The sequence below is a fragment of the Acuticoccus kalidii genome (assembly GCF_021556395.1).
In the GTDB taxonomy this organism is placed as follows: domain Bacteria; phylum Pseudomonadota; class Alphaproteobacteria; order Rhizobiales; family Amorphaceae; genus Acuticoccus; species Acuticoccus kalidii.
Window position 1 is genome coordinate 431,128 of the sequence record NZ_JAKGCS010000033.1, and the last position, 57,671, is coordinate 488,798.

Sequence of the window (57,671 nt, forward strand, 5' to 3'; positions counted from 1 at the left end):
TAGGCGTTGCGCTCACGCCCTAAACGAAAAGCCCCGGCGGGTTGCGCCGGGGCTTTTGCGTTCGATCCCGTGCCGTGCGGCGCGGGGGCGTCAGACGAGGTCTCAGGGGCCGAGATTGATGATCTGAACCCGGCGGTTGATCGCGTCATAGGGGTTCGCGAAGTCCTGAAGCTGTTCCTCGCCGAGGCCGATGGAGATCACTTCGCTTGCCGGGACGTTGAACGTCGTCGTAAGGGCCGCGGCCACCGAGGCGGCGCGCTTCTTGCTGAGCTCCAGATTGAACTCGCGCGGACCCGACGCGTCGGTGTGGCCGACGACGAGAAGCCGCTGACCCATCAGTGCGGGGGTGTGGAGCGCGTCAGCAATAAGGCCGACCGAGTAATAGCTCTCCGGGCGAATACGGGCCGAATTGAGGTCGAAATTGATCTCGACGCTCAATTGGGGAAGGCGCGTGAGGCGATCGGAGACGGGGCCGGGCGCGTTGTCGCCGCCCATCGCGGCGGCACGCTCGGCCTCGCGCTGCAGCGCCATCGGGTCGAACGCACCGACGGTGCCCTCGGTGCGCTGGAGGCTGTTGACGATCTCATTGCGCGTGAGGCGGCTCTGTGCGTCGGCCGCGGTCGCCATGACACCGACGAGGGCGACACCGGCGAGCGCGCCGGCAAGGTGTTTCATCATGATCATTCCTCGTCTTCCTCAGCGCCAGCCGGCGTTGGTGATCGCCTGGTTACAGGACTTGCTGACGCTCCGCTCGGCGGTGATGAGGCAGCTCAGCACGAAACCGCGGCCACGCTGGGTCATCGGACAGAAGCGCTGCGCATCGCGATTGCAAATCTGCCAAATGTCGTTCTGTGCTTTCATCCGTGCGGCGATGGAATTGCGGACCTGGACCATCGAGGTCTGGCACTGCGCCGCAAGGTTCTGCCGATTTTCGGCGAGGCAATTGGTGATGCCGCTGTTGGCGAGATTGGCGCTCTTGCAGTATTTTTCGATGTCGCTACCGCAATCACGCGCGAGGATCTGGATCGCATCCGCATAACCGATCGTTTGCGCATTGGCGTGACTGCCGATGCCGATGGCGATGAGGAGCGATAGAGCGAAGGCTTTTATCATGACCACCTCGATGGAGTTCTCGTTTCGCAAAGCCTCGTTATCTGCCACGCGCACATGGCGCCACTTATGATCGATCCTGATCGCAGGTTTTGCACCTTTGTGGAGCAACATGAGACGCATTGCGGCAACACCCGCATTTAGTGGGTTTATTTCCTTAATTTGAGAAAGAAAGATGTCCGCTATGATGCGGAGAACTTTCATGACGCCGTATTTCCGCACGTTCTAACTGACGATCGGCGTATTCGGCTCACGCCGATTTTGACGCAGACTGCCTTTCCGGCGGGGCCGTCGGTGTCTTAGGTAGGGCGGGCAGATGAGGATGGTTGATCCGATGAACGACCCCACGAAGGCGAAGCTCAAGACCGTCCGGCCGCGACAGTCGCTGCCGTTCGAACGCATTGCGCTGCTTCTACAGGGCGGCGGCGCGCTCGGATCCTATCAGGCCGGGGTCTATCAGGCGCTCGCCGAGAACGATCTTCACCCCGATTGGGTCGCCGGTATTTCGATCGGCGCGGTCAATTGCGCTCTGATCGCGGGCAATCCGAAGGGAAAGCGCGTCGAGGCCCTGCGCACATTTTGGGAGCTGGTCACGAGCCCGCCGACCACGCCCACCGCCGCGATGCTCTCCTTTTTCGGAAACGCCGCGCCGCGCGGCGACCTCGCCCACCAACTCCTCAATCAGGCCCGCGCCTTCTCCACGATGATGGGGGGCGCGCCGAACTTCTTCGCGCCGCGCACCTTGCCGCCTTATCTCCATCCGGCCGGCAGCATGGAGGCGCAGAGCTTTTATGATGTCACCCCGCTTCGCGACACCCTCGAAAGGCTTGTCGATTTCGACCGGATCAACGCCGGAGAGACGCGCTTTTCCGTCGGTGCGGTGAACGTCCGATCGGGAAATTTCGCCTATTTCGATTCCACCACCCACGATATCGGCCCCGAGCACGTCATGGCGTCCGGTGCGCTGCCGCCGGGCTTTCCGGCGGCCAAGGTGGAGGGGGAATATTATTGGGACGGCGGTCTCGTCTCCAACACGCCGCTTCAATGGGTGCTCGAAAGCAAGCCGCGGCGCGACACGCTCGCCTTTCAGGTGGACCTGTGGAGCTCGCGCGGTGACTTCCCCCGCGATCTCATCAGCCAGGATGTGCGCCAGAAGGACATCCGCTTTTCGAGCCGCACCCGCGCGGCGACCGACCAGTTCAAGAAGATGCAGCGGATGCGGCGGGCTCTGTGCGATCTTCTCGAGCACGTGCCCGATCGCGAGGCGTTGCAGGACGATCCGGACCTCGCCCTCCTGATGAACGAGGCCGACCGCAAGGTCTACAACATCGTCCATCTCATCTACCGGGCGAAGAATTACGAAGGGTCGTCGAAGGATTACGAGTTCTCGCGGCTCACGATGGAAGAGCATTGGGAGGCCGGCTACAACGACGCGAGCCGGACCTTGCGCTTCCCGGATGTGCTCGCCCGCCCGCAAACGCCCGACGGCGTCGCGACCTTCGACGTCGCCGACCTCACCTGACCGCATCCCGAAGGAGCGCCTCGGCTCCGCAACATCACGGAAGACGCCATGAAGATCGCCGACGTCCGCGCCAATGCCTTCGCGATGCCGCTCACCAACCCGGCCTATCCGAAGCCGCCTTATAAATTCTACAACCGCGAATTCGTGGTCATCACCTACCGCACCGACCCCGAAAAGCTGCGCGCCGTGGTCCCGGAGCCGCTGGAGCCGGTGGGCGACACGGTGGCGTATGAATTTATCCGCATGCCCGATTCCACCGGCTTCGGCGACTATACCGAGACCGGCCAGGTGATCCCGGTGCGCTATACGACGCCCTCCGGCGAGGTGCAGACCGGCGGCTATGTCCACGCGATGTATCTCGACGACAATTCACCGATCGCCGGCGGGCGCGAGATCTGGGGCTTTCCGAAAAAGCTTGCGTGCCCGAAAATCATCCACGAGGCCGAAACGCTCGTCGGAACGCTGCATTATGGCTCCGTCCTCTGTGTCAACGCCACCATGGGCTACAAGCACCGCGAGGCGGACATGGCGGCGGTGCGCAAGGGGATGGATAACCCCGCCTTCATGATCAAGATCATCCCGCACGTCGACGGCACCGCGCGGGTCTGCGAACTCGTCCGCTATTATATGGAAGACATCACGCTGAAGGGGGCCTGGGAAGGGCCGGCGGCGCTTCAGCTCTTCGACCATGTGAGCTGCGACGTGAACAAGCTGCCGGTCCACGAGGTGGTGTCCGGCAGCCACTATATCGCCGACATCACCCTCGGGCTCGGCGAGGTGATCCACGACTATCTGAAGGACTGAGGCCCCCCGGCCGGCGTTCAGTCGTCCCAGCGCACGCCATAGGCGCGGGCGGCGCCGTCGGGGCTGAGGAAGCCCGCTTCGAGGTCGGCGCGCACGGCGGCCGTCGGCCGTTTGGCGGGCGGACCGTAGCCGCCGCCGCCCGCCTGGTTGAGGGTGAGGCGGCCGTCCGGCATCAATGTGTGCCGGCCCTGGCCGCTCACCGGCTCGCCGTCGATGAGATGCTCGCGGAGCGCACCCGCCTTGCCGCCGAAGAGGCCTTCGGCCGGAAATTGCGTGCGGTTCGCCATCGAGAACACGGTCATCGGATGGCCGGTGGCGTTCCTGAGGACGATGGTCTGCCCCGCCCCGCCGCGGAATTGGCCGGCGCCGCCCGAATCGGGCCGGAGCGCCTTCTTTTCGACGAGAAGGCCGGAGAGCGGCTCGAACACCTCGATCGGCGTCGTGCCGATATTGGAGGAGCCCGGCGTCGTCTGGCGGCCGTCGAGCCCGTCGAGACCGCCGAAACCGCCGGCCGCGAAATAGGTGGCCGACAGCTCCGAGCCGTCGGCGTGCCGCCCCTGGATCGTCATGATGTCGGTGAGGCCGGAGGCCGCCGTCACGCGGTCGGGCACGATCTCGGCCATCGCCGCATAGATCAGCGGAACGACGAAATGGCCGATCGTGTGCCGGCCGGCGGAGGCGGCGGGGGGCACCGCGTTGAGGATCGAGCCGACCGGCGCGGTGACGGTGATCGGCACGGTCGAGCCGTCATTGTTCGGAATGTCGGGCGTCGTCAGGCATTTGATCGCGTAGAGCGCCATTGAGCGGGTATAGGGAAACGGCACGTTGATGCCCGCGCCGACACAGGGACCCGTGCCCTCGAAATCGATGGTGAGGCTCTCGCCCGCCTTGTTGATGCGGCACTTGAGGGTGCGCACCTCCTCGTGCGCCTCGACGTCGGTCTCGCTCGTATATTCGGCGTCTGGCAGCGCGGCGAGGGCGGTGCGCACGGCGGCTTCCGTCTGGGCGAGGATCTCGTCGGCGAGCGGGGTCAGCGAAGCGAGGTCATATTCCTCCATGAAGTCGAGCACCTGGCGGGCGACGACGGCGCTCGCGGCGATGCTCGCATGGATGTCCCCCATCACCTGATCGGAGACGCGCACATTAAGGCGGATCAGCTCGACGATATCCTCGTCGAGGACGCCTTCCTTGACGAGCTTCAGGATCGGCAGCCGCAGCCCCTCATGGTAGATCTCGCGCGCCGAGACCGAAAACCCCATGCCGCCGATATCGGGCAGATGGGTGATGCTCATGGCGTAGCCGGCGATCTCGCCGTTGCGGAAGATCGGGCGCATCACGGCGAGGTCGTACATGTGGCCGGTGCCGATCGTCGGATCGTTGGAGACGACGACATCGCCCGGCTTCAGCTTGCCGCCGAATTTCATCAGCATATGCGATAGCGTCACCGGCGCCGTGCCGATGAAGACGGGAATGCACTTCGTGCTCTGCGCGATCATGCGCCCGGCGGCGTCGAAGATCAGGATCGAGAGGTCGAAGCCCTCGCGCACCAGCGTCGAGAAGGAGGTGCGGATCAGCGCCGTCGCGCCCTCGTCGGTGATCGAGACGAGGCGTTCCCACAGGATCGAGAGGTCGACGGCGTCGAAGCGTTCTGCGGTCATGCGAAGCCCTCCTCAGAGTGCGATGGCGGCGACGATGTCGCCCGACGGGGTGACGGTGCCGACATCGCCGGCATCGAGGAGGACGGTCGATTCGCGCTCTTCGATGAGGGCGGGGCCCGTCACCTCGGCATCCGTGGTGAGGCGATAGCGGTCATAGACCGGCGTATCGATGAGGCCGCCCGCCGTCGGGAAATAGGCCATGCGGGAGCCTTTGAGCGCGTCTTCGGCCGAGCCGGTGGCCTTCGCGAGGATCGGGACCGGCACCGGGCGCGGACCCGAGGCCTCCACCTTGAGGCTGACGATCTCGACCGGCTCGTCGAGCGTCACCTCGAAGACCGCGCCATAGGCTGCGTCGAAGAGGGCCGGCAGCGCGGCGAGGAGCGCGGCGGGATCGCCGGGCGGCAGCGCGACCTCGATGTCGTAGCCCTGGCCGCGATAGCGCATGTCGAGCCGCCGCTCGATGCTGATCGCCTCCGGCGCGAGGCCGGCCGAGAGGAGATAGGCGGACGCCTCTTCCTCGAGCGGGGCGAACGCCCGTTTGAAATCGTCGCCGGTGAGGGCATCGATCGCGGTGCGGTGGGAGCGGATCACTTCGAACTGCGCCGCGCCCGACAGCATCCCGAACGCCGACATCACGCCCGCGCCGGCCGGGAACACCACCTGCGGCACCTTGAGCTTGCGCGCGATCCGCGCGGCGTGGATCGGCCCGCCGCCGCCGAAGGCCGCCATGCCGGAGCGGCGATAGTCGAACCCGCGCTCGGTCGCGTGCATCCGGAAGGCGCGGCTGATGTCCTCGTTGGCGATGTCGTGAATGCCCCAAGCGGTGCGCAAGGTCTCGAGGCCGAGCGGCTTGCCTCGCGCGTCGAGGGCGTTGCGCGCGCCCGCCGCGTCGAGGCGCATCGCGCCGCCGAGAAAATAGTCCGCATCGAGATAGCCGAGTACGAGGTTGGCGTCGGTGAGGGTCGCCTCCTTGCCGCCCCGTCCATAGGCGACGGGGCCGGGCATTGCGCCCGCACTCTCCGGGCCGACCCGCATCAGGCCGAGCTGGTCGATCCGCACGATGCTGCCCCCGCCGGAGCCGATCTCGGCCATGTCGATGACGGGGATCTGCAGCTTCAGCCCGCTGCCGCTCTTATGCTTGTAGGCGTGGGCCGCCTCGAACGAATAGGTCTTGAACGGCTTGCCGCCCCGCACGAGCGCGCCCTTCGCCGTCGTGCCGCCGAGATCGAAGGAGAGGAGATTGTCGATCCGGTGTGCCTCGCCGAGCCGCGCCGCCATGAGGACCCCCGCGGCGGGGCCGGACTCCAGAAGCCGCACCGGGTGCTGTCGCGCCGTCTCGGGCGACATCAATCCGCCGCCCGAGCCGATGATCGCGAGACGGCCGGCAAAGCCGATTTCCGCGAGCCCGTCGGTGAGCCGCGCGAGATAGGTGTCGACCATCGGCTGCGCGTAGGCGTTCGCGCAGGTCGTCGTCCAGCGCTCGAACTCGCGCGCATAGGGAAAGACGCCGGAGGAGGTGGAGACCGGGATCTCGGGATAGAGCGACCTCGCGATCGCCTCGGTCGCCTCCTCGTGCGTCGCGCTCCGATAGGCGTGGAGATAGCAAACCGCGATCGCCTCGCACCCTTCGGTCTCGACGAGATAGGCAAGGGCGCTGCGCACCGCCGCCTCGTCGAGCGGCGTCAGCACGGCGCCGGTGTGGGTGATCCGCTCCGCGATCTCGACCCGGTGCCGGCGGGGGACCAGCGGTTCGGCGAACCGAAGGCGCATGTCGTAAAGGTCGTAGCGCTGTTCCTGGCCGATATCGAAGGTGTCGCGAAAGCCCTCGGTGACGAGCATGCCGACCTTCGCCCCGCGCCGTTCGATCAGCGCATTGGTGACGAGCGTCGTGCCGTGGATGATCTCCTCGATCGCGCCGACCGCGATGCCGGCCTCGTCCGCGATAGAGGCGACGCCTTCGAGCACGGCCCGCGCCGGATCATCGGGCGTCGTCAGCCGCTTGTGGATGACGGTGCGGCGGGCGCTCCCGTCGATGAGCGCGAAGTCGGTGAATGTCCCGCCGATGTCGATCCCAAGGCGTAGCATCAGCACTCCCAAAGTCGATTGCGCCGGCCTTATCGGGCGCTGCGTGGCCGGGGTCAATCCGCATCTGGTCAGAGATTGGGCGCTGGTCGAACCTTGGGCACTCGCACGCGCCGACGAGGATGCGCGAGGTTTGGCCGCCGCGAGGACATTCCATATCGCGGAATATTGCGCATCGTTTGCGCAGCGCCGGGCGCAAACGGTCTTGTGCTGGCGCCATTTGTCCTCAAACTGCGGGCGAGGTCGTGGCGGATTGCATTCGGCCCGGACGAGGCAGGCGTTTGTGGTTCTCGGCCGGCCCGCAGACGGATGCGCCGAGCGCGTTCGTCTGCGGCCCCACGCACGACCGCAACGAGGAGATCATCGTCATGCCGGGCCATTCGGCCGCCGAGCGGCTCTCGCGCCCGGAGACCATCGCGGAACTTGCGCGTCGCCCGGTCTTCGGCTGGGCCGACGACGCCTTCGACAAGAAGTGACCATGATTTACGAAGAGAGAGATTACCGGATCAAGGCCGGAAAGCTGCCCGAGTTCGTGGCGCTTTACGGGCAATACGGCCTGCCGATCCAGAAGAAGCACCTCGGCACGTTCGTCGCCTACTTCACGACGGAGATCGGCGAGTTGAACCGCGTGGTCGCGCTCTGGGGCTATCAGAGCCTCGACGAGCGGATGGAAAAGCGGAAGGCGATGCTCGCCGATCCCGCGTGGAAGGAATATCTGTCGCGCGTGACCGACCTCATCGACACGCAGGAGACGCGTATCCTCACCCCCGTCGAATTCTCCCCGCTTCAATGACCACCTTCGATGTGACGACCGCCGACGGCGCGGTGTTGAAGGCGAGCCGCGAAGGGGAGGGGCCGGCGCTCCTCCTCGTCTCCGGTCTCGGCGGCACGGCGAGCTTCTGGGGGCCGACGGTCCCCGCGCTCTCCAAAGATTTCGAGGTCATCCGCTTCGATCAACGCGGCATCGGCGCCTCCTCGCGGGGCACGGCGACCTGTGACATCGCTTGCCTTGCGAGCGATGCTCTCGCGGTGCTCGACGAGGCCGGGATCGAGACCGCGACGCTCCTCGGTCACTCGACCGGCGGGTGCATCGGTCAGGCGGTCGCCCATCAGGCGGGCCACCGGCTCGACGGGTTGATCCTGAGCGCGACCTGGCTGCGGCCGAGCGTCTATATGGGCGCCCTCTTCGAAACGCGGCTGTCGCTGCTCGACCTGTCGCCAGAGGCCTATGCCGGCATGGCCGCGCTCCTGTCCTATCCGCCGGAATGGCTCGAAGAGAATATCGCCCAGTACGAGAACGCCGTCGCCCGCGCGCCGTCGAGCGAGGTGGCGCGCAAGGTCGTCCGCGAGCGGATCCATGCGTTGCTCGCCTTCGACGGGTCGGCCTCGACGCACCTCGTGTCGATGAAGACCCTCGTTCTCGGCGCACTCGACGACGTCGTCGTCCCCGCCTTCTTGCAGCGGGCGCTTGCCGAGGCCCTGCCGGGGCCGGAGCTCGTGCTCTATCCCGATGGGGGACACTTCTTTCCGGTCTCGCGGACGGAGCGCTTCGTCGAGACGGTTCGCGCCTTCGGCGCATCACGATAATCGGGCCACGATCGGCCAAACACTTCGAAAGAGAAACGACGATGAAGCTTGTCGGCAAGGTTGCGATCATCACAGGCGGCGGATCGGGGATCGGCCACGAGGCGGCGAAACTCTTCGCCACGGAAGGGGCCACCGTGGTCGTCGCCGACCGCAACAGCGCGGCCGCGACCAAGGTCGCCGACGAGATCGTGTCGGCCGGCGGCAAGGCGACGCCCTACACGGTCGACGTCACCCAGGAAGGCGAGGTGAAGGGCATGATCGAGGACGCCGTCGCGCGCCACGGCAAGCTCGACATCCTCGTCAACAATGCCGGCTACGGCTTCGCCGGTACGGTGGTCGACACCGCGGTCGAGGATTGGGAAGCGCTCTTCGCGGTGAATGTCCGGGGCGTCTATCTCGGCTGCAAGCACGCGATCCCGGTAATGGAGGCGCAAGGCGGCGGCGTGATCGTCAACACCGCGTCGGCAGGGGCGGTGGTCGGCATTTATAACCGCGCCGCCTATGTCGCCTCCAAGGGGGCGGTGGACGCTCTGACGCGGGCGATGGCGATGGACCACGCGAAGGCGAAGATCCGCATCAACGCCGTCGCGCCGGGAACGATCGAGACGCCTTATTTCTCGAAGATCTTCGCCGAATCGCCCGATGCCGCGAAGCTTCGCCACGAGCTCGAGCAGCGCCAAATCATGGAGCGCCTCGGCACGCCGCTCGAGATCGCGCGCGGGATGCTCTATCTCGCATCGGACGATTCGTCCTTCTCGACCGGCTCCACGCTGGTGGTGGACGGCGGCTGGACCGCGCGCTGACGCGGTCCCGGCGGTTCGGGGCGATCGCCCCGGCCGCGCAAATCGGCGCGCGGCGTCAGACGACGCCGGCGCGCAACAGGTCGTGCATGTGAAGAATGCCGACGGGCCGGTTCCGGTCGACGACGAAGAGGGCGGAGATCTTCGCCCCGTTCATCACGTCGAGCGCGGCCGAGGCGACGACGCCCGGCTCGATCGTCTTCGGCGCGTCGCTCATGACGCTTTCGACCTTGTGGGCGAGGAGGCCGTCATGCAGATGGCGGCGCAGGTCGCCGTCGGTGATGACGCCGCAGAGCGCCCCGGCCTCGTCGATGACGCCGAGAATGCCGAATCCCTTGTTCGTCATCGCGAGGATCGCGTCGCTCATCAGCGTGCCGTGCGCGACGAGGGGAATTTCGTCCCCCTGATGCATGAGATCGCGCACGAACTGGAGGCGCGCGCCGAGGCGGCCGCCGGGGTGGAAGACGTGGAAATCGTCGGAGGTGAAGCCGCGCTTTTCGAGGAGCGCGACGGCGAGCGCATCGCCCATCACGAGCTGCTGTGTCGACGACGAGGTCGGCGCGAGGCCGAGCGGGCAGGCCTCACGGCTCGCCGGCAGGACGAGCGGGATGTCGGCGGCCTTCGCGAGCGCGGATTTCGCGCGCGAGGTGATCGCGATCACCGTCACGCCGAAGCGCTTGGCGTAGGCGAGGATCGAGGCGAGCTCTTTCGATTCGCCCGACCATGAGAGGGCGAGCACCACGTCCTTCGCGGTGATCATCCCGAGATCGCCGTGGCTCGCCTCGGCGGGGTGGACGAACTGGGCGGGCGTCCCGGTGGAGGCCAGCGTCGCGGAGATTTTCGCGCTGATATGGCCGGATTTTCCCATGCCGGTCACGATGACGCGGCCTTCGCAGGCCGCCATCCGCTCGACGGCACGCGCGACATTGCGACCCAAGGGGCCTTCGAGGGCCTTTTCGAGGGCATCGAGGGCGGCCGCTTCGGCCTTGATGGTCCGGCTCGCGGACGCCACGACGTCCCGGTCTCCGGGGCCAGGGCGCAACTCAACGACGGTCATTTCGACTCTCTCTACCAGCGACATAAGGGTGTCTTAATCCGCGATCGATTTCATGCAAAATGAGGACGTCCTTAACAGTTTCTGTGTGATGCAGCGCGGGAGTGGCGTTGCAGTTGGAGTCCGCGATATGCGCGAATCCCTTTCAATCTTGACCGACCGCGTCGGAGGCCGGGCGCTGACCATGACAGCGGTCGCCACCGTTGCTCTCGCTCTGTCGACACCGACGGCGAGTGCCGACGCGTTTTCACAGTGCGTGGCGGGTAAGTGGTCTGCAGCGCAACGTATCGGTGTCACCCGTGCCAATTTCGATGCGGCGACTCGCAATCTGAGACCCGATCCGACGACGCTGAAGCTCGTCAACAATCAATCCGAATTCGTCAAGCCGATTTGGGAATACCTGGACAGCGCCGTGTCCGACAAGCGTGTTTCGGACGGGCGCCGGAAATATCGCGAATACCAGTCGACGCTGCAGAGCGTGTCGCAGCGCTTCAAGGTCGACCCGCAGGTCATCCTCGCGATCTGGGGCATGGAGACGAGTTACGGCTCCTATATGGGCGACCATAATGCCGTGCGCGCCGCGGCGACGCTCGCCTGTTCCAGCGGCCGGCGCGAGGATTTCTGGACGCAGCAATTCGTCACCGCGATCAAGATCGCCCAGGACGGCCACATCTCGATCAACGACATGGAATCCTCCTGGGGCGCCGCGATGGGGCACACCCAGTTCATCCCGACGAGCTGGCAGGCCTACGCCGCCGACCATGACGGCGACGGCAAGCGCGATATCTGGAATTCGATCCCCGACGCCTTCGCGTCGACCGCGAACTATCTCGCCAAGCACGGCTGGAATTACGGCGAGACGTGGGGTTACGAGGTCGTCGTGCCGCGCAACTTCAATCACAGCCTCGCGGACGGGCGGAAGAAGCGGTCGCTCGCGGATTGGGAGCGCTACGGGATCAAGCGCGTGAACGGCCGGTCGTGGCCGCGTCCGAGCGATCAGGCCTATCTCTATTATCCCGCCGGCGCGAATGGTCCGGCGTTCCTGATGCTGCACAATTTCGATGTCATCAAGCGCTACAATAACGCCGACGCCTATGCGCTCGGCGTCGGGCATCTCTCCGATCGGATCATCGGCGGCGGCGACTTCTCCCAGAAGTGGCCGCGTGACGAGCGCCCGCTATCGCGCACCCAGGTCCGGGAAATGCAGTCGCTCCTGACCCGCCGCGGCTTCTCCACCGGCGGCGTCGACGGCCAGGTCGGCCCGATGACGCGCGACGCGATCCGCAAATATCAGCAGTCTGCCGGCAGCGTGCCCGACGGATTCGCCTCGACGCGGCTTCTGAACGAGCTTCAGCGCCGCTGATCCGCGACGGCTCAGGAGAGGGCGGCCGCCGCCCTCTCGGCCCGCACCGCCTCGGCGAAGGCGCGGGCTGCGGCGAGCGTCCACCCGTCCGCCGGCGCCTCGACTCGCTCGGGAAGATGCCGGCGGTGGAACGCTCTGACGAGGGCCGCGAAGGCCGCCTCGTCGTCCTCCACGCCATATCCCGCCTCGCGCAACGTCGCCTTTAGCGCGGCCTCGTCATAGGTGGCGGGCGTCTCGGGCGGCGGGACATAGAGCGCGTGCCCCGCCAGCGCGAGCGTTCGCCACGGAAAACGCTCGCCCGGATCGATCTTGCGCATCGGCGCGATGTCGGAGTGGGCGACGACATTGCGCTTCGGCACGGGCCAGCGCCCGCGAATTTGCGCCACCAGGTCGATCAGCGCCTCGATCTGCGCGTCGGGGAAGGTCGGCGCGTCGGGACGGTGGCCCGGATTGTCGAGCTCGATGCCGATCGAGCGGGAGTTGATGTCGTCCGTTCCGTCCCAGAAGCTCAGCCCGGCGTGCCAGGCGCGCCGTTCCTCCTCCACCATCTGGACGAGGCGTCCGCCGGCCTCGATGAGATAATGACACGACACCTTCGAGGCCGGATTGCAGAGCCAGCGCGCGGCGGCGTCCGCGCTCGCCATGTCGGTATAATGGATGACGATGATGTCGGGCCGCGTGCCCTCGGGCCGCGCATTGTGGTTCGGTGAGGTGAACGCGCTCATGCCGATGGGCGCATCTGACGCTGGATCGCCTCATAGGCCGCGTTGATCGAGGCGAGGCGGTCGGTGGCGACGCGCAAGAACTCTTCCGGCACGCCGCGCGCGATGAGGCGGTCGGGGTGATGCTCGGCGACGAGGGTGCGATAGCGGCGCCGCACCGTCTCCCACGTCGCATCGCGCGGCAGGCAGAGGACGGCATAGGGGTCGTGCTCGGGCTCCAGATGGCTCGCTTTGACGCGGTTGAATTCGACCGGGTCGAGCCCGAAAATCGCGGCGACGCGCTCCAGAAAGTCGAGCTCCGCCTCGTGGATCACACCATCTGCCGCGGCGATCGTGAAGAGGATGTCGAGAATGTCCTCCTTCAACGCATCGTCGTCGGGAAAGAGGCGGGTGATGCGCTGGGCGTAGGCCTCGAAGCCGGCGACGTCGCGCTGGGCGAGGTCGAACAGCCGGCGGATCGATTTGCGCGCGTCGTCCGGCACGTCGAAGCGGCGCCAGAAGGTCGCCGCCTCCGACATCGTGACGACGCCGTCCGCCTTCGCCATCTTCGCCGCGAGCGCGACGACCGCCATCGAGAAGGCGGCTTGCCGCGATTGCGGGCCGGTGCCGGTCACCGTGCGCAGGCGATCGAACGTATCCGCCCCGAAGGCGCCCACCGATTGGACGACTTGTGCGAGTTGGTCCCAGAGCGCCACGTCACCGTCGCCTTGGCAGAAGTTTCGATCCGAGGCGGCCGCGTCGGCTGGGCGGCGCGATGCGGTCATGCCCGGTGATGTCGATCGGCCGGCCGGCGCCCGGCGTCGTGTCCGCCTCGTTGGCGCCGGTGGCGCCCGGTTTTTCGGACGCGCTTTGCGATGCGGGGGCGGCGTGGGGGGCCGCGTTCTCGTCCGAGCCGGTCTTTGCCAAGTCGGTCTTCGCGAAATCGGGCTCGGCGATCGCGGGATCGGCCGCGCCAGGCTTCGGCGCCCGGTCGCGGCGGTGCAAGCGGCTGCGTTTCAGACCGGCGCGAAGACGGTCCGATGCGGCAAGCTTCGGTCGCTCCGCCGCCGGCTGCGGGGGATCGGCCGCGAGCAGCGTCACCACCTCGGCGAGCTTTGCCTCGCCGCTCTGCCCGCTCTCGGCCTCGGCGGCGGCGATCTCCGCGGCGGCTTCGACGGCGGCGATATCGGCCGGGCGCGGCTCGGAGGCGGGGGAGAGGGGGGAGGAGGGAGCGGCCGCAGCGCCCGGCAGGTTCGGCGCGCCCTCACCGCCGAGGGTGAAGCGCTGCACCCGCCGCGAACGGGCCGGACGCGCGCGTGCCAGACGCGGCGGGGCGTTCGTCACGAAGGCGTCGAATGCGGCGAAGAAGAGTTTGCGCAATTCGTCGCGCTCCAGGTGGACCTGGTGGCGCGCGCCCGGAATGATCACGAGACCGCCGCCGGCGGTCCCCCGCGCGAAACGATCGATCGCGACCGTCGACACCACGCGGTCGTGCCCGCTCGCGATGAAGAGGGTCGGAACGGCGAGCGGCCGCCCCTTCGTCGCCATGACGCGCCGCATCGCGCCGAGTGCGGCGCGCAGCCAGCCGAGCGTCGGCGGGCCGACCATCAGCTCCGGATTGGCATCGGCGAGGGCGATGAGGGCGTCATAACGCGCTTTGTCGCTGGTGAGGCGGTTGTTCGCGAACGGCGTGTTGCCCGTCTCGCGCTGGACCGGAATGCGGCCGAGGCCGACGAGGGATCCGGCGGTCGATGCGGCGCTCAGGAGGCCCGGCGAAGCGGGTAGGCCGATCACTTCGAGCATCGGCGCGGTGAGGACGATCCGGTCCACCTCTTCGGCGAGAAAGGGCGCCGCCATCAACGCGGCGAGGCCGCCCATCGAATGGCCGAGAACATAGAAAGGGCGCGGCAGACCGATCTGCCCGGCATAGCGCACGACGGCGACGAGATCGTCCCGATAGTCGGCGAAGCGGCCGATATGGCCACCGCGGCGGGCCTGCTTGTCGGACCCGCCCTGTCCGCGAAAATCGAACGCGATGACGGCGAGGCCTCGGGCGCGAAGATCGCCGATCGTCTCGCCATAGAGCTCGATGAATTCGCCGCGGCCCTGGGCGAGGATGATCGTGCCCTGCCCCTCGGACAGGGCGGGCCAATGGGCGACACGCAACGTCGCTCCGGCGTGCAACGTGCCGATGGTGCCGCCGAGATCGGTGGACCCCCAGTTCGCTATCGCCACGTTTTCTCCACGGCCAAAAAACCCTTGAAAGGCACCGATGGGGTGCCCAGATTTCGGGTGCGGTCGCCAAGACGGGGCCGCAACCAGACCAGGATCGCTGGCCAATCGGCAGCTATCCACCAACCGTTGCTTCTCATGGAGGACGACTATGCGTCAATTCGATCTCACCCCCCTTTACCGCTCCACCGTCGGTTTCGACCGCCTCTTTTCGCTGCTCGACAACGCGTCGGCCGTGAACCAGGCGCAGAGCTATCCGCCCTATAATATCGAGCGGACCGCCGAGGACGAATATCGTATCACGATGGCCGTCGCCGGCTTTACCGAGGATGAACTGACCGTCGAGGTCAAAGAGGGCTCGCTCACCGTCACCGGCCAGAAGGCCGAGGCCGATCAGAACGACGAGAATATCCTGTATCGCGGCATCGCGGCGCGGGCGTTCGAGCGTCGTTTCCAGCTTGCCGACCATGTGCACGTGACCGGAGCTTCCTTGGAGCACGGCCTGTTGCACGTCTCGTTGAAGCGTGAGGTGCCGGAGGCCAAGAAGCCCCGCACGATCGCGATCGAGTCGGCCAATCAGCCGAAGACCATCGAGCAGGCGGCCTGACGACCGCCGGCGCGCCACCTCGCGGCGCGAATGGTGATGTGGCGCTCCGGGTCGACCGGAGCGCCTTTTTCGTGTTCGCCGACGCCTCGTCTATGCCGCGAGCGCGTCTTTCAGCAGCGCGACATCGGTGTCGGTCGTCCGGAAGCTCGCGACGAAGCGTTGCATCGTCCAATCCGGCGAGCGTGGACCGGGCAGCGTCTTCGAATCGCTCATCCAGCCGCCCGTCTTGATGCCGACCTCGACGAGCGCGTCGAGCGCGGCGGGGGAGAGGTAGGCAAAGACCTCGTTCGACTGGGGCGAGTAGACGAGCTGCGCCTTGCCGCTCGCCGACAGGACCTCGGCGACAGCGCTCGCCATCCGGTTGGCGTGGCGCGCGAGGTTGATCGCGAGCTTGTCCTTCAGCATCGCCGACACCTGGGCGGCGACGAAACGGTTCTTCGACAAAAGCTGCGCGTACTGCTTGTGCCGGTAGCTGACGTCCCGCCGCATCGCCGGATCGAAGAAGACGACCACTTCGGCGCACCAGGCACCGGCCTTGGTCAATCCCAAGGACAAAACGTCGACGCCGGCCCGCCAGGTGAGTTCGGCCGGTGTCACGCCGAGATGGGCAATCGCGTTGGAAAAGCGCGCGCCGTCCATGTGGACGGCCATGCCCCGCTCCTTGGCGATCATCGCGATCTCGGAGACCTCGCGCGGGCCGTAGCACTGCCCGATCTCGTTGACATTGGTCAGGCTCACGAGGGCCGGTTGGCCGTGATGGACGACGCCTTCCGGGTAGGCACTGAGCCGCCGGCGGAAGGCGTCCGGGTCGATCATGCCGCGCGGTCCGTCGAGAAGGTCGAGCGCGAGGCCGGGCGCGGCGAGTGCCGGCGCGCCGGCCTCGTCACGCGAAAGATGCGCGTCCACATGGCAGAAGACGACGCCGCCGGGCCGTGAATAGCTCGCGACCGCGAGGGCGTTCGCCGCGCTGCCGGTGGAGACGAAGAAGGCGGCGACCTCCTTCTCGAAATAGGCCGAGAGAGCCTCGCGCGCCTGCGCCGTGGCCGGATCCGCCCCATAAGAGGGGGCAAGACCCGTGTTCACCGCGGCGAGCGCCTCCATCACCTTGTCGCAGGCGCCGGCCCAATTGTCGGACGCGAAGGTCATCGCGGCAGACGGAGCCGCCGGATGCGCCGACCCCAGAAATAGTCGAGCGAGAACGGGCCGGGTCCCGTAAAGACCAGCGTCAGAAGCAGGAAGCCCCAAAGGGTGCGGATGTCGGTGATCGGCGAAGCGGTCTCACCGTTGAACCAGGCGCCGATCGTCGACGAGGCGACGTCGTGGCCGTTGATGTCGACATAGGTCATCACGGCGAGAAAGACGATCATGCCGACCGAGGCGATCCGCGTCAGGAAGCCGATGACGATGAGGATCGGCAGAATGATCTCGGCATAGGTGCCGACATAGACGAGGATCTGATCGTTGAGGGGAAGCTGCGTCGGATCGTAGCCGACGGCCTCCATCTGTTTCGGCAGAATTTGAGCATAGGCCGCCGGGCTGAGTTCGAACAGCCCCCGCAGCCCGGAGCCGAGCTTCGTGAGCGCACTCTCCAGGAAGTAGACGAGAAGAACACCCGCGAAGATGAGCCGGCCCAGCGTGCCGAGTACCCACCGTCCGAAGATGCGATCGAAGAGGCGGAACACGAAGTCGTGCGTCCGCAGGATGATCAGCATGGGGCAGCCTCTTTTTTATTGTGTGAATGCGTCATACGTGACCGCGAGTTGCCGTCTCTCCTGAGCCGTCCGACGATCGAGGGATCAGGGCGCGGCGGTGACGCGAGAGCCGTGAAATGAACGCGCTCTCTCCTCTCTAGCGGTGATTCCACCTGCGGCGAACGAACGCTAGGGCCTTTGTGCAACACTGACGTCGGCGAACGCGCCCATCGACAGAAGAGACGCGAGCGCGCCGGACAGTTCAAGCCCGTCGAGGGTGGCCGCTTCGGCGAGGGGCGCGCCCGCGATCAGCCGCCGCGCGAAGGTCGCCGCCGGCGCGTCGAGGCCCATCACGCGGACGGTTTGGTGGGGGCGTGTGAGGAGCGCGACCGCACCGTCGAGGCCCTCACGCGGGGGATCCTGGTTCGCGGCCCAAGCGGTGAGCCCGCCTCGCGGCGCATCGACGAGGCGCGTGGCCGGATGCGCGCGCAAGACGAGATCGGCGAGTGCGCCGGGCGCGAACTGGGAGAGCGCGTCGGCGGGGAGAGGGGCGGCGTCGGCGGCGTGATAGGCCTCGGTGTGGGCCGCCTCGATGCGCGCCGCTTCGATCACGAACGGGTACGCAGCGAGCCCCTCGAGCGCGGCGAGCGCGTCGGGGAACGTCTCGCCATAGGCCGACAGGACCGGCGATGACGGGCGGCTGGCGCGGGCATAGTCCGCCGCGGCAGCGTCGAAGAACGGGCCGCCGAGGAGGCGGCGCGTCGCGGGGAAGCGGGCGGCAAGCGCCTCGCAAGAGGCGGCGAGGACGGTGTTTCGATAGACGGCGAAGCGGTCCGAAGCATCGCGCCCGCGCCCGTCATGAAGGCCGGAGACGCGGTCTTGTTCCGACAGGGCAGCGGCGAAGGCGGACTGGGCGTGAACGTCGCGCGGTTCAGGCCGCATCGGCTCGCCCATTGGCATCGGCGTGCCCGTTGGCGTTGGCGTCGACCTCGCGCATGAGGCGCTCGGCGGTTTCGGCCTCCCGCGCCAGTGTCTCGAAGGCGGGCACGTCCGTGTCCCATTCGATGAGGGTCGGGGTGGGGCGCCCGAGACGGCGCAGGAGCGCGAGGTAGAGTGACCACACCGGGTTTGCGATCGGCCGGTCGTGCGTGTCGATCAGAAGGGGCTCGCCGCGTGCGTCGACCTCCTCGAGATGGCCGGCGAGGTGGACCTCCCCGACGGCCTCGACAGGGAAGGCGGCGAGATAATCCTCAGCGGAGAGGCCGAGATTGGTCGCGGAGACAAAGACGTTGTTGATGTCGAGCAGGAGGCCGCAGCCCGTGCGCGCGGCGACGGCGCGGATGAAGTCGGTCTCGCTCATCGTCGAGGCGGCGAAAGCGACATAACTCGACGGATTTTCCAGAAGAATCGTGCGGCCGAGCGCCGCCTGCACCGCGTCGACATGGTCGGCGACACGGGCAAGGGTCGCCTCGGTATAGGGCAGGGGCAGGAGGTCGTTGAAATAGGCGCCCGCGTGTGTCGACCAGGCGAGATGCTCGGAGACGAGGCCCGGCTCATAGCGGGCCGCGACGGCGGCGAGACGGGCGAGATGGTCCCCGTCGAGGGGAGCTTCGCCGCCGATCGACAGACCGACCCCGTGGAGGGAGACCGGCAGCACCTCGCGCACCTTCGACAGCGCATGATGGGGCGGCCCACCCGCGCCCATATAATTCTCGGCATGGATCTCGACGAAGCCGACCCGGTCCGGCGCCGCGAGAAGCGCCTCGGTGTGGGCGAGCTTGAAGCCGACGCCCGCCCGCGCCGGGATCGTCCCGTCGGTGCGGGTGGGCGCGGCCATCGCCTGTCAGCCGGCCGGCTTGGCGACGGGCTTGAGGTCGGCGGTGCTCGTCCCGGCGGGAAGATCGCGGTCGAGACCGTCGAAGCCTTCCGTTTTCAGCGTCGCCTCGGTCGCGCCGACGCGGCCGCCGGGCAGCTTGATCTCGGTGCAGGTGCCGGCGGGGACGAGCTTCCAGGCGTTGCCCTGATAGTTCACGGTGGACGTCGCCGCGCAGGTCGTGCCGGGGCCGGCCGCGCAATCATTTTCGCCGGCGAGGGCGACGCCGAAACACTTCTCGTTTTCCGCGGCGCGCGCATCGTTCACCGCAAGGGTGGTCGCGGCGGCGACGGCGCCGGCAAGTGCGGCGAGGGTGAACACGTTGGTCATCGGTCGGCTCCGGGCATCGGCAAATCGATCGCCCGCACGCTAATAGACGTTCTCGCCCCAACACAATGAACAATCTGCGATTGATCTGTGAATTCGCGCGAATCCCCGCCGCGTGGCAACTTTTTACCACCACGCCTTCAACAGAATTGGCAACAGAACTGCCGTGCAGCCGTCTGCTACTGTGACGCGCCGCGTCGCGCCGCGGGGGGCGCGGTGCCGGGCGCCTTCAACGTCGCGGGCCGTGTTGCTAAAAGGCCCCCGTGTCTATTCGTGAGCGGGCGTCGAATGCGCTCGCCGGGAGATCGGTTATGCCGTTTGTCGAACTGTCCGGGGTGGTGTTCCATTGCGAGGCGCGTCTCGCCGCGCCGGGTGCGCCGACGATCCTCTTCTCCAATTCGCTCGGCACCGATTTTCGCACATGGGACGCCGTCGTCGCCGCCCTGCCGGAGCGCTATGGCATCATCCGCTACGACAATCGCGGGCACGGCCTCACCGATATCGCACCGGCCTCGACGCTCGACATTCATGTCGGCGACGTGATCGCGCTTCTCGATCATTTCGGGGTGGAGAAGGCGGTGGTCTGCGGCCTGTCCGTCGGCGGCACGATCGCGATCGGCACCGGCGTTGCCCATCCCGATCGGGTCGCGGCGCTGATCCTGTGCTGCACCGGCGCCAAGATCTCGACCGCCGACGATTGGGATCGCCGCATCGCCGCCGTGCGCGAAGGCGGCATCGAGGCCCTCCGCGAGGCGACGCTCGGCCGCTGGTTCCCGCCATCCTTCCACGCCGGGGAGGCGACGACACTGGCGGGGATCCGCAACATGCTCGTCCGCCAGACCGCGCCCGGTTATATCGAGATCTGCACCATGCTGCGCGACGCCGATCTTCGCGAGCCGTCCCGCGCGATCACGGCGCCGACGCTCGCGATCGCCGGCTCGGAGGACAAATCCTGCCCGCCCGCGCTCCTCAAGGAGACGGCCGAGCGGATCCCCGGTGCACGCTATGTCGAGATGGCCGGGTCCGGCCACATCCCGTGCATCGACGCGCCCGACGCTCTCGCCGGGCACATCGTGGACTTTCTCGACGCGAGCGGCCTCTGATCCGCATTTTGTTGAAACTTAAAACGTTTCAATCGAACCGAAATTTTCGGCGCCGATCCTTAAAATTCTCGGATTCGGGCCGAAAAATCGTCTCGGAGGGGCGAACTTCGGCCGGCCTTTCGCTATAGCGGCACGTGTTCGGCAGGTCGCGCGTCGCGGCCGGGCGGTGTCCCGCTCGGCGCGCCGACATGCGCGCGTTCCTGCCGGCGGCAATGAAAGCCCTTTCGGGCACGGACGGACGGAGCAAACGACCATGCGAGGCAAACCCTTCCTGACCCTGACGACGGCGATCGGCCTGACGATGCTGTCCGGTACCGCCATGGCGCAGGAGGTGACGCTCACGCTGCACCATTTTCTGAGCCCAAAATCCAGCACGCACGTCAACATGCTGGCGCCGTGGGCGGAGCGGATCGAGGAGGCCTCGGACGGTCGGATCAAGATCGAGATCTATCCGTCGATGAGCCTCGGCGGCGCGCCGCCCCAACTCGTGCGGCAGGCGGTCGATGGTGTCTCCGATATCGTGTGGACGGTGAACGGCTACACGCCCGGCCTCTTTCCGCGCACCGAGGTGTTCGAGCTGCCGACCGTCTTCAACGGCGATATCGAAGCGACCAATCTGGCGATGCGCGAGATGTTCGAGGAGGACCTCGCCGAGGAGTATCGCGGTCTTCACGTCCTCTGGCTTCATGTCCATGCCGGCAACGCGCTGCAGACCGCCGACACCCCGGTCCGTTCCCCGGACGATACGAAGGGGATGAAGCTGCGCGTGCCGAACCCGACCGCGAATGCGGTGGTCGAGGCGCTCGGTGCGACGCCGGTCACGATGCCGGTCCCCGAATTGCCGCAGGCGCTGACGACGGGCGTCGTCGACGGGGCGCTCATTCCTTACGAGATCATGCCCTCGCTCCAGCTCGAGGATGTGACGAACTATCATATCGAGGGGCCCGACAATGAGCGCTTCGGCGGCACCGTCTTCCAGCTCTCGATGAACGAGGCGCGTTGGAACGAATTGCCGGACGATCTCAAGGCGATTCTTACCGAGAACACCGGCGAAGCCTGGCTGCGCGAGCTCGCCGAGGTCTGGGCGCGCGCGGACGAGGAGGCGATCGCCGCGGCGGTCGAGGCCGGCAACGAGCGCATCATCCTCTCCCGCGAGGAGATGGACGCCTTCAACGCCGTCCTCGCGCCGACGGTCGACGCGTGGATCGACTCCCATCCGGACATCGACGGCGCAGCCCTCGTCGAGACGGCGCGGGAGGCGATCGCGAGAAACACGTCCGCCAAGCCTTGAGGCGGGAGGGGGCGCGCGACAACGGGGCTCGCAGCGCTCCGGTCATCGCGACCGGGCGCATGGCGCGGCTCGTGCGCGTTGCGGCGCGGCTCGTCACGGCATGGGCGGTGCTCGGCGGGTTCGCCGCTGCCGCCATCGCGGTGATGACGGCGGCGAGCGCCCTCTCGAACCTCCTCTGGAGCAAGCCGTTTGCCGCCGATCACGAGCTCATCAAGCACGTGATCGCGGTGGTGGTCTTCATGTTTCTGCCCTACTGCCAGCTCGTCGGCGCGAATGTCAGCGTCGATATCTTCACCGAGCGGATGGGGGCGCGCACGAAGAGCGCGATGGGGCTCGCCGCCTCGTTGATCGCGCTCCTCGTCGCGCTGGTGCTCCTGCGCCAGATGGCGCTCGGCTATGAGAGCTACCGCTCTTATGTCGAGGTGACGCCGGTCCTGAAGCTGCCGCTCTGGACGGCTTTTCCGCCGATTCTCGTGTCCCTCGCTCTCCTCGCGCTCGCCGCGATCCTGACGGCGCTCGACGGGGTGCGGGCGCTTGCCGGGCGGGCGCCTTATCTGCCGCCGCGCCAAACGCGGGCCGAGGAGGCCGGTTGATGGACGGTATCGTTCTCGGCCTGTCCGGTCTCGGCGCGCTCGTCGGCCTCATCGTCGTCCGGGTGCCGATCGCCTATGCGATGATCCTCGTCGGTGCGGTCGGCATCATGGTTCAGACGCGGCCGATGATCCTCTTCAGTCAGTTGAAGGATCTCGGCTACGCGACCTTCTCGAACTACGATCTGTCCGTCCTGCCGATGTTCATCCTGATGGGGGCGTTGACGGAGCGGACGGGGCTGTCGCGGGCGCTCTTTCGCGCCGCGAACGCGTGGCTCGGGCGGTTTCGCGGCGGCCTCGCGATGGCCTCGCTCGTCGCCTGCGCGGGATTTGGCGCGCTCTGCGGCTCGTCCACTGCGACGGCGTCGACCATGGGCCAGGTCGCGCTGCCCCAATTGAAGCGCTACCGCTTTTCCGACCAGCTCGCGACCGGGACCATCGCCGCGGGCGGCACGCTCGGCATCCTGATCCCGCCGTCGGTGGTGTTGATCGTCTACGCGATCACCGTGGAGGCGAACATCGTGACGATGTTCGCGGCGGCGCTCCTGCCGGGCCTCCTGGCGCTCGTCTTCTTCGTGCTCACCGTCGCCCTCTATGTGCGCCTCGTGCCGGGATCCGGGCCGGAAGGGGAGGCGGTGGACCGGGAGGAACTCGTCGCGGCGAGCCTCGGCGTCGTCCCCGTGGCGGTGATCTTCCTCATCGTGATCGGCGGGATCTATGCGGGGATCTACAATCCGACGCCGGCGGCTGCGATCGGCGTCGTCCTCGTCGCGCTTTACGGGATCGTTCGCACCGGCCTCACGTTGCGCGCCTTCGTCGACGCGCTCCTCGAGACGGCGCGCTTTGCCGGAATGATCTATCTCATCCTCTTCGGCGCGCAGCTCCTGACGATCTTCATGGCGCGGGCGGGCGTTCCGCAGGCCGCCGCCGGCTTTCTCACCGAAAGTGGGCTTGGGCCCTATGCGATCCTCGTCGTGGTGATCGTCGCCTTCCTCGTCCTCGGGTGCCTGATGGATTCGCTGTCGATGGTGATCCTCGCCGTGCCGTTCGTCTGGCCGGTCATCGCCGGGCAGGATTTCGGGCTCGGGCCGGAGGAGGTGAAGGTCTGGTTCGGGATCATCATCCTCGTCGTGGTCGAGCTCGGGCTGATCACGCCGCCGGTCGGGCTCAACGTCTTCATCATCAGCCAGCTCGCCGACGGTGTGCCGATGCGGCAGACCTTCAAGGGCGTGATGCCGTTCTTCGCCTCCGAGATCGTGCGCGTCGTGCTGCTCGTCGCGGTGCCGCCGATCGCGCTCGTCCTGCCGCGTCTCCTCGCCGGCTGACGGCGCCGCCGCGACGGGCCGTTACGAAACGACCGCTGAAGCCTCGCTCCAGCGGTCGTGTAAGCGCGCTCGCCGCGCCTCTTCAGAATATTATGGGGCGCGCTGGCCGCGCGCCTTGAGACGGATGGGGGGCGCTGGCCGCGCCCCCGGCCGATACCTCAGATAATGTCTTCGATCAGAACCGAGCCGCCCCCGTCGAAGACGAAGAGGAGGTCGGAGCCGATGACCGTCGCGGAGGTCGTCGGATCGAAGTCGGTGTTGAGGAGGATCGTGAAGAGGGTGAAATCGAGCGCCGAGTCGAGCGTGTAGTGCGTGCCCTTAAAGTCGAATTCCAGGGTGTCGAAATACTGCTCGCCGATGGTGCGGACGTCGAAATCGGTGATCGTGTCCGCGCCGGTATCGGTGCCGCTGACGTCGCCGAGCTGGAAGACGTTGCGCGCCTCGATCGTTTCCGCATCGACGCCGACCTCGTCACCCGTCATCACGTCGTCGCCGAGCCCGCCGTCCAGCGTGTCGTTGCCCGTACCGCCGACGAGGACGTCGTCACCGTCGCCGCCGAAGAGGGAATCGTCGTCCGAGCCGCCGCCGATCCAGTCGTTGTCCGCGCCGCCATAAAGCTGGTCGTCGCCGCTGCCGCCGCTGATCGAATCGGCGCCGGCGCCGCCCTCGATGCTGTCATTGTCGCTTTCGCCGCTTAGCGTATCGTCGCCGGCCTGACCGAGGATGATGTCTTCGCCCGACCCGCCAAAGATGACGTCGTTGTCGTCGCCGCCGTCGATGAAGTCGTTGCCGGCCGAGCCGTTGAGGCTGTCCTCGCCCGCGCCGCCCATGATCGAATCGTCGTCGGCGCCGCCATTGACCGTGTCGTTGCCGTCGCCGCCGAGGATGGTGTCGTTTCCGTCATTGCCCTCGAGATAGTCGTTCTCGGAGCCACCATCCATGTGGTCGTTGCCGGCGCCGCCGAGAATATAATCGGCGCCCTGACCGCCCGACATTTCGTCGTCGCCATCGCAGCCGTCGAGATGGTCGTCGCCGTCACCGCCGGTCATGGTGTCGTTGCCGGCGCCGCCATTCATGGAATCCTCGCCGAGGCCGCCGTCCATGACGTCGTCCCCGCCATCGCCATCCAGGGTGTCGTTGCCGTCACCGCCCTGCAGGTCGTCGGCGCCATCGCCGCCGGAGAGGTAGTCGGCACCGAAACCGCCGACGAGGCTGTCATCACCCGCTTCGCCGAACAGCTGGTCGTCGCCGTCGCCGCCATGCAGCGTGTCGGTGTTGTTGCCGCCGAGGAGGTAATCGTTGCCGTCGCCGCCATAGAGGATATCCGCGCCGTTGCCGCCGCTCAGATAGTCCTCGCCGTCGCCGCCCATGAGGGAATCGTCGCCCGCGCCGCCGAAGATCTCGTCGTCGCCCTTCTGGCCGTAGATCGTGTCCGAGCCGCTTCCGCCCATGATGGAATCGTCGCCCGGCCCGCCATAGATGCGGTCGTCGCCGTCGCCGCCATAGATCGAGTCGTCGCCGAAGCCGCCGAGCACGGTGTCGTCGTTGCCGCCGGCGAAGATCCTGTCATGGCCCGTGAAGCCGACGATGAGATTCCGAAGCGGCCCTCCGATGAGAAAATCGCTGAAGATCGTTCCGAAGATGGGAAACATAGTGCTCACCCCGATGATGTAAGTCATCGCAACCCGCGCGGCTGCGCAGGGTGCGCTGTGTTGTCGACAAATTTGACGCGATTACCCGGAGGTCGGTCGGCCACAGAGGCGGATATACATCAATCCAGTCCGGCGCCCCCCAGCGCACAGATCAATCTCGAAGAGAGACGGTCTGACCAGCCGATTTTCTTTAATTATGGCGATAGATATACGGAAGACACAATTGGAGACAAGGCGCGTTTTGCCGATGCGTCATATTTTTTCGACAATGCGTCACATGATGGGAAGGTTGGGGCGCAATTTGTGAAATAAGGCGCAAATGTCTGCGGTCTTTCCTTGAAAGATCCGCGCCCCGTATGTGTCTCGAATGTGGCTTAAAGTGGTGCCGAGGCCTGGAGGCCGATGGTTCGGCGCCCGATGCGCCGTCGTGACGAGGGCCGCCGCCGGGTTCCGTGGCGCCGGCCTCGATGCGCCGATCACGATCTCGTTATAGACGTGCGGCCGGGTCGACGTCGGCGCGGATCGTCCGCGCGACCGGCGCCGAGGTGAAGTGGGCGCCGGCCAATCCGCATCCACTTCCATGACGCGCCGTATGCGCCACATGATGAGAGCAAGGCCCGCCGCTCCCCGACCCGTCGGCGCGTGCGATCGACCGGCCCTTGCGAGCGATGCGCCGTACGGGCGATCGCCTTCCTTTGCTGTGCAGTTGCGCCGTCTTTCGAGGCGGCGGAAAGGACGCGTGTGACAGACGGTGCGAAGATCAGAACCCCTGATCCGGACACGCTCCCGGAGACCGAGCCGTTTCACCGGGCATTTGCGCCCTTCGAGCGGATCATCAGGCCATTTCACGATTATGATGCGGCGCGTCCGCCTTCGGAGCTTCTTCCCTTTCTGCGCTGGGCGCTGAGGGACACGGGCTGGGCGATCGTGCTTCTTGCGCTGTTCTCGTTGTCCTTCGGGGCGGCGGAGGCGGTGGTGTTCTATCTGATCGGCAGTCTCGTCGACCGGGCGGCGGCGGTCGGCCCGGCGGAGATCTTCGCGCAGGAATGGCCGTTCCTCGCCCTTCTTCTCTTCTTTGTGGTGATCGCGAAGCCGGTGACGCAGCTCGGCCAGAGCGCGATGACCTCACTCGCCCTCGGCCCCGGCCTCAACCCGATGACGATCTGGCGCCTCCACCGCCACACGCTCGGCCAGGCGATGACCTTCTTCGAGGAGGACTTCACCGGCCGCATCGCGCAAAAGCAGTCCCAGACCGCGAACGCGTTGACGACGGTGGTGGTCGATACCCTGACGGCGCTCGGGATGCTCGTCGCCTATATCGTGACGATGGTCGCGATCCTCGGCTCGGCCGAGCCTTGGCTCGGCGTGATCGTGCTCCTCTGGGCGGCGGGGTTCGTGTTCGCGCTGCGCTGGGGCGTGCCGCGCATCCGGGCGCGGGCGAAGGCGCGGGCGGCGGCGCGCGCCACGGTGACGGGCCAGCTCGTCGACAGTCTCAGCCACATCAAGACGGTGAAACTCTTTGCCCACGCCAAGCGCGAGGAGGACGCCGCCCACCGCGCCCTCGAAGGGTTCCGGCAGACGGGGCTGAAATTCGGCCGCTCCATGATGACGATGCGCGTCATCATGGCGGTGATGAACATCATCATCACGATCGCGATGATCGGCGGCGCGTTGTGGTTCTTCCACACCGGGCAGGCAAGCCTCGGCGTCATCGCCATGGCGGCGATGATGACGTTGCGCCTCACCGCGATGTCGAACTGGATGGCGCAGTCGGCGCTGTCGATCTTCGGCGAGCTCGGCACCATCGAGGATGGCGCGGCGACACTCTCCCCGCCGCATCAGGTGGTCGATCGGCCGGCCGCGAAGGAGCCCGTCGTGACCCGCGGTCACATCCGCTTCGAGGATGTCACCTTCCGCTATGGCCGCACGATCGGCGGCGTCCACCATCTCGATCTCGACGTGAAGCCGGGTGAGAAGGTCGGCCTCGTCGGCCGGTCCGGGGCGGGCAAGTCGACGGCGGTCTCGCTGCTCTTGCGGCTCTATGAAGTGGAGGAGGGGCGGATCACGCTCGACGGCGTCGATATTCGCGACCTGACGCAGGACGGGCTTCGCCGGGCGATCTCGACGGTGACGCAGGAGACGGCGATCTTCAACCGCTCCGCCCTCGACAACGTCCTCTACGGCCGCCCCGACGCCGGGCACGAGGCGGCGGTCGAGGCGGCGCGGCGGGCGCGGGCGGACGAGTTCATCGCTCACCTTCGCGATGGGCGCGGGCGGACCGGCTATGAGGCCCATCTCGGCGAGCGCGGGGTGAAGCTCTCCGGCGGCCAGCGCCAGCGGATCGCACTGGCGCGCGCGATCTTGAAGGACGCCCCGATCCTCGTGCTCGACGAGGCGACGAGCGCGCTCGATTCGGAGGTCGAGGCCGACATCCAGGAGGCGCTCGACGCGGTGATGGAGAACAAGACCGTCGTCGCCATCGCGCACCGCCTGTCGACGATCGCCGCGATGGACCGCATCGTCGTGATGGACGAGGGCCGGGTGGTGGAAAGCGGCCCCCACCAGACGCTACTCGCCCGCGGCGGCCTTTATGCCGATCTGTGGTCACGCCAATCCGGCGGCTTCCTCCAGGCCGCCGAATAGTCAGAGCGTGTCGCACCCCTCGCCACAGACGGCGGCGGGGTCGGCCGCGAGCGCGATCAGGATCGCGGCGAGCGGATCGAGCGAGGGGCCGAATTGCGGAAGGTGGGAGCCGGAGGGGAGCGCGTGGAGCCGGCAATTTGCCATCGAGGCGCACATCGCCTCGGTCGCGGGAAACGAGACGTCCCCGTCATCGCGCGCCATCACGATATCGACCCGTCCGGGGTAGGCGGCGACGCGGGCGGTGAGCGAGGCGCCATAATCGAAGAGGCGCAGCACCGCGTCGGGCACCAGATAGAAGAAGATATTCTGCGCGAAGATCGCCGCGCGGACCGGCCCGTCGCTCGCCCGTGGGTTCGGCACGCCGCACCCGAGGGCGACGATGTCGCAATAAGGCGACCAGAGGCGGAAGGCACCGAGCGCGATGCGGTTCGTCGGCGTGTCGGCCGGAATGTGGATGGCCGGCGCCATCAGGATCGTGCGGACCTTCGGATCGAGCCCGCCCGACGTCAAAAGGTCGGAAACGAGCGCACCGCCGAACGAATGGCCGACGAGGACGACGCGTTCATAGTCCGCCGCCCGTTCGGCGAGGCGTGCGGCGAAATCGTCGCGAATCGCAGAGGGGGCGAAGGTGCGGAATTCGGCGAGCGTTCGGCCATGATCGAGGAGGAGGGGGCGCCAAAGGTCATAGTCCGTCTCGGCCGCGAAGCGCTCGGCGATCGGCGCCATCGTCATCGGCGAGGCGCCGAATCCGTGGAGAAGAACCACGAGCGTCGCGGAGCCGCGGCGCAAGGATTGCGGTTCGGCCTTCAAAATAACGCCGTCAGCGTCGAACGGATTGTGGTGGCGGTGGGTGCGCTCTGCATTAAAGGCGTAGAGCCAGCCGGACCCTAGGAAGAGCGCGATCAGAACGGCCAGCATCGCGGCAATCGTGATCAGTCTATGTCGTCGTCGTGCCGGCAAGATACCACCTTTCCGTTGCGTCACCTCTTGCATAATCGTTCGCAAGTTCGCACAGAAGAGCCGTGCCGGTTCAGTCGGCCCCGACTTTGCAAACAGGGTTCGGGGCGGCGTGGCCGACGGGCATGTCGCAGGCCGGTTTCGACGGCGCGGCACGCCGTGTCGGCGAGCCGAGCGCGAACCCGGGTGGGACGGAAGCAGTGATCGCGGCCATGGTATGCCATGGCGGCATTTGCGGACCGCGCCAAAACCGCTATATGCGACGGCCACGTTGCGGCAAATTGAGATTGCGGCCGCACGTCAGACGAGCCTCCGAACAATGTGACGGGTGCTCGAGCCGTTCGTCCTGCGGGAGGCGAGCGACCCGATGAGGAGGCGTGCCCGGATGGTCGGGCCAAAGGAGGATGACGATGACAAGAGCGGTGACAATCGCAGGATCATCCCACGTGGCGATCGATGCCCAACGTGACGCCGCGGCGACCGCCGCGACGAACAATGCGTCGATCGCCGAGACCATCAAAGCGACCACCAAAGCGCCGCGCCGTGCACCGACCGATGGCCTCTATCGCGCCGATCGTGAGCACGATGCCTGCGGCGTCGGTTTCGTTGCCGATATCCACAACCGCGCCGACCATTCGATCATCGAAAAAGGCCTCCAGATCCTCGTGAACCTCACCCATCGCGGTGCGGTGGGCGCGGACCCGGAGATGGGCGACGGGGCGGGCATGCTCGTCCAGCTCCCGCACGAATTCTTCGCCGCAGAGGCCGAGCGCCTCGGCTTCACGCTGCCCGCGCCCGGCGAATATGCCGTCGGCATGGTGTTCCTGCCGAAGGGGAGCGCGCAGCGCGGCGTGATCGAGGATGTCGTGAAGGCCGAAGGGCAGCGTCTGCTCGGCTGGCGCGACGTGCCGGTGAATTCCGCGTGTCTGCCCGATTCCGTGCTCGCCTCCGAGCCGGAGATCGTCCAATTCTTCATCGGCCAGGGCGAAGAGATCACGGACGCCGACGCGTTCGAGCGTCGGCTCTTCATCCTGCGCAAGGTGATCTCGAACACCGTCTATGACGGGACGCCGCCGGCCGATCGCGGCTTCGTCATCTGCTCGCTGTCGTGCCGGACGATCGTCTATAAGGGCATGTTCCTCGCCCATCAGCTCGGCGAATATTACGAGGATCTGCGCGATCCGCGCTTCGCTTCGGCGCTGGCGCTCGTCCATCAGCGCTTTTCCACCAACACGTTCCCCTCTTGGGGCCTCGCGCATCCCTACCGGATGGTCGCCCATAACGGCGAGATCAACACGCTGCGGGGCAACGTGAACTGGATGGCCGCGCGTCAGGCGTCGGCGTCCTCGAAGCTGTTCGGCGAGGAGATCTCCAAGCTCTGGCCGATCTCCTATGAGGGCCAGTCCGACACGGCGTGCTTCGACAATGCGCTCGAATTCCTCGTCCAGGGCGGCTACTCGCTCGCCCATGCGATGGCGATGCTGGTGCCCGAGGCCTGGGCCGGCAACCCGCTGATGGATGACGAGCGCCGCGCCTTCTACGAGTACCACGCCGCTCTGATGGAGCCATGGGACGGGCCGGCCGCGATCGTCTTCACCGACGGCCGCCAGATCGGCGCGACGCTCGACCGGAACGGCCTGCGCCCCGCGCGGTACTGCATTACCCATGACGGTCTCGTCGTGATGGGCTCGGAGGCGGGCGTCCTGCCGATCGAGGAAGAGCGGATCGCCAAGAAATGGCGGCTCCAGCCGGGGCGCATGCTCCTCATCGACCTCGAAGAGCACCGCCTCATCTCCGACGAGGAGGTGAAGCACCACCTCGCGGCGAGCCAGCCTTACGGCGAATGGCTCGACAAGACGCAGATCGTGCTCGAAGACCAGCGCACCGTGCGGCCGCGCGCGCCGCGCACCAACGAGTCGCTGCTCGATCGTCAGCAATCGTTCGGCTACACGCAGGAGGATCTGAAGCTTCTCCTGTCGCCGATGGCGATCACCGGCCAGGAAGCGCTCGGCTCGATGGGCACCGACACGCCGCTTTCGGTGCTGTCGGACCGCTCGAAGCTGCTCTACACCTATTTCAAGCAGAACTTCGCCCAGGTCACGAACCCGCCGATCGACCCGATCCGCGAAGAGCTCGTGATGAGCCTCGTCTCGTTCATCGGCCCGCGTCCGAACCTGTTCGACATTGACGGGTTGCAGGAAAAGAAGCGGCTCGAGGTGCGTCAGCCGATCCTGACGAACGACGATCTCGAGAAGATCCGCGAGATCGGCGACATCGCCGACAACCATTTCCACACGAAGACGCTGGACATCACCTATTCGGCGGATCGTGGGGCGCCGGGTATGGCGGCGATGATCGAGCGGCTGTGCGAGCGCGCCGAGAAGTCGGTGCATGACGGCTACAACATCATCATCCTGTCGGACCGTCTGGTCTCCCGCAATCGCATCGCGATTCCGGCGCTGCTCGCGACGGCTGGCGTCCACCATCACCTGATCCGCAAGGGCCTGCGCACCTCGGTCGGGCTCGTGGTGGAATCGGGCGAGCCGCGTGAGGTGCACCATTTCTGTGTCCTCGCCGGTTATGGCGCGGAGGCGATCAACCCCTATCTCGCGTTCGAGACGCTGGTGGAGCTGCACAAGACCTTCCCCGAGGAGGTCGACGACCACGAGGTCGTGCAGCGCTATATCAAGTCGATCGACAAGGGGATGCTGAAGGTGATGTCCAAGATGGGCATCTCGACCTATCAGTCCTATTGCGGCGCGCAGATCTTCGATGCGGTCGGCCTGTCGCAGGCCTTCGTCGACAAGTTCTTCTTCGGCACCGCGACGATGATCGAGGGCGTCGGCCTCGAGGAGGTCGCCGAGGAGACGGTGCGCCGTCACACGGTTGCCTTCTCCGACGACGTGCTCCTTGCCGGCTCGCTCGAGGTCGGCGGCGAATACGCCTTCCGCACCCGCGGCGAGCACCATATGTGGCTCGCCGACACGGTCGCGAGCCTTCAGCACGCCGTGCGCCTCAACGCGCAGGAAAAATACGACGAATATTCCCGCCTCGTGAACGAGGAGTCGGGCCGCTACAACGTGCGCGGTCTCTTCCGCATCAAGGATGCCGAGGAGTTCGGCGCGGCGCCGGTTCCGATCGAGGAGGTGGAGCCCGCCGCCGAGATCGTGAAGCGGTTCGTGACGGGGGCGATGAGCCTCGGCGCCATCTCCAAGGAGGCGCACGAGACACTGGCGCTCGCCATGAACCAGATCGGCGGCCGCTCCAACACGGGCGAAGGCGGCGAGGACCCGATGCGGTTCACGCCATTGCCGTCCGGCGCGTCGAAGCGTTCGGCGATCAAGCAGGTGGCGTCCGGCCGTTTCGGCGTGACGACCGAATATCTCGTCAACGCCGACCAGATCCAGATCAAGGTCGCGCAGGGCGCAAAGCCCGGCGAAGGCGGTCAGCTTCCGGGTCACAAGGTCGACGCGGTCATCGCCAAGCTGCGCTATTCGACGCCGGGCGTCGGTCTCATCTCGCCGCCGCCGCACCATGACATCTACTCGATCGAGGATCTCGCGCAGCTCATCTTCGATCTGAAGAACGTGAACCCGGCGGCCGACATCTCGGTCAAGCTCGTCTCCGAGGTCGGTTGCGGCACCGTCGCGGCGGGCGTTGCGAAGGCGCGGGCCGATCACATCACCATCGCGGGCTATGATGGCGGGACGGGCGCGTCGCCGCTCACCTCGATCAAGCACGCCGGCTCGCCCTGGGAGATGGGCCTTGCCGAGACGCACCAGACGCTGGTCGCGAACGGCCTGCGTTCGCGCATCGCGTTGCAGGTCGATGGCGGCCTGCGCACCGGGCGCGACGTCTTCGTCGGTGCGCTCCTCGGCGCGGACGAGTTCGGCTTCTCGACGGCGCCGCTCGTCGCGACCGGCTGCATCATGATGCGCAAGTGCCACCTCAACACCTGCCCGGTGGGTGTCGCGACGCAGGACCCGGTGCTGCGCCGCCGCTTCAAGGGGCAGCCGGAGCACGTGATCAACTTCATGTTCTTCGTCGCCGAAGAGGTGCGCCGCTACCTCGCCGCGTCCGGCTTCCGCACGCTCGCGGAAGCGACCGGCCGCGTCGAAGTCCTCGACCAGACGAGGCTCGTCGATCACTACAAGGCGAAGGGGCTCGATTTCCGCAAGGTGTTCGTCAAGATGAACGCGCCGATGGACGAGCAGCGCCACACGACGCTTCAGGCGCACCCGATCGAGACCGTGGTCGACCGCGAGTTGATCGCCCGCGCGCGTCCGGCGCTCGAGGACGGCGAGCCCGTCACGATCGACACCCCGATCAACAGCGTCGACCGGACGGTGGGCGCGATGCTCTCGGGCGTGGTCGCGCAACAATACGGGATGGAAGGCCTGCCGGACGGCACGATCACGGTGAACCTCACCGGGACGGCCGGCCAGTCCTTCGGCGCCTGGCTCGCCCAGGGCGTGACGCTGAACCTCACCGGCGATGCGAACGACTATGTCGGCAAGGGCCTTTGCGGGGGGCGGATCGTGGTCCGTCCGCGGCCCGATTCCCACATCGTCGCGGCCGAATCGATCATCGTCGGCAACACGGTTCTCTATGGCGCCGTGGCGGGTGAGTGCTACTTCGCCGGCGTCGCGGGCGAGCGCTTCGCGGTGCGCAACTCGGGCGCCGTCGCGGTGGTCGAAGGCGTCGGCGACCATGGGTGCGAGTACATGACGGGCGGCGTCGTCGCCGTCATCGGGCACACGGGTCGCAACTTCGCGGCCGGTATGTCGGGCGGTGTCGCCTATGTCCTCGACGAGGCGGGCGACTTCGCGCGGCGCTGCAATCTCGCGATGGTCGAGCTCGAGCCGGTGGTGGAGGAAGACGACCTGATGGAGCGCCTGCACCATCATGGCGGCGATCTCGAGACCAAGGGCCGGGTCGATGTGACGGCGAACATGACGCGCCATGACGACGAGCGGCTGCGTCAGCTCATCGTCAACCACGTCGAATATACCGGCTCGGTTCGCGGCAAGATGATCCTCGACCATTGGGAGGAGTACCGGCCCAAGTTCGTGAAGATCATGCCGGTCGACTATCGCCGCGCGATGGAAGAGATGGAGTCTCAGCGCCTCGGCATTGCTGCCGAATAGGGCGCTTCGCCTCCCGCATCACCAAAGTGACGGACAGGCGCGACCCGGTCGCGCCTGTTTCCGTTTCGGCGGGCGTCAGGCCCGGTCGCGCTCGATCTCGACGCTGACGCGGCCGGCCGCGATCGGCAGCGGCGCGCCGGGCTTGTGGACGCGCACCCGCACCCGTTCGATCCGCCCGTCGACGGCAAAGGTCGCCTCCGCGATCGCGCCGGCGAGGCGCTCGATCAGCCTGAAGCGCGACGTCGTCACCACGCGTTCGATCGCGGATGTGATCGCGCCATAATCGACGGTGTGCCCGTAATCGTCCGAGCGGCTCGCCGGACCGAGATCGAGCCAGCAGGTGAGATCGACGTGAAAGCGTTGGCCGAGCCGGGCCTCCTCGTCATAAAGGCCGTGAAAGGCGTAAAAGGCGAGGTCTTCCAGATGGATCGCGTCCACGTCACCCTCCGCTGTGGCGGGCGGCGACGCGATCGCGCCGCCATGCCGCCGAGAAAGGGCGAGGCCACCCTTGAACTATCGCCACATCTATCATGCCGGAAATTTCGCCGACATTTTGAAGCACGCGATCCTCGTGCGCCTCATCACGTATCTGAAGCGCAAGGACAAGGCCTTCCGGGTGATCGACACCCACGCCGGCATCGGCCTTTACGACCTGTCCTCCGACGAGGCGCAGAAGACCGGCGAGTGGCGCGAGGGGATCGGCCGTCTGATGGAGGCCCCGATGGGGGACGAGGAGAGGGCGCTTCTCGCGCCCTATCTCGATGTCGTCGCGGGCTTCAACGAAGGCGGGCGGCTCGAGCGCTATCCGGGCTCGCCGCTCCTCGTGCGCGCGCTCCTGCGCAAACAGGACCGCTTGTCGGCGATCGAACTTCACCCGGACGATTATCGCGAGCTCGCCGGCCGCTTTGCCGGCGATCATCAGGTCCGCGTCACGATGCTCGACGGGTGGCTCGCCCTCGGGGGGCATTTGCCGCCGAAGGAGAGGCGGGGGATCATCCTCGTCGATCCGCCGTTCGAGGCGCCGGGCGAATATGAGCGCATGGTCGAGGGGCTCGGCGCCGCCTATCGCCGCTTCGCCGGCGGGATCTATGCCCTATGGTATCCGCTGAAAATGGGGGCACCGATTGGACGCTTCCATGCGAACCTTGCCGCGCTCGGCATTCCGCGGATGCTCGTCGCCGAGCTTTCGGTGACGGGCGGAGGGGCCGAGGCGGGGCTGTCGGGCTCGGGTCTCGTCATCGTCAATCCGCCTTATACGCTCGTGGACGAGTTGGAGATCCTGCTGCCGCGCCTCTGCGCGATCCTGCGCCAAAGCGAGGGCGCGTCGTGGCGGGTGAACTGGCTGCGCGGGGAGGAATAGGCCCCGATTCGGATTCTTGCTCCGTTTGCATGATTGAATCGCAACGAACGCCTCACTTGTGGTAGATTTTCCGAAACGACCACGGGAGGTAACAACTCATGCTACGTGCGCGTTTCATTCGTTTCGCATTGGCCCTCGTCGCCTTTGCAACTCTCGCAGCTCCCCCGACAACCCGCGCGGCCGATCTCGCCGTCACCGCTTCCGGCGGGCTCCTTTACGAGTTCGCCGCCTTCGAGCGGCGCGGCGCCGCGATCCTCGAAAACGGCCTCTTCGAGGTTCGGGCGGACGGCTGTTGGAACGCCAACATGCGTGTCGTGAACGCCAATCCGGTGCCGGTTACGGTGTCGATCTGGCTGAATTTCTACACGCCGCGCGGAAACGACTATACGAGCGTGCCGATCGCACGCCCGTTCGTCGTGGAGCCGAACGAGATGGCCATCATCAACGAGGCGGGGTGCGACGGCGCGCTTGCGCGTGCGTTCCCTTATCTGCGCGAATATGGCGTGCGGCGCGTCTTCTCCGTCCGCTGACACGATGTGACGAGAGCGCCGTGACCGGGCGTTCTCGCCACACCCGCCGATATTGAGGGCGACGTTCCGCGCCGCCACACGTTTCCGACTTTTGTCGACGGCCTCGCTTCGGCACATTCAGCCGGTTTGATCTCAGCGAGGACGTCCATGCCGACATTGACGCTGCGCGCCGTGTGCGCCACCGCCGCCATGCTGTTCGCCGCCGGCCCCACCGTCGCGGCGGCGCTCGACGATACGCCGCGCATCGCGATCCTCTCCGCCTTCGAGCCGGAGTGGGTCGCGCTGCAGGACGGGGTCGAGGCGCGCGAGGAGATCGTCGAGCACGGTATCCGTTACGTGACGGGACGGCTCGAGGGCGAGGAGGTCGTGCTCCTTTTGTCGGGCGTCGGCATGGTGAATGCGGCGATGACGACGCAGATGGCGCTCGACCGCTTCGAGATCACCGCGATCGTCTTTTCCGGCATCGCCGGCGGCATCGACCCGTCGCTCTCGATCGGCGATGTCGTCGTCCCGGAGGCGTGGGGGCCTTATTTCAACGTTCTGATCGCACGCGAGGGGGAGGGCGGCGCCTACGCGCTTCCGTCCTTCTACGACGCGCCGTTCGCCAATTATGGCATGATCTTCCCCCAACCGGAGGAGGTTCGCCGTGAGGGGGCGGAGGAGCCGGAGGACGTCTTCTGGTTCGCGGCGGATCCGGCGCTTCTGGAGGCGGCGAAGGAGGCGGCCGAGAGCTTTGCCCTTGCGCGCTGCTCCTCCGACACGACATGCCTCGGCAAGACGCCCGAGGTGATCGTCGGCGGCAACGGCGTCTCCGGTTCGGCATTCGTCGACAATGCCGATTTTCGCCGTTATGTGTTCGACACGTTCGAGGCGCGCGTCGTCGACATGGAAAGCGCCGCTGTGGCGCAGGTCGCCTACACCAACTCGGTTCCGTTCATCGCCTTCCGCTCGCTGTCGGATCTCGCCGGCGGCGGTGAGGGCGAGAACGAGCTGCCGGTGTTTTTCGCGTTGGCGGCCCAGAACTCCGCCGACCTCGTGCGGGCGTTTTTGCGGGTTGAACCGAAAGGTGACGCAAATGGCGCGGGCTCTGCTAAGGACGACGAGACGCCACGGCCGGCCGAGTGAAAACATCGGCGGATGGGCAAAGAAACCTCCGAGACAGACGGGGGCACTTTACGATCCGGCGCGGGGTCATTACTCCGCTCCGGAACCGATAGAAAGCGAGCGTATGGGCAAGGTTACCGGATTTCTGGAGATCGACCGGCAAGAGCTGAAATACCAGCCGGCATCGGACCGCATTCGCCACTTCAAAGAATTCACGCTGCCGCTGACCGATCCGGAAGTGGAGCGGCAGGCGGCGCGGTGCATGGATTGCGGCATTCCGTTCTGCCAGAGCGATGCCGGTTGCCCGGTCGACAATCAGATTCCCGATTGGAACGATCTCGTCTATCGCCAGGATTGGCAGGACGCGGCGCGCAACCTCCACTCCACCAACAACTTTCCCGAGTTCACCGGCCGCATCTGCCCCGCCCCGTGCGAAGAGGCGTGCACGCTGAACATCGAGAACACGCCGGTGGCGATCAAGGCGGTCGAGCAGGCGATCGCCGACAAGGCCTGGGACGCGGGTTGGATCACGCCGCAACCGGCCGGCCGCTCGACCGGGAAGAGCGTTGCGATCGTCGGCGCCGGGTCGGCCGGTCTCGCCGCCGCCCAGCAGCTCGCCCGTGTCGGTCACGAGGTCCACGTCTATGAGCGCTATGCGCGGCCGGGCGGACTTCTGCGCTACGGCATTCCCGACTTCAAGATGGAGAAGGGGATCATCGACCGGCGCGCCCAGCAGATGGAGGCCGAAGGCGTCCTCTTCCACTATGGCGCCAATATCGACGCCGACGGCCTGCGCGCCCTCGTCGACAAGCACGACGCGGTGTTGCTGACGACGGGCGCCGAGCGGCCGCGCGATCCGGGGCTTCCGGGCGTCGAGCTCGAAGGCGTTCATTATGCGATGCCGTTCCTCGTCCAGCAGAACCGCCGCGTCGGACGCGAGCCGTTCGACGACATGCCGATCGTCGCCTCCGGCAAGCATGTCGTGGTGATCGGCGGCGGCGACACGGCATCGGACTGCATCGGCACGTCGATCCGTCAGGGCGCCCTTCAGGTGACCCAGCTCGACATTCGCCCGATGCCGCCGGTGCGCGAGAACAAAGACATCGTGTGGCCCTATTGGCCGACCAAGTTCCGCACCTCGTCGAGCCAGGCGGAGGGCGCGGACCGTGAGTTCGCCGCCGCGACGCTGGAGATCATCGGCAAGAACGGGCGTGCGACGCACGTGCGCTGCGCCCGCGTCGACCCCTCGCGCCGTCCGATCGAGGGCACCGAGTTCGACATTCGCGCCGATCTCGTCCTCGTGGCGATCGGCTTTTCCGGGCCGCTCCTCGACACGTATCTGAAGGCCTACGATTTCTCGCTCGACGGGCGCACCAACATCGCCGCGAACACGGACGATTATCGCACCAACGTCGACAAGGTGTATGCCGCCGGCGACGTTCGGCGTGGACAATCCCTGGTTGTGTGGGCGATCCGCGAAGGGCGCCAGGCGGCCCGCGCCATCGATCTCGACCTCATGGGTGAGACCACGCTGCCGCGCTGAGCGAGATCATCGTTCACCGAATGGCCGAAATGCAAAATCGCATGCTTCGGTCCAGCGGTGATTTGTCCTAGAAGGGGGAAATGGCCTTGCCATTTCCCCCTTTCGGTTCGCCCGGTCGCGACTCACCCAAGGTCCGCACCCTCGTCCTGACGCTTGTCACGCTGTGCGTGGGCGCGGCGGGTGGCTTTGCGTTCTATGCGCTCTCCGCGCCGGCCGCGTTCCTCACCGGCAGCACCGCGCTCGTCACGCTGTGGGTGGTCTTCAAGCTGCCGACCCACATTCCAGACGTCATGCGCAACGGCACGTTCTCGGTGCTAGGCATGATGATCGGGGCGGGGATCACGCCCGAGGGGCTCACCCATCTCAGCGCTCTGCCGGTCGCGATCGTGGGCCTTTTCGCGGTGATCGCGGGGGCGACGCTCGCGAGTTATTGGGTTCTGCGCCATGTCGGCGGATGGGACCGGTTGTCGAGCCTGTGCGGTTCGATCCCCGGCAACTTCTCGCTGGTGGTGGCGGTGTCGCTCGATCAGGGAGCGCGGATGGAGCGGGTGGTGATGTCGCAAGTGACGCGGCTCATCATCCTCGTCACCGCGGTGCCCTTCGCGCTCGGCGGAGCGGACGCCGCCGGGCTCCGCTCCACGGCGCCGCCCGACTACACGCTCATCGATGTCACGGTCACGCTCGGCCTCGCCTTCGCCTCGGCCTATGCCGCCAAGGCGATCCGCCTGCCGGCGCCGACGATGCTCGGCCCGCTCCTCACGAGCACGGTCCTCTCCGGGTCCGGGCTCCTCACCATCGCGGTGCCGGCCTGGCTCGCGGCGATCGCCTTCACGGTTCTCGGCTCATCGGTGGCGGTGCGCTTCTCGACGGTGACGCGCCAAGGGCTGAAGCGGATGGTGGCGGCCTCGCTCCTTGCTTTCCTCGCCGCGTTCGCGGTGGCGATGACGATATCCTTCGTCATCTCACTAATAATTGAAGCTCCACTGGGCGCGGTGTTTCTCGGCTATGCGCCTGGAGGGCTCGACGCGATGATCGCTCTGACCTTCCTTCTCGGGTTCGACGTGGCGTTCGTCGCTCTGCTACACGCGACGCGGATGATCGCGCTGGCGGTCGCGGTTCCCTTCGTCATCGCGTTGTTCGCCGACAAGGTCCGTGACGCCGACGAGCGCGACACTCTCGACGCCGCCACTCCTCGCTAGATCGCGCCGGACGCCCGTCCGGTGACGGGCCTGGCATTCGCAATCGGGCCGTATTTCTTCGCGAGAACGGCTCCGGGGCGCGGCATGTTTTGCCCGGCGCTCCATCGGACTATGCCTGGTGCGCCCGGTCGCGGCGCATGGCTGCATGATAAGGATTAGACAATGACCCGTGGGGCACAAGGTCTTGGCCTCTCGATGGCTGAATTCGTGACGATGATGGCCATGATGATGGCGCTGACTGCGCTGTCCGTGGACATCATGTTGGTGGCATTGCCCAGCATGGCGTCGGATTTCGGCCTCACAGACCCCAACCAACAACAGTTTATTGTTACTGTTTACTTGATGTCTTTCGCGGCCGGGCATCTCTTCGCCGGGCCGATCTCGGACCGTTTCGGCCGCCGGCCGGTGATCCTCGGCGGTCTCGTCATTTATTCGATCGGCGCGATCCTCGCGGTGGTCGCGGAATCGTTCACCGTTCTCCTCGTGGCCCGCGTCATCCAGGGCCTCGGAGCGGCCGGGCCGCGCGTCGTCGCGGTGGCCGTCATTCGCGATAACTTTTCCGGCCGCGCGATGAGCCAGGTGATGAGCTTCGTGATGACCGTCTTCATCATGGTGCCGATCATCGCCCCGGCGCTCGGCAGTTTCATCACGCTCGTCGGCTCGTGGCACCTCATTTTCGTGTTTCTGCTGGCGTTCGCGATCGTCGGGTTCGGTTGGATCTACATGCGGCTGCGCGAGACGAACCCGGAGCTTGCCGAAGGGGAGACCCGCGCGGGCGTCCGCGTCGCCATCCGCACGATGGTCGGCAGCCGCCAGACGGTCGGTTACGTCCTCTCGCTCGGCTTCGTGTTTGGCTGCCTCATGAACTATGTCGCGACCTCGCAGCAGCTCTTTGCCGACATTTACGGCATCGTCGACTGGTTCCCGCTGGTGTTCGCGAGCGGGGCGGGGGCGATGGTGGTGTCCTCGCTGGTCAACGCCCGTCTCGTGCAGCGGCTCGGGATGCGCTTTCTGTCGCACGGTGCGCTGTTGCTGATGGTCGCGCTCGCCGGGTTGATGTCGATCGTGATGGCCGTGATGCCGATCATTCCGGTCTTCGTGTTCCTGCCTTTCATCATTCTGTGCTTCTTCCTAGTCGGCCTGATCCTGCCGAATTTCAACGCGATCGCGATGGAGCCGTTGGGGCGCGTCGCGGGGACAGGCGCGGCGTTCGTGGGATTCGTGATGACGGGGGCGGGGGCGATTCTCGGCGGGACGCTCGGCCAGCTTTACGACCAGACGGTGCACCCGATGATCCTCGGCTATTTCATTTATGCTTCGATCGTACTCATCATCGTCACGATCACGGAAAAAGGCCGCATCCTGCAACCCTCTCAGGGGCATTCGGAGTAATAGCTCCTTTTCAATCTAGACGTGTACACGGCGCCGAGATCTGTGCTAATCTTTGCATAGCTAAGCATGGAGGGGCCGATGTCGGCAGAGTCACGCATGGTTGCGCTGGAACGTAAGCACGCTGCCCTTGAAGCTGAGTTGCAGTCACTTGCGACCAAACCGAGTGTCGACACGACAATCGCCGCACAGATCAAACGCGAAAAGCTCCGCCTCAAAGACGAGATTGCGCGTCTTAGAACTTAACGAACACAGAAAATACGGGAGAGTTCTTCTCTCCCGTTCCATTGCACACTTCAATCGTGGTGCGTGAGGGTGTCACGCGCCTCAACCTAAACGTTTGTTAGAATTCTCCTGTTTGCGTGGCGTTGGTGTTGGTGCCATCGTTCTGGCGACGCCGGAAAGAGCGTGTGACGGGAGGGCCCTATGGCTGGTGAATATGCCGCCACCATGCAGGCGTGGCGGGATGATCCGTCCGCGTTTTGGTTGAGGGCCGCAGACGCCATCGATTGGGTCGAGCCGCCCAAGGCGGCGTTCGACCCGAGCGCGGGCGTCTATGGCCGCTGGTTTCCCGACGCGGTCTGCAACACGTGTTGGAATGCGGTGGACCGGCACGTCGAAACCCGTGGCGATCAGCCGGCGATCATCCATGATTCGCCGCTGACCGGGCGGCAACGCATCATCACCTATCGCGACCTTGCCGCGAGGGTGGGGGCGATGGCTGCGGTGCTGAAGGATTTCGGCATCGCAAAGGGCGACCGCGTGGTCGTCTATATGCCGATGATCCCGGAAGCGCTGGTTGCGATGCTCGCCTGTGCGCGGGTCGGCGCGATCCATTCCGTTGTGTTCGGCGGCTTTGCGGCGCGCGAGCTCGCGGCTCGTCTCGACGATGCGGAGCCCGCGCTGATCCTCGCCGCCTCATGCGGGATCGAGCCCGGCCGCGTCATCGCCTACGAGCCGCTGATTTCCGAGGCGAAGCGGCTCGCCAAGGTGCGTCCGCCCGTCCTCTACTGGCAGCGCGAGGCCGCGCCCGCCGACCTTGCGGCCGACGATTACGATCTCGGCGCGCTCTTCGCCGCCGCCCTCGAAGAGGGGCGCACGGTTCCGTGTGAGCCGATGAAGGGCACCGACCCTCTTTACATCCTCTACACCTCCGGGACGACGGGCCGGCCGAAAGGCGTCGTGCGCGACAATGCCGGCCACATGGTCGCGCTCGCCTGGTCGATGCGCAATATCTACAATATCGAGCCGGGGGAGGTGTTCTGGGCGGCCTCGGACGTCGGCTGGGTCGTCGGTCACTCTTATATCGTCTACGCCCCGCTCCTGATCGGCGCGACGACCATCGTCTACGAGGGCAAGCCCGTCGGAACGCCCGACGCCGGCGCCTTCTGGCGTCTCATCGCCGAGCACAAGGTCGTCTCACTCTTCACCGCGCCGACGGCGATCCGCGCGATCAAGAAAGACGACCCGGACGGGCGGATGCCCGCCGACCACGATCTTTCCCATTTCCGCGCGCTGTTCCTCGCCGGCGAACGCGCCGACCCCGCCTCGATCGTGTGGGCCGAAAAGGCGCTCGGCGTGCCGGTCGTCGATCATTGGTGGCAGACGGAAACCGGGTGGGCGATCGTCGGCAATCCGCTGGGCCTCGAGCCGCTGCCGATCAAGCACGGCTCGCCGACCAAGCCGATGCCGGGCTATGATGTCGTGATCCTGTCCGATGACGGGGAGCCGGTGCCGGCTGGAACGCTCGGCAATGTCGCCATCAGGCTGCCCTTGCCGCCCTCCTGCCTGCCGACATTGTGGGGCGACGAAGAGCGCTTCCGCAGCGCCTATCTCGACGCCTTCAAGGGCTACTACAACACCTCCGACGCCGGCATGATCGACGATGACGGCTATGTCTTCGTCATGGCCCGCACCGACGATGTGATCAACGTCGCCGGTCACCGCCTGTCGACCGGGGTGATGGAGGACGTCCTCACCTCGCACCCTTCGGTGGTCGAATGTGCGGTGGTGGGGGCCGACGATCCGATCAAGGGACAGGTGCCGCTCGGCTTCGTCGTCGTGCGTCCCGGGGCCGAGATCGACGGGCTCGAGGCGGAGCTTGTGGCAAAGGTGCGTCACGAGGTGGGTCCTGTCGCCGCTTTCAAACATGTCATTCCCGTCCCGCGCTTGCCGAAGACGCGATCGGGGAAGACGCTGCGCGCCACGATCAAGAAGATCGCGGACGGGGAGACTTACACGATGCCCGCAACCATTGATGATCCCGAGGCGCTCGCGGATATCGAGATCGCCGTCACCTCGCGTGGCGCCACCGCGTGAAGGGGCTCGACGGGAAGGTCGCGATCGTCACGGGTGGCGCGCGCGGGATCGGGCGCGCCGTCGCCGAGCGGCTGATCGCCGAAGGCATGTGCGTGATGATCGCCGATGTCGACACGCAGGCCGGCTCGAAGACGGCCCACGCCCTCGGCCCGGAAGACACGGTCCGTTTCACCGAATGCGATGTCGGTGAGAAGCTCGACGTGCGCAATCTCGTGGCGGCGACGCTGAACGCGTTCGGCAACATCCACGTGCTCGTCAACAATGCCGGCATCGTCGGCGGCGGCGATTTCCTGGAGCTGAAGGAGGAGGATTTCGACCGCGTCATGCGGGTCAATCTGAAGGGCGCGTTCCTCCTCACCCAGGCCGTCGCGCGGCACATGGTGGAGCGCGTGAAGGCGGGCGATGAGCCCGGCGCCATCGTCAATATGAGCTCGGTCAACGCCGTTTTCGCGCTGCCGGCCCAGGTGCCGTATTCGATTTCCAAGGCAGGCCTTTCGCAATTGACGCGCGCTGCCTCCCTCGCGCTCGCCCCTTACGGAATCCGCGTGAATGCCGTCGGCCCCGGCTCGATCCAGACCGAGATGCTGAGTTCGGTGAACCGCGACCCGGCCGCCCGGCGCACCTTGATGTCGCGCACCCCGCTCGGGCGCATCGGCGAACCGGACGAGATCGCGGCGATCGTCGCCTTCCTGGCCTCGGCCGAAGCGAGCTACATCACCGGCCAGACGGTCTACGCCGATGGCGGCCGCCTGCCGCTGAATTATGTGGTCTCGACGAAGGACTGACCGGACGCGCAGACGGCCCGCTCGCGCCGATGTGCGCGCGCGGGCCGAGAAAATGCGTTTCGCCTGATGTCATGAGGCGACCGGCGCGCTATCCACTATCTAAAGAGCATCCGGTGGCCGGTGCACCGCCCACCGTTGCAACGAAGGGATGGATACGATGACCGCAGCCATGGTGGGATGGGCGCACACGCCCTTCGGCAAACTTCAGGACGAAACCGTCGAGACGCTGATCACCCGTGTCGCGACCGACGCGATGGCGGACGCCGGGATCGGTCCCGAGGACGTCGACGAGATCGTCCTCGGTCACTTCAATGGTGGCTTTTCCAAACAGGACTTCACCGCCTCGCTCGTCCTCCAGGCGGACGATCGTCTCCGCTTCACGCCGGCAACGCGCGTTGAGAATGCCTGCGCCACCGGCTCGGGCGCGATCCACCAGGGGATCAACTCGATCAAGGCGGGCAATGCCCGGTTCGTCCTCGTCGTCGGCGTCGAGCAGATGACGAAAACGCCGGGGCCGGAGATCGCCGAAAACCTCCTTCGCGCCGCCTATCTTCCCGAGGAGGGAGACGTTCCGGGCGGTTTCGCCGGCGTCTTCGGCCAGATCGCGGCCAGCTACTTCCAGCGCCATGGCGACCAGTCCGACGCGCTCGCGAAGATCGCCGCGAAAAACCACAGGAACGGGGTGAAGAACCCCTTCGCGCAGATGCGCAAAGATCTCGGCTACGATTTTTGCCGCAATGAGAGCGAGAAAAACCCCTTCGTCGCCGGCCCTTTGAAGCGGACCGACTGCTCGCTCGTCTCCGATGGGGCGGCCGCCGTCGTGCTCACCGATCTCGGGACGGCGATGACGCGCAAAAAGGCCGTCGCCTTCCGCGGCATGGCGCATGTCCAGGACTTCCTGCCGATGTCGAAGCGCGACATCATTCGCTTCGAGGGCTGTGGTGAGGCTTGGCGCCGGGCCTTGGCGGCGGCGAACGTCTCGCTCGACGATCTCTCCTTCGTCGAAACGCACGATTGCTTCACCATCGCCGAGCTCCTCGAATACGAGGCGATGGGCCTTGCAAAGCCGGGCGAGGGGGCGCGCGCCATCGAAGAGGGGTGGACCGAGCCGGACGGCAAGTTGCCGGTCAACGTCTCGGGCGGCTTGAAGTCGAAGGGGCATCCGATCGGCGCGACAGGGGTGTCGATGCACGTCATCAGTGCGATGCAGCTCGCCGGCGAAGCGGGTGACATGCAGCTTGCGAACCCCGAGCTCGGCGGCATCTTCAACATGGGCGGCGCGGCCGTCGCGAACTATGTTTCGATCCTGCAGCCTCTGAAGGCATAGACCGGTCCGCCGACCCTCGGAGCGACGAGGCCCGCGCCCCGCGGCGTGGGCCGGTGGCAGATCGACGCATTGCTTGCTTCAGGGGCCGTTCAGCAGACGCTTGCCACAAAGTCGTGTGCAACTGACACGACGGTAGAGGCCTTCTCCAGTTCGTGGGGCCATCCCCACGGACCGGGTTTGTTGTGAGGAGCGGGGATGAGATCACGCGCGCTGACGGCGCTCACGCGGTTCGGCCTCGGGCCGCGCCCCGGCGAAGTCGCCGCCATTTCCACCGACCCGGTCGGGTTTGTCCTCGCCCAGTGCGATCGCCCGCAATCGGCGCTGATCGATGCCGGTCTGTTGGATCGCGAGACGCTGCGCGAGCAGTTCATGGAGCTTCAAGGCGCTCTTCAGGAGGCCTCGCGCGCCGTGCGCACCGGCGATACGACGCCGGAGGAGGAAGAAGCGCGCGAGATGGCGGTCCAGGACCGCAGCCAGATGGTGCAGAAATTGCGCCGGGACGAGGTGAGCGCGCGCGTCGATCATGGGCTGACGACGGACAATCCGTTCGTCGAACGGCTCGTCCTGTTCTGGTCCAATCATTTCGCCATCGAGTGGCGCAAAGCGGTCCAGGTGCGCTTCACCATCGGCCTTTTCGAGCGGGAGGCGATCCGCCGCAATGTGCTCGGTCGCTTCGACGAGATGCTGATCGCCTCGACGACGCATCCGGCGATGCTCACTTATCTCGACAATCACCGCTCGATCGGCCCGAACAGCCGAATGGGACAGCGCCGCAACAGCTCGATCAACGAAAATCTCGCGCGGGAGCTCCTCGAGCTTCACACCGTGGGCGTCGGCGGGGGCTACACGCAAGAGGACGTGATCGAGCTTGCCAACACGCTGACCGGGTGGAATGGCGGCATCATGGGCCGGCGCAACATACCGGCCTTTCAATGGCGATGGCACGAGCCGGGCCCGCGCACGATCATGGGCACGCACTACACCACGGAAGGTGAGGAGCAGCTCACGGACGTTCTTCTCGGCCTTGCCCATCATCCGGCGACCGCGCGCCATATCGCGACGAAGTTCGCGCGGCATTTCGTCGGCGACGATGCGCCGGACTCCCTGATCGCCGACCTCGAAGCCAGCTTCGTCGACACCGGCGGCGATCTCAAGGCGCTGTCGCTGACGCTCCTCGAAAGCGATGTGGCGTGGGACGCACCGCCGGTGAAGACCGTGCCGCCCTACGACTTCATGATCGGCAGCGGGCGGGCGTTCGGCATCTCCCGCCTGCCGGAGAATTTCGTCCTTCGCTCTGCGCGCGATCTCGCACAGGACGTGTGGGCCGTGCCGTCTCCGGCCGGCTGGCCGGACGATGACAGGGCCTTTCTTGGCGGCGACAGCCTCCTGGAGCGAATGGACTATGTTCTCGAACTCGTGCGCCGCCACACGTCGGTGCGGGATGTTCCCGAGCTTGCGCATCGCCTGTTGGCGGACGACCTCGACCCCTTCGTGGCCGAGGCGGTCGAACGGGCGGAGGATCCGAGCCAAGGGGCCGTCCTCCTCCTCATGAGCCCCGCTTTTCAACGGAGATAGATCGGTGTTGCACCCCACTCGACGCGGCTTTCTCGCCGGCGGCGCGGCCTTCACCGCCTGGGCCTCCATTCCGAAGATCGCCTATGCGGCGCGGCCCCGCGATCCGCGCTATCTGACGATCATCCTGCGCGGCGGCATGGACGGGCTCGCGGCCGTCGCGCCGGTCGGCGATCCGGCTTATGAAGCGGTGCGCGACGATGCGGTGATGCCGCTGTCCGGCCCGAACGCGGCCATACCGCTCGACAATTTCTTCGCGCTTAACGCCCGCCTGCCGACGGTCGCGGACCTTTATCGGCGCGGCGAAGCGCTCTTCGTCCATGCCGTGCAGACGCCTTATCGCGATCGCTCCCACTTCCAGGCGCAGGACGTGTTGGAAAACGGGATGACGTCGGATGTCCACCATCGCGACGGGTGGCTCGGCCGGGCGATCGCCGAGCTTCCGTCCGCCGAGCGGATCGCGCGGCAAGGCGGTTTCGCCGCCGCGCCGTCGACGCCGCTCGTGATGCGCGGCGCGCCCAACGTCGTGACGTGGCTGCCGCCGGGCCTTCCCGCCACCTCCGACGACACGCGCGCCCGGCTTCTCTCGCTCTATGAGCACACCGACCCGGTGCTCGCCAAAGCGCTCGCCGAAGGGCTGAAGCTCGAAGAGGTCGCCGGCACGGAAAGCGACCTCGCCGCCTCTCTCGATCAGCAGATGATGGACATGGGACAGGTTCGGGCGATCCACCGTCAGGCTGTTTCCGCCGCGACAGCGGCCGGCCGGTCGCTTGCCGCGGACGACGGCCCGCGTGTCGGCTTTCTCGACATGACGGGCTTCGACACCCATCGCGGCCAGCGGGTCGTCGATGGCGCGTTGGGGATGACGCTGGCCGGGCTGGATCAGGTGATTTCGGCGCTGCGGTCCGCGCTCGGCGATGCTTGGAAGGATACCGTCGTCGCCGTCGTCACCGAATTCGGCCGGACCGTGCGGATGAACGGCTCGCAAGGCACCGATCACGGGACGGCGACCGTCGCAATGCTCCTCGGGGGCGCTGTCGATGGCGGGCGCGTCGTCGCGGATTGGCCGGGCCTTGCCGACCGCGCCCTTTATGAGGGACGCGACCTTTATCCGACGACGGATCTTCGCGCCGTGCTGAAGGGCACGTTGCGCGACCATTTGGGGCTCGATGCGCGCCTTCTCGGCACCAACGTGTTCCCCGACACGGCCGATCTGCGCCCGCTCGACGGCCTGATCCGCGCCTCGAGTGGCTGAGAACCGAAGCGCGGCTTAAACGCGAAAAGGCTCAGGCGCTCGCCTGGGCCTTTTCTTTTGCGCCCTCGCGCGGCGGGCCGAGAAAGGCCGGGACGACGACGAACGCCGCGATCAGCGTGAAGACCAGCGAGATCGCGAGGAGTTCGCCCATCGACGACGTGCCGGGATGGCTCGATGCCCACAGCGAGCCGAACGCGGTGCCGGTGGTGAGGGCGCTGAAGAAGATCGCGCGGGTGAGGCTCGATGCCAAAACGTCCGCGACGCCGATGCGCCACGCGATCAGATAATAGACGTGAAAGGCGATCCCGACGCCGAACATCAACGGCAAGGCGATGACGTTCGCGAAGTTGAGGCTGAGGCCGATCAGCGAGGCGAACTCCAGCGTCCAGATCCCCGCGAGCACCAGCGGTCCGAGCGCCAGGATGACATCGAACACGCGGCGCAACGCGATCCAGAGAATCACCGTGATCGCGAGGAGGGCGAAGATGCCGGCCTCCAGGAAGGCGCGCACGATGAGCTTGCCCGCCTCGGTGATGCCGATCGGCGGACCGGAGGCGTTCGGCGCGACCGTGCGCACCGAATCAGCAAAGCGCTGGAGAACGGCGTTGTCGTTGGAATCGCCCGTCGGCGAGACCTCGATGCGCGCCCGTCCGTCGGCCGCCACCCAATCGGCGCGGAAGTCGCCGGGAAGCGAAGCGAGCGTCACCGGCGCCGTCGGTGAGAGGGCGGCTTTGAGGTTCGACAGGAAGGCCGGGAAATAAGCGAAAAGCGCGTCTTGGGCGCGCGTGCGTGCGGCCTCCGGCGCATCCGCGAGGGCGGAGAATCGGTCCGCGAGGGACGACAGCGCCTCGCCGGCCTCCGGCGCCTGGCGTGCGGCGGCGCCGAGCACTTGCGCCCCGCGCGTGAGGGCGGCGACGGTCTCGTCATCGGTCGGGGCGGGGGTGGGCGTCATGGCGAAGACGGGAGCGAATCGCGCGCGGGTCGCTGCGATGAGGGCGAGCTTGTCGGCCTGATCGGGCGCGAGGAAGGTTGCGACCGATACGGTGTGGTCGACTTCCGGCAAGGCGTCGAGCCGCTCGGCCATGGCCGGTATATCGTCGATGCTCGGCACCAGCACCTGCAACTTGTTCGGCGCCGTCTCGGGGTTCTGTGTGAGGTCGAGGAAGGTCGACACCGATTCGACGTTCGCGCTGCGCAGATTCATCGGGTTGGAATCGAACTCGACCGTCACGAGGAAGGGAATGCCAGCGAGCGTGACGAGCGCGGTGAGGGCGATGACGAGCGTCCGATTGCGGGCGATCCAATGGTCGACATGGGCAAGCGCCGCGGTGTCGACCGGGCGCGGCTCCGTTTTCAGCCGCAAAAGCGTCATCAGCGCCGGCAGGAAGGTGAGGCTCGCAATATAGGCGACCACCATCCCGATCCCGGCGATGAGGCCGAGTTCGGAGACGCCGCGAAAGGCCGTCGGCAGGAACGAGAAGAACCCGGCGACGAGGGACAGCGCGGCGAGCGTCAGCGAAAAGCCGACACCGCCCGCCGCCTTCAGGATCGCCGGCCTCAGCTCGCCGATCGCATGACGTTCGGCGCGGTACCGGGTCGAGAGCTGGATCCCGAAGTCGACGCCGAGGCCGATGAACAGCACGGCGAAGGCGACCGAGATCATATTGAGCTCGCCGACCAGGAAGAGCCCGAGCGCGGAGGTGACGACGAGCCCGACGATCAACGTGGCGAGCACCGCTCCGATCAGGCGCCCCGAGCGCAGCGCCATGAAGAGGATCAGCGCGACGGCGCCGATCGTCAGCGCGGCGTTGAGGAGCGCATTTTCCTTCAGCGTGCCGAATTCCTCGTCGGCGAGCGGCACCGGGCCGGTGAGGCGGAGCGAGACGCCATTCGCCTCGTCGATACCCTCGGCCGCGGCGAGGTCGCGCAACAGAGAGATCGCGGGGGCGCCCGGCTCGATGGCGTTGAAATCGAGAACCGGCTGGATGACGAGGATGCGCGTCGTCTCCTCGCCCGCCGCGCCGGGGTCTAGGGCATTTTGCCACGATAGGGGGCGGGCCTGTCCGTCGAGCGCGGAGTCGATCGGGCCGGCGACCGTGTCGAGGAGGGGGGCGACGGCGGCGAAGGATGCGGGGTCGCGCGCCTCGGTTACGAGCCCTTCGATGACGCCGGACAGGCCGCGCAGGCTCGGATCTTGCGCGAGGCCGGCCACGAGCGGTGCGGCGCTGTCCAAATTCTGAAGCATCGTCCGCAACTCGTCTTCCGGCAGGAAGAGAAGGCCGTTGCGTTTCAGGAATTCAGAGGTCTCCGGCTGTTGGACGAGCGGAAAAACATCGGCCCGCGCCTTTAAAGCGGTGGCCAGCGTCTCGGCGGCTGCGTTCGCTTTTTCGGGTAGATCCGCGCTGACGACCGCGATAATGAGGTTTTGGGTCTGCGGGAACGCCTTCGCGAAGGCGATCTCATCTTGCCGGTACGAAACGTCCGAGGCGATTAACTGATCCGTATCGGTCGTGATGGCAAAGTGATTGGCAGCGTAGAAGCCACAGAATAGAGTGAGGAGGATGCCGATGCCGACGATTGGAAGTGGCATGCGGGTGCAAATTGCAACGACCCTTTGAAGCACGCTCATCCTCTTTTCTTGGGAGTTTTACCGGGCGGTCCGTGGTGGAACCCAGGCAGTACGTGCTTGGCTGAAACTCTTCAACCTACCGGGGCGAGCATATCGGCCGCAGGCGAGACAGCGCGCCGCAGCGTCGGCGTTCATTTCGCCACAGACGCACGAAAATGCTGGCGGACTCTGGACAGTAGAGTTTGACAGGCCCCATGCTCCGTCCATATTCGGGGCCACTAAGCGGGACGAATAAAGGCTTAGGCGACTATGGCGATACAGTCAGACGCATCAACGACGCTCAACGTCATACTCGCTCAGCCACGCGGGTTCTGCGCCGGAGTCGTCCGTGCCATCGACGCGGTGGAGGACGCGCTCCAACGCCACGATGCGCCGGTCTATGTCCGGCATGAGATCGTGCACAATCGGCACGTCGTCAACGAGCTCGAGAAGAAGGGCGCCGTCTTCGTCGACGAGCTGAGCGAGGTGCCCGACGGCGCGGTGACGATTTTCAGCGCACACGGCGTCTCGCGCGTGGTGGAGCGTGAGGCGGAACGGCGCAAGCTCCCGGTGATCGACAGCACCTGCCCGCTGGTCGCCAAAGTCCACAAACAGGGCCGCCGCTACCGCGCCGACGGGCGCGAGGTCATCCTCATCGGGCATGCGGGGCATCCGGAAGTCACCGGCACGCTCGGCCAGATCGACGGGGAGGTGACGGTCGTCGCCACGGTGGACGATGTCGAAAAGTTGCCTTTCGACAATGCGGCACCGCTCGCCTACATCACCCAGACGACGCTCAGCGTCGACGACACCTCGACCGTGATTGCCGCGCTAAAACAGCGCTTCACGAATATCGTGGGTCCCGACACGCGCGATATATGTTATGCCACGCAAAACCGTCAGGCGGCCGTGCGCGGTCTCGCGGACGTTGCGGAGGTCATCATCGTCATCGGCGCATCGAACAGCTCGAACTCGACGCGGCTCGCCGAAGTCGCGCGTGAGGCCGGCGCGATTTCCTACCTCGTGCCGGACGAGACGGCGCTGGAAAGCGCATGGTTCGACGGGGTGACGACCGTGGGAGTGACCGCTGGAGCGTCCGCGCCGGAGGTTCTCGTCCAACGGGTGGTCGAGCGCCTCGCCACGTTCCGTCCGATCGAGACGTCGACCCTCGCGGGGCCGCAAGAAAGCGTTCGCTTCGCGCCGCCCTCCGAACTTTCGCTCGCCTGACCGCAACACGTTCAACCCGACCGCAGGGGCCATTCATGTCCATTCCGCTTCGTCAGGCCGTCGCCGTCGGTGCCTATATCCTGCGGCAGCACCTCAAGGGCAACAAGCGCTACCCGCTTGTCCTGATGCTGGAGCCGCTGTTTCGCTGCAATCTGGCCTGCGCCGGTTGCGGCAAGATCGACTACCCGACCGAGATCCTCAATCGCCGCCTGTCGAAGGCGGAGTGCATCGAGGCTGTGGAGGAGTGCGGGGCGCCCGTCGTGGTCCTCGCCGGCGGCGAGCCGCTGATCCACAAGGAATTGCCGCAGATCGTCGAGGAGCTCGTCGCCCGGCGCAAGACGACCATCGTCTGCACCAACGCGCTGCTGCTGCCGAAGAAGATCGACGAGTACAAGCCCAACCCCTATTTCACCTGGTCGATCCACCTCGACGGCGACCGCGAGATGCACGACGCCTCGGTCTGCCAGGAAGGCGTCTACGACAAGGCCGTCGACGCGATCCGCCTTGCCAAGGAAAAGGGCTTCCGCGTCACCATCAACGCGACGATCTTCAACAACGCCGATCCGGCGCGTCTCGCGACCTTCTTCGATGAGGTGTCGGCCCTCGGCCTCGACGGGATCACCGTTTCGCCGGGCTATGCCTATGAGCGGGCGCCCGATCAGGAGCACTTCCTCAACCGCACCAAGACCAAGGAGCTCTTCCGCTCGGTCTTCCGGCGCGGCAATGGCGCGAAGAACTGGAAGTTCAACCAGTCCTCGCTGTTCCTCGACTTCCTGGCCGGCAACCAGACCTATCATTGTACGCCGTGGGGCAACCCGACGCGGACGATCTTCGGCTGGCAAAAGCCCTGCTATCTCCTCGGCGAAGGCTACGCGAAGACCTTCACGGAGCTGATGGAGACGACGGACTGGGATTCCTACGGCACCGGCAACTACGAAAAGTGCGCCGACTGCATGGTCCATTCCGGTTTCGAGGCGAGCGCCGTCGAGGACGCCGTGCGCCGGCCGTGGAAGTCCGCCGCCGTGGCGCTCCGCGGTGTCCGCACCGAAGGACCGATGACGCCGGATATCCCGCTCGATCAGCAGCGCCCGGCCGAATACGTCTTCTCCGCGAATGTCGAGCAGCGTCTGTCGGAGATGCGCACGCAGAACGCCGAGAACGCCAAGAAGGCGTCAGCCAATCGCGAGAAGGCCAAGGCCCGCGCCAAGGAGAGTGCTGACGCGGCGTAGCGTCCGCATCGCCCGCGCCGTACCCCAGGCCGTCGCCGGAAGGGTGGCGAGCTGACCGGGACGGCGCGCGATCTCACTCACGATCGCCGGAAGATCGAGCCGTCCGTTCGCGCCCACCGCATGGATCGCGAGCGGCGGGAGCGGCTGATCGACGGGATCGCACACCGCCCGCAAGGTGACGAAGGGAAGGCCGTGCGCCTCGGCAAAGCGCGCGGCGAGGTGGGATTCGGTATCGACCGCGATCGCCCCGTGTGCCGCCGCGAGGGCGCGCTTCTCGGCCGGAGTGAGGACGGGCGCGTCAATCGCGACGATCGATCCGCGATGGACCATGAGCCGCGGGGAGAGGGACGCTGCGAGCCGAGCGCCGACCGGATGGCAATCGAAGCTCTCGCGGCCGACGATCCGCTCGGCGATGACGAGATCGCCAGGCCGGACGCCGGCGGCGAGCCCCCCCGCAAGGCCGAAGCTCACGACCGCAGAGATCGAGGCCGGGTCGACCGCGGCAAGCCGCGCGCCGAGCGCGTGCGGCGGCGCGGCGAGGGTGGAGACACCGGCTCGCGCCGCGATCCGTGCCTCGCCCGCGATGCCGCAAACGGCGAGGACCGCGCGCGCGGCCATCACATCCCGACCGAAACGGTCCGGCTGTTGCCGCGCATCAGGTTGCGATAGCGTGCCATCGCCCAGAGCGGGAAGAACTTCGAGTAGCCGTGATAGCGAAGGTAGAACACGCGCGGGAAGCCGACGGCGGTGAAGATATGCTCGTCCCAGAGCCCCTCATCGTTCTGCGTCTCGGCGAGATAGGCAACCCCGCGCGCGACCGCGGGGTGATCGGCCCGTCCCGCAGCCATCAGGCCGAGCAGCGCCCAGGCGGTCTGTGATGCCGTCGAGGAGGCCGGCTCGTGGCCGTCATAGCCGAGCTTGTAGCTCTCGCCGTCCTCGCCCCAGCCGCCGTCCGCGTTCTGGATCTCGATCAGCCATTCCGCCCCTCGCTTGATCGGCGCAGAATCCGGGCCGAAGTCGGCGGCGTTGAGCGCGCACAAAGCCGACCATGTGCCGTAAATATAGTTCGTCCCCCAGCGGCCGAACCAGCTTCCGTCCGCCCGCTGTTCGGCGAGGAGATTGTCGACGGCCGCCTTCAAGCGGGCGCTCGTGTCGACCCGCTCGCCGAGCTGGGCGAACAGCGAGATGCACCGCGCCGTAACGTCCGCGGTCGGCGGATCGAGCAGGGCGCCGTGATCGGAAAAGGGGATGTAGTTCAGATAGTCGTAGAAATTGTCGGCATCGAACGCGGCGAAGCCGCCATTCTTGCTCTGTAGCCCGCCGATCCATTCCGCCGCGCGGGAGATCGGCTCCTCGAAGCGGTCGCGCTCGCCCGTACGCGCCGCCGCGCGATCCATCGCCATCGCGACCACGGCGGTGTCGTCGAGATCGGGATAGTCCGGGTTGTCGTACTGGAAGGCCCAGCCGCCGGGACGCACCTCGGGCCGGCTCACCTGCCAGTCGCCTTTGTGCTCGAGCACCTGGCGGGGGATCAGCCAGTCGAGCGCGGCGCGGGCCTGTTCCTCCTGATCGTCGCCGCCGACCTCGAGGAGGGCGTGCGCCGTCAGCGCCGTGTCCCACACCGGCGAGAGGCACGGCTGGCAATAGGCTTCGTCCTCCCGCACGACGAGAAGATCGTCGATCGCCTGCCGTGCGGTCACGACGCGCGGATCGTCGTCCGGCACGCCGAGCGCGTCGTACATGAGGACGGCGTTCACCATCGCCGGGAAGATCGCGCCGAGGCCGGAAAGGCCGTTGAGGCGCGCATCGACGAACTCGACAGCCTGCTTGATCGCCTTCTCGCGATTCGCTTTCGGAAAGCGCGGCTCGACGACTTTGAGGATCCGGTCGATCTCGCCGAAAATCTGCGACCAGGGAGCGACCTGGTGCGGCCCCTTCGGCCAGGTCTTCACCTTCTCCGGGGCGATGTGGAAGAGTTCGCGGATATGCCGGTCGCGCGGGTTGCGGGCCTTCGGTCGGAGCGCCTGGAGGACGAGGAGCGGCACGAGAACCGTCCGCGCCCAATAGGACATTTTCGACAGGTGCACCGGGAACCAGCGCGGCATCAGCATCAGCTCGACGGGCATGTTCGGCACGCCGCGCCAAGGGATCTCGCCATAAAGGGCGAGGAGAATGCGGGTGAAGACGTTGGCGTTCGCCGCACCGCCATGGGCGAGGATCGCCTCGCGCGCGCGCACCATGTGCGGCGCGTCGACCGGATCGCCGATCATCTTCAGCGCGAAATAGGCCTTCACGCTGGCGCTGATATCGAAGCGGCCGTCGGCGAAGAGCGGCCATCCGCCGTGCCCGCCCTGAATGCGTCGCAGATAGTTGCCGATCTTGGCCTCGATCTCGGGATTCTCGAGCCCGAGAAAATGGAGATAGAGGACATATTCCGACGGGATCGTCGCATCCGCTTCGAGCTCGAAACAGAAGTGGCCATCGTCCTGCTGCCAGCGCGTCAGACTGCGGCTCGCGCGCTCGATCGCATCGGAGAGCGCGTCGGCGGCCGGGCCGTCGGGATGGGCGGCGAGAGCGAGGTCTTCGGTGTCGGTGCGCTGTGGCATGGGCTCCGCAATCGTCCTTGATATCGTCACGTGGCGCGGCGAGCGAAGTCCGCCGCGCGTTCGCCTGAACGGATCGCGCCTTCGATCGTCGCGGGCAGACCCGTTGCCGTCCAGTCCCCCGCGAGGAAAAGGTTCTGCAACGGCGTTGATGTGTGGGGTCGCCGGGCCTCTTCTGCGGGGGTCGCGGCGATGGTGGCTCGCCGTTCGCGCACGATCTGCCAGCGGGGCATGTCGTCGGAACGGCCGATGATTGAGGCAACCTCATGCCAGATTTGGCGCGCGATGTCCTCTCGCGGTGCGTCCATCAGCCGGTCGGCTGCGCTGACCGTGACGGATAGACGCCCCCGGTAGCGGAACAACCACTCCGAGATACCGCCGACAAGACCGATAAGTGTCGCGCTATCGGGGGTAGCTTCCTCATCGTCCACAAAGTGGACGTTGAGGATCGCACGATGCGCGAGCGGCACCGTGATGTCGGGGACCATCGCGCCCGCGACGCGCGGCGGCACGGCGAGAATGACCCGGTCGCCCGGCCCGAGCGGCACCCTCTCACCGGCGAAGACGAGCGCGCTCGCGCGGCCGCTCTCCCGTTCGAGCGCCTTGAGGGATGCGCCGAAGCGGATCGGAACGCCCGCCGCCGACAGCGTGGCGAGCGCCGGGTCGACCAGTGCGGCGCTGAGCCCGCCGGAGGCGATCACCGGCCGGCAGGCGGCCCCGCCTTTGCCGAAGGTCTCCCGGATGAGGCGGGCGGCGAGACGGGCGGAGGCCTCGCGCGGATCGGTGTTCAGCGCGGCCACCAGGATCGGATGCCAGAGGCGTTCATAAAGCGCGCCGTCCGTCGCCATTCGATCGCTGACTGTCGCGTCGGGGCCGGCGAAGAAGAGGCGGGCCGGGCCGAGATAGTCGGCCGGCCGCGTGCCGGGGACGCGGCGTGAGCCGTCGAAGATCCACCAGGGCGTGCGGCCCATTCCGGGCCGCAGCGTCCAGCGGGCGCCGGTCGACAGGTCGGCGAAGGGGAAGCTGCAATCGGGCGCGATCTCGAGCGCGGCGTCACCCCCGATCCGGCGGGCATAGGCGAGCGCCGACGTGTTGGCCGACAGGAGGAGGTGGTTGCCGTTGTCGATCACCATCCCGAGCGTCTGGTCGTGATAGGAGCGGCAACGCCCGCCGGCCTGGGGCGAGGATTCGTAGAGCCGCACGGCAACCCCGGCGTCGGCGAGCGAGAGGGCGGCGGCGAGGCCGGAGAGCCCCGCACCGATCACATGAACCGTGCCCGTCATCAGATGAAGGCGTAGCGCAGCATGGCAAGGGCCAAGGCCGCCTTGCTCTTCGAGACCCGCGTGCGCGGCGGCTGCCAGCCGGCGGCGACCATCTTGACGAGCATCGGCCGATAGGCGGCCGCCATCAGGCGGGGCGCCCGCACCGCACGGCGCGGCGCGGCGTCCATGATCCGCGCCGCTTCGTCGAAATGGTGGGCGGCGTCGTGGGCAAGGCTCGTG

50 protein-coding genes (2 of these 50 only partly in view) are annotated in these 57,671 nt (G+C 66.6%); 29 read left to right on the forward strand and 21 right to left on the reverse strand.

Features of this window, described 5'->3' with window-relative positions; all coding sequences use genetic code 11:
- On the forward strand, window positions 1–3 hold the 3' end of the coding sequence (locus L1787_RS25835; protein WP_255720664.1) for an energy transducer TonB family protein. The gene continues 1,488 nt to the left of window position 1, outside the view; the window shows 3 of its 1,491 coding nt (coding positions 1,489–1,491); its start codon lies beyond the left edge, outside the window; it ends in the stop codon at window positions 1–3.
- A 99-nt stretch (window positions 4–102) separates the two neighbouring features.
- On the opposite strand, the gene L1787_RS20515 is transcribed toward L1787_RS25835, so the two are convergent.
- Window positions 103–678, reverse strand: coding sequence for an OmpA family protein (locus tag L1787_RS20515; protein WP_235710966.1), 576 nt, complete (start codon window positions 676–678; stop codon window positions 103–105).
- Between the two features lie 18 nt (window positions 679–696).
- A complete protein-coding gene (locus L1787_RS20520; protein WP_235710967.1) occupies window positions 697–1,314 on the reverse strand; it encodes a hypothetical protein in 618 nt (205 codons plus the stop codon).
- Between the two features lie 130 nt (window positions 1,315–1,444).
- Here L1787_RS20520 and L1787_RS20525 point away from each other — a divergent pair, with 130 nt between their 5' ends.
- Both L1787_RS20525 and L1787_RS20530 read left to right on the forward strand, forming a co-directional pair.
- Window positions 1,445–2,632 carry a DUF3734 domain-containing protein gene (locus L1787_RS20525; RefSeq protein WP_235710968.1) on the forward strand — a complete coding sequence of 396 codons (1,188 nt, stop codon included), beginning with the start codon at window positions 1,445–1,447 and terminating at the stop codon, window positions 2,630–2,632.
- A gap of 48 nt (window positions 2,633–2,680) precedes the next feature.
- Window positions 2,681–3,436, forward strand: coding sequence for an acetoacetate decarboxylase (locus tag L1787_RS20530; RefSeq protein ID WP_235710969.1), 756 nt, complete (start codon window positions 2,681–2,683; stop codon window positions 3,434–3,436).
- A 17-nt stretch (window positions 3,437–3,453) separates the two neighbouring features.
- Here the strand turns inward: L1787_RS20530 and L1787_RS20535 are convergent, their stop codons facing one another.
- Window positions 3,454–5,094, reverse strand: coding sequence for a hydantoinase B/oxoprolinase family protein (locus tag L1787_RS20535; protein WP_235710970.1), 1,641 nt, complete (start codon window positions 5,092–5,094; stop codon window positions 3,454–3,456).
- A 12-nt stretch (window positions 5,095–5,106) separates the two neighbouring features.
- A complete protein-coding gene (locus tag L1787_RS20540) occupies window positions 5,107–7,179 on the reverse strand; it encodes a hydantoinase/oxoprolinase family protein (protein WP_235710971.1) in 2,073 nt (690 codons plus the stop codon).
- Window positions 7,180–7,457: 278 nt separating this feature from the next.
- Between L1787_RS20540 and L1787_RS20545 the strand changes: the two genes are divergently transcribed.
- Genes L1787_RS20545 through L1787_RS20560 form a run of 4 tightly spaced genes read left to right on the forward strand, consistent with a single transcriptional unit; the run spans window position 7,458 to window position 9,566 of the window.
- The gene (locus tag L1787_RS20545) at window positions 7,458–7,652 is read left to right on the forward strand and encodes a hypothetical protein (RefSeq protein WP_235710972.1); all 195 of its coding nucleotides are present in this window, start codon (window positions 7,458–7,460) and stop codon (window positions 7,650–7,652) included.
- A 2-nt stretch (window positions 7,653–7,654) separates the two neighbouring features.
- A complete protein-coding gene (locus tag L1787_RS20550) occupies window positions 7,655–7,969 on the forward strand; it encodes an NIPSNAP family protein (protein ID WP_235710973.1) in 315 nt (104 codons plus the stop codon).
- Window positions 7,966–8,763, forward strand: coding sequence for an alpha/beta fold hydrolase (locus L1787_RS20555; protein WP_235710974.1), 798 nt, complete (start codon window positions 7,966–7,968; stop codon window positions 8,761–8,763). Before L1787_RS20550 ends, L1787_RS20555 begins: the two co-directional genes overlap by 4 nt.
- Window positions 8,764–8,804: 41 nt before the next feature.
- A complete protein-coding gene (locus L1787_RS20560) occupies window positions 8,805–9,566 on the forward strand; it encodes an SDR family oxidoreductase (RefSeq protein ID WP_235710975.1) in 762 nt (253 codons plus the stop codon).
- 55 nt (window positions 9,567–9,621) lie between these two features.
- Here L1787_RS20560 and L1787_RS20565 read toward each other — a convergent pair whose 3' ends face one another.
- The gene (locus L1787_RS20565; protein ID WP_235710976.1) at window positions 9,622–10,620 is read right to left on the reverse strand and encodes a KpsF/GutQ family sugar-phosphate isomerase; all 999 of its coding nucleotides are present in this window, start codon (window positions 10,618–10,620) and stop codon (window positions 9,622–9,624) included.
- A gap of 181 nt (window positions 10,621–10,801) precedes the next feature.
- On the opposite strand from L1787_RS20565, the gene L1787_RS20570 reads away from it, so the two are divergent.
- Entirely contained in the window at window positions 10,802–11,980 is a 1,179-nt protein-coding gene (locus L1787_RS20570) for a lytic murein transglycosylase (protein ID WP_235710977.1), read from the forward strand.
- An 11-nt stretch (window positions 11,981–11,991) separates the two neighbouring features.
- On the opposite strand, the gene L1787_RS20575 is transcribed toward L1787_RS20570, so the two are convergent.
- From L1787_RS20575 to L1787_RS20585, 3 genes are read right to left on the reverse strand one after another with little or no spacing between them, the layout of a single operon-like run.
- On the reverse strand, window positions 11,992–12,705 hold the full coding sequence (locus L1787_RS20575; protein ID WP_235710978.1) for an N-acetylmuramoyl-L-alanine amidase: 714 nt from the start codon (window positions 12,703–12,705) through the stop codon (window positions 11,992–11,994).
- Complete coding sequence (locus L1787_RS20580) at window positions 12,702–13,397, reverse strand: TerB family tellurite resistance protein (protein ID WP_235710979.1); 696 nt, start codon at window positions 13,395–13,397, stop codon at window positions 12,702–12,704. Before L1787_RS20580 ends, L1787_RS20575 begins: the two co-directional genes overlap by 4 nt.
- A gap of 1 nt (window position 13,398) precedes the next feature.
- Entirely contained in the window at window positions 13,399–14,916 is a 1,518-nt protein-coding gene (locus L1787_RS20585; RefSeq protein WP_235710980.1) for an alpha/beta fold hydrolase, read from the reverse strand.
- 148 nt (window positions 14,917–15,064) lie between these two features.
- On the opposite strand from L1787_RS20585, the gene L1787_RS20590 reads away from it, so the two are divergent.
- Entirely contained in the window at window positions 15,065–15,520 is a 456-nt protein-coding gene (locus tag L1787_RS20590) for an Hsp20 family protein (protein ID WP_235710981.1), read from the forward strand.
- Between the two features lie 90 nt (window positions 15,521–15,610).
- On the opposite strand, the gene L1787_RS20595 is transcribed toward L1787_RS20590, so the two are convergent.
- The 5 genes from L1787_RS20595 to L1787_RS20615 all read right to left on the reverse strand — a co-directional run bounded on the left by L1787_RS20595 (window position 15,611) and on the right by L1787_RS20615 (window position 19,414).
- Window positions 15,611–16,666 (reverse strand): threonine aldolase family protein, encoded by a 1,056-nt coding sequence (locus tag L1787_RS20595; RefSeq protein ID WP_235710982.1) that lies wholly within the window; start codon window positions 16,664–16,666, stop codon window positions 15,611–15,613.
- Entirely contained in the window at window positions 16,663–17,232 is a 570-nt protein-coding gene (locus L1787_RS20600) for a DoxX family protein (protein WP_235710983.1), read from the reverse strand. Before L1787_RS20600 ends, L1787_RS20595 begins: the two co-directional genes overlap by 4 nt.
- Window positions 17,233–17,400: 168 nt before the next feature.
- Complete coding sequence (locus tag L1787_RS20605) at window positions 17,401–18,153, reverse strand: HvfC/BufC N-terminal domain-containing protein (protein WP_235710984.1); 753 nt, start codon at window positions 18,151–18,153, stop codon at window positions 17,401–17,403.
- On the reverse strand, window positions 18,143–19,048 hold the full coding sequence (gene bufB / locus L1787_RS20610) for an MNIO family bufferin maturase (RefSeq protein WP_235710985.1): 906 nt from the start codon (window positions 19,046–19,048) through the stop codon (window positions 18,143–18,145). The genes L1787_RS20605 and bufB overlap by 11 nt, the downstream gene beginning before the upstream one ends.
- A 6-nt stretch (window positions 19,049–19,054) precedes the next feature.
- Window positions 19,055–19,414 (reverse strand): BufA1 family periplasmic bufferin-type metallophore, encoded by a 360-nt coding sequence (locus L1787_RS20615; protein ID WP_439648307.1) that lies wholly within the window; start codon window positions 19,412–19,414, stop codon window positions 19,055–19,057.
- A 308-nt stretch (window positions 19,415–19,722) separates the two neighbouring features.
- Between L1787_RS20615 and pcaD the strand changes: the two genes are divergently transcribed.
- The 4 genes from pcaD to L1787_RS20635 all read left to right on the forward strand — a co-directional run bounded on the left by pcaD (window position 19,723) and on the right by L1787_RS20635 (window position 23,720).
- A complete protein-coding gene (pcaD, locus tag L1787_RS20620; protein WP_235710986.1) occupies window positions 19,723–20,514 on the forward strand; it encodes a 3-oxoadipate enol-lactonase in 792 nt (263 codons plus the stop codon).
- A 253-nt stretch (window positions 20,515–20,767) separates the two neighbouring features.
- Window positions 20,768–21,805, forward strand: coding sequence for a TRAP transporter substrate-binding protein (locus L1787_RS20625; RefSeq protein ID WP_235710987.1), 1,038 nt, complete (start codon window positions 20,768–20,770; stop codon window positions 21,803–21,805).
- Between the two features lie 59 nt (window positions 21,806–21,864).
- Window positions 21,865–22,398: a TRAP transporter small permease subunit gene (locus L1787_RS20630; RefSeq protein WP_235710988.1), complete on the forward strand. Its 534-nt coding sequence runs from the start codon at window positions 21,865–21,867 to the stop codon at window positions 22,396–22,398.
- Window positions 22,398–23,720, forward strand: coding sequence for a TRAP transporter large permease (locus tag L1787_RS20635; RefSeq protein ID WP_235710989.1), 1,323 nt, complete (start codon window positions 22,398–22,400; stop codon window positions 23,718–23,720). The genes L1787_RS20630 and L1787_RS20635 overlap by 1 nt, the downstream gene beginning before the upstream one ends.
- A 158-nt stretch (window positions 23,721–23,878) precedes the next feature.
- Here the strand turns inward: L1787_RS20635 and L1787_RS20640 are convergent, their stop codons facing one another.
- Window positions 23,879–25,372 (reverse strand): calcium-binding protein, encoded by a 1,494-nt coding sequence (locus L1787_RS20640; RefSeq protein WP_235710990.1) that lies wholly within the window; start codon window positions 25,370–25,372, stop codon window positions 23,879–23,881.
- Window positions 25,373–26,113: 741 nt separating this feature from the next.
- On the opposite strand from L1787_RS20640, the gene L1787_RS20645 reads away from it, so the two are divergent.
- Window positions 26,114–28,015 carry an ABC transporter ATP-binding protein gene (locus tag L1787_RS20645; RefSeq protein ID WP_235710991.1) on the forward strand — a complete coding sequence of 634 codons (1,902 nt, stop codon included), beginning with the start codon at window positions 26,114–26,116 and terminating at the stop codon, window positions 28,013–28,015.
- On the opposite strand, the gene L1787_RS20650 is transcribed toward L1787_RS20645, so the two are convergent.
- The gene (locus tag L1787_RS20650) at window positions 28,016–28,933 is read right to left on the reverse strand and encodes an alpha/beta hydrolase (protein WP_235710992.1); all 918 of its coding nucleotides are present in this window, start codon (window positions 28,931–28,933) and stop codon (window positions 28,016–28,018) included. It lies immediately after the preceding gene.
- A 443-nt stretch (window positions 28,934–29,376) separates the two neighbouring features.
- Between L1787_RS20650 and gltB the strand changes: the two genes are divergently transcribed.
- Window positions 29,377–34,119 carry a glutamate synthase large subunit gene (gene gltB, locus L1787_RS20655; RefSeq protein ID WP_439648308.1) on the forward strand — a complete coding sequence of 1,581 codons (4,743 nt, stop codon included), beginning with the start codon at window positions 29,377–29,379 and terminating at the stop codon, window positions 34,117–34,119.
- 75 nt (window positions 34,120–34,194) lie between these two features.
- On the opposite strand, the gene folB is transcribed toward gltB, so the two are convergent.
- On the reverse strand, window positions 34,195–34,557 hold the full coding sequence (folB, locus tag L1787_RS20660; protein WP_235710994.1) for a dihydroneopterin aldolase: 363 nt from the start codon (window positions 34,555–34,557) through the stop codon (window positions 34,195–34,197).
- 70 nt (window positions 34,558–34,627) lie between these two features.
- On the opposite strand from folB, the gene L1787_RS20665 reads away from it, so the two are divergent.
- The 12 genes from L1787_RS20665 to L1787_RS20720 all read left to right on the forward strand — a co-directional run bounded on the left by L1787_RS20665 (window position 34,628) and on the right by L1787_RS20720 (window position 48,502).
- Window positions 34,628–35,479 (forward strand): 23S rRNA (adenine(2030)-N(6))-methyltransferase RlmJ, encoded by an 852-nt coding sequence (locus tag L1787_RS20665; protein ID WP_235710995.1) that lies wholly within the window; start codon window positions 34,628–34,630, stop codon window positions 35,477–35,479.
- Window positions 35,480–35,577: 98 nt separating this feature from the next.
- Entirely contained in the window at window positions 35,578–36,009 is a 432-nt protein-coding gene (locus tag L1787_RS20670) for a hypothetical protein (RefSeq protein ID WP_235710996.1), read from the forward strand.
- 147 nt (window positions 36,010–36,156) lie between these two features.
- Window positions 36,157–37,134, forward strand: coding sequence for a 5'-methylthioadenosine/S-adenosylhomocysteine nucleosidase (locus tag L1787_RS20675; protein ID WP_235710997.1), 978 nt, complete (start codon window positions 36,157–36,159; stop codon window positions 37,132–37,134).
- 103 nt (window positions 37,135–37,237) lie between these two features.
- Window positions 37,238–38,656: a glutamate synthase subunit beta gene (locus L1787_RS20680; protein ID WP_235710998.1), complete on the forward strand. Its 1,419-nt coding sequence runs from the start codon at window positions 37,238–37,240 to the stop codon at window positions 38,654–38,656.
- Between the two features lie 80 nt (window positions 38,657–38,736).
- Entirely contained in the window at window positions 38,737–39,855 is a 1,119-nt protein-coding gene (locus tag L1787_RS20685) for an AbrB family transcriptional regulator (RefSeq protein WP_235710999.1), read from the forward strand.
- A gap of 162 nt (window positions 39,856–40,017) precedes the next feature.
- A complete protein-coding gene (locus tag L1787_RS20690; RefSeq protein ID WP_235711000.1) occupies window positions 40,018–41,247 on the forward strand; it encodes a multidrug effflux MFS transporter in 1,230 nt (409 codons plus the stop codon).
- A 96-nt stretch (window positions 41,248–41,343) separates the two neighbouring features.
- Window positions 41,344–41,490: a YdcH family protein gene (locus L1787_RS20695; RefSeq protein WP_235711038.1), complete on the forward strand. Its 147-nt coding sequence runs from the start codon at window positions 41,344–41,346 to the stop codon at window positions 41,488–41,490.
- A gap of 180 nt (window positions 41,491–41,670) precedes the next feature.
- A complete protein-coding gene (locus L1787_RS20700; RefSeq protein WP_235711001.1) occupies window positions 41,671–43,563 on the forward strand; it encodes an AMP-binding protein in 1,893 nt (630 codons plus the stop codon).
- Window positions 43,560–44,348, forward strand: coding sequence for an SDR family NAD(P)-dependent oxidoreductase (locus L1787_RS20705; protein WP_235711002.1), 789 nt, complete (start codon window positions 43,560–43,562; stop codon window positions 44,346–44,348). The genes L1787_RS20700 and L1787_RS20705 overlap by 4 nt, the downstream gene beginning before the upstream one ends.
- 157 nt (window positions 44,349–44,505) lie before the next feature.
- Entirely contained in the window at window positions 44,506–45,675 is a 1,170-nt protein-coding gene (locus tag L1787_RS20710; protein WP_235711003.1) for an acetyl-CoA acetyltransferase, read from the forward strand.
- 195 nt (window positions 45,676–45,870) lie between these two features.
- On the forward strand, window positions 45,871–47,250 hold the full coding sequence (locus L1787_RS20715) for a DUF1800 domain-containing protein (protein WP_235711004.1): 1,380 nt from the start codon (window positions 45,871–45,873) through the stop codon (window positions 47,248–47,250).
- Window positions 47,251–47,254: 4 nt separating this feature from the next.
- Window positions 47,255–48,502 (forward strand): DUF1501 domain-containing protein, encoded by a 1,248-nt coding sequence (locus tag L1787_RS20720; RefSeq protein WP_235711005.1) that lies wholly within the window; start codon window positions 47,255–47,257, stop codon window positions 48,500–48,502.
- 31 nt (window positions 48,503–48,533) lie between these two features.
- Here the strand turns inward: L1787_RS20720 and L1787_RS20725 are convergent, their stop codons facing one another.
- The gene (locus L1787_RS20725) at window positions 48,534–51,131 is read right to left on the reverse strand and encodes an MMPL family transporter (protein ID WP_255720665.1); all 2,598 of its coding nucleotides are present in this window, start codon (window positions 51,129–51,131) and stop codon (window positions 48,534–48,536) included.
- Between the two features lie 249 nt (window positions 51,132–51,380).
- Here L1787_RS20725 and ispH point away from each other — a divergent pair, with 249 nt between their 5' ends.
- On the forward strand, window positions 51,381–52,337 hold the full coding sequence (gene ispH / locus L1787_RS20730; protein WP_235711007.1) for a 4-hydroxy-3-methylbut-2-enyl diphosphate reductase: 957 nt from the start codon (window positions 51,381–51,383) through the stop codon (window positions 52,335–52,337).
- A gap of 35 nt (window positions 52,338–52,372) precedes the next feature.
- On the forward strand, window positions 52,373–53,566 hold the full coding sequence (gene hpnH, locus L1787_RS20735; protein ID WP_235711008.1) for an adenosyl-hopene transferase HpnH: 1,194 nt from the start codon (window positions 52,373–52,375) through the stop codon (window positions 53,564–53,566).
- On the opposite strand, the gene L1787_RS20740 is transcribed toward hpnH, so the two are convergent.
- The 4 genes in view from L1787_RS20740 to hpnD are tightly spaced (at most 26 nt apart) and all read right to left on the reverse strand, a layout consistent with a single transcriptional unit that may run on beyond the window.
- Entirely contained in the window at window positions 53,510–54,184 is a 675-nt protein-coding gene (locus L1787_RS20740; RefSeq protein WP_235711009.1) for a phosphorylase family protein, read from the reverse strand. The two genes, hpnH and L1787_RS20740, sit on opposite strands and share 57 nt — an antisense overlap.
- Window positions 54,184–56,172, reverse strand: coding sequence for a squalene--hopene cyclase (shc, locus tag L1787_RS20745; RefSeq protein ID WP_235711010.1), 1,989 nt, complete (start codon window positions 56,170–56,172; stop codon window positions 54,184–54,186). The genes L1787_RS20740 and shc overlap by 1 nt, the downstream gene beginning before the upstream one ends.
- A 26-nt stretch (window positions 56,173–56,198) precedes the next feature.
- A complete protein-coding gene (gene hpnE / locus L1787_RS20750; protein ID WP_235711011.1) occupies window positions 56,199–57,452 on the reverse strand; it encodes a hydroxysqualene dehydroxylase HpnE in 1,254 nt (417 codons plus the stop codon).
- On the reverse strand, window positions 57,452–57,671 hold the final stretch of the coding sequence (hpnD, locus tag L1787_RS20755) for a presqualene diphosphate synthase HpnD (RefSeq protein ID WP_235711012.1). The gene runs 638 nt beyond the window's last position; the window shows 220 of its 858 coding nt (coding positions 639–858); its start codon lies beyond the right edge, outside the window — the gene reads right to left on this strand; the stop codon is at window positions 57,452–57,454. Before hpnD ends, hpnE begins: the two co-directional genes overlap by 1 nt.

Bases quoted from the DNA above. Each gene is read 5' to 3' on its own strand.
- L1787_RS20615 (WP_439648307.1), bottom strand. From the start codon at position 19,414: ATGACCAACGTGTTCACCCTCGCCGCACTTGCCGGCGCCGTCGCCGCC.
- L1787_RS20515 (WP_235710966.1), bottom strand. From the start codon at position 678: ATGATGAAACACCTTGCCGGCGCGCTCGCCGGTGTCGCCCTCGTCGGT.
- L1787_RS20725 (WP_255720665.1), bottom strand. From the start codon at position 51,131: ATGAGCGTGCTTCAAAGGGTCGTTGCAATTTGCACCCGCATGCCACTT.
- L1787_RS20530 (WP_235710969.1), top strand. From the start codon at position 2,681: ATGAAGATCGCCGACGTCCGCGCCAATGCCTTCGCGATGCCGCTCACC.
- L1787_RS20575 (WP_235710978.1), bottom strand. From the start codon at position 12,705: ATGAGCGCGTTCACCTCACCGAACCACAATGCGCGGCCCGAGGGCACG.
- hpnE (WP_235711011.1), bottom strand. From the start codon at position 57,452: ATGACGGGCACGGTTCATGTGATCGGTGCGGGGCTCTCCGGCCTCGCC.
- ispH (WP_235711007.1), top strand. From the start codon at position 51,381: ATGGCGATACAGTCAGACGCATCAACGACGCTCAACGTCATACTCGCT.
- L1787_RS20600 (WP_235710983.1), bottom strand. From the start codon at position 17,232: ATGCTGATCATCCTGCGGACGCACGACTTCGTGTTCCGCCTCTTCGAT.
- L1787_RS20625 (WP_235710987.1), top strand. From the start codon at position 20,768: ATGCGAGGCAAACCCTTCCTGACCCTGACGACGGCGATCGGCCTGACG.
- L1787_RS20740 (WP_235711009.1), bottom strand. From the start codon at position 54,184: ATGGCCGCGCGCGCGGTCCTCGCCGTTTGCGGCATCGCGGGCGAGGCA.
- L1787_RS20595 (WP_235710982.1), bottom strand. From the start codon at position 16,666: ATGACCTTCGCGTCCGACAATTGGGCCGGCGCCTGCGACAAGGTGATG.
- L1787_RS20680 (WP_235710998.1), top strand. From the start codon at position 37,238: ATGGGCAAGGTTACCGGATTTCTGGAGATCGACCGGCAAGAGCTGAAA.
- L1787_RS20520 (WP_235710967.1), bottom strand. From the start codon at position 1,314: ATGAAAGTTCTCCGCATCATAGCGGACATCTTTCTTTCTCAAATTAAG.
- L1787_RS20695 (WP_235711038.1), top strand. From the start codon at position 41,344: ATGGTTGCGCTGGAACGTAAGCACGCTGCCCTTGAAGCTGAGTTGCAG.
- L1787_RS20560 (WP_235710975.1), top strand. From the start codon at position 8,805: ATGAAGCTTGTCGGCAAGGTTGCGATCATCACAGGCGGCGGATCGGGG.
- L1787_RS20690 (WP_235711000.1), top strand. From the start codon at position 40,018: ATGACCCGTGGGGCACAAGGTCTTGGCCTCTCGATGGCTGAATTCGTG.
- gltB (WP_439648308.1), top strand. From the start codon at position 29,377: ATGACGATGACAAGAGCGGTGACAATCGCAGGATCATCCCACGTGGCG.
- L1787_RS20675 (WP_235710997.1), top strand. From the start codon at position 36,157: ATGCCGACATTGACGCTGCGCGCCGTGTGCGCCACCGCCGCCATGCTG.
- L1787_RS20700 (WP_235711001.1), top strand. From the start codon at position 41,671: ATGGCTGGTGAATATGCCGCCACCATGCAGGCGTGGCGGGATGATCCG.
- L1787_RS20670 (WP_235710996.1), top strand. From the start codon at position 35,578: ATGCTACGTGCGCGTTTCATTCGTTTCGCATTGGCCCTCGTCGCCTTT.
- L1787_RS20605 (WP_235710984.1), bottom strand. From the start codon at position 18,153: ATGCGGCCTGAACCGCGCGACGTTCACGCCCAGTCCGCCTTCGCCGCT.
- L1787_RS20650 (WP_235710992.1), bottom strand. From the start codon at position 28,933: ATGCTGGCCGTTCTGATCGCGCTCTTCCTAGGGTCCGGCTGGCTCTAC.
- pcaD (WP_235710986.1), top strand. From the start codon at position 19,723: ATGCCGTTTGTCGAACTGTCCGGGGTGGTGTTCCATTGCGAGGCGCGT.
- hpnH (WP_235711008.1), top strand. From the start codon at position 52,373: ATGTCCATTCCGCTTCGTCAGGCCGTCGCCGTCGGTGCCTATATCCTG.
- L1787_RS20565 (WP_235710976.1), bottom strand. From the start codon at position 10,620: ATGACCGTCGTTGAGTTGCGCCCTGGCCCCGGAGACCGGGACGTCGTG.
- L1787_RS20550 (WP_235710973.1), top strand. From the start codon at position 7,655: ATGATTTACGAAGAGAGAGATTACCGGATCAAGGCCGGAAAGCTGCCC.
- L1787_RS20715 (WP_235711004.1), top strand. From the start codon at position 45,871: ATGAGATCACGCGCGCTGACGGCGCTCACGCGGTTCGGCCTCGGGCCG.
- L1787_RS20540 (WP_235710971.1), bottom strand. From the start codon at position 7,179: ATGCTACGCCTTGGGATCGACATCGGCGGGACATTCACCGACTTCGCG.
- L1787_RS20635 (WP_235710989.1), top strand. From the start codon at position 22,398: ATGGACGGTATCGTTCTCGGCCTGTCCGGTCTCGGCGCGCTCGTCGGC.
- L1787_RS20525 (WP_235710968.1), top strand. From the start codon at position 1,445: ATGAACGACCCCACGAAGGCGAAGCTCAAGACCGTCCGGCCGCGACAG.
- L1787_RS20630 (WP_235710988.1), top strand. From the start codon at position 21,865: ATGGCGCGGCTCGTGCGCGTTGCGGCGCGGCTCGTCACGGCATGGGCG.
- L1787_RS20590 (WP_235710981.1), top strand. From the start codon at position 15,065: ATGCGTCAATTCGATCTCACCCCCCTTTACCGCTCCACCGTCGGTTTC.
- L1787_RS20710 (WP_235711003.1), top strand. From the start codon at position 44,506: ATGACCGCAGCCATGGTGGGATGGGCGCACACGCCCTTCGGCAAACTT.
- L1787_RS20685 (WP_235710999.1), top strand. From the start codon at position 38,737: ATGGCCTTGCCATTTCCCCCTTTCGGTTCGCCCGGTCGCGACTCACCC.
- L1787_RS20535 (WP_235710970.1), bottom strand. From the start codon at position 5,094: ATGACCGCAGAACGCTTCGACGCCGTCGACCTCTCGATCCTGTGGGAA.
- L1787_RS20570 (WP_235710977.1), top strand. From the start codon at position 10,802: ATGACAGCGGTCGCCACCGTTGCTCTCGCTCTGTCGACACCGACGGCG.
- L1787_RS20555 (WP_235710974.1), top strand. From the start codon at position 7,966: ATGACCACCTTCGATGTGACGACCGCCGACGGCGCGGTGTTGAAGGCG.
- bufB (WP_235710985.1), bottom strand. From the start codon at position 19,048: ATGGCCGCGCCCACCCGCACCGACGGGACGATCCCGGCGCGGGCGGGC.
- L1787_RS20640 (WP_235710990.1), bottom strand. From the start codon at position 25,372: ATGTTTCCCATCTTCGGAACGATCTTCAGCGATTTTCTCATCGGAGGG.
- shc (WP_235711010.1), bottom strand. From the start codon at position 56,172: ATGCCACAGCGCACCGACACCGAAGACCTCGCTCTCGCCGCCCATCCC.